The 57,671-nt window shown below is 41.0% G+C and carries 50 protein-coding genes (1 of these 50 running past the window's edge); 30 read left to right on the top strand and 20 right to left on the bottom strand.

Translation table 11 applies throughout. From position 1 onward, the window contains the following. A protein-coding gene (locus ACM0OS_RS04030; protein ID WP_414541870.1) for an SPFH domain-containing protein crosses the window boundary here: on the top strand, positions 1–825 show its 3' portion. 24 nt of this gene lie to the left of the window's left edge; only the last 825 of its 849 coding nucleotides appear in the window; the start codon falls outside the window, past its left edge; it ends in the stop codon at positions 823–825. Here the strand turns inward: ACM0OS_RS04030 and folP are convergent. Together folP and tpiA are read right to left on the bottom strand one after the other, a co-directional pair. Further along, on the bottom strand, positions 815–1,678 hold the full coding sequence (folP, locus tag ACM0OS_RS04025; RefSeq protein ID WP_414541869.1) for a dihydropteroate synthase: 864 nt from the start codon (positions 1,676–1,678) through the stop codon (positions 815–817). The genes ACM0OS_RS04030 and folP overlap by 11 nt on opposite strands. 198 nt (positions 1,679–1,876) lie before the next feature. Next, a complete protein-coding gene (gene tpiA / locus ACM0OS_RS04020; protein WP_414541899.1) occupies positions 1,877–2,602 on the bottom strand; it encodes a triose-phosphate isomerase in 726 nt (241 codons plus the stop codon). Between the two features lie 253 nt (positions 2,603–2,855). Between tpiA and ACM0OS_RS04015 the strand changes: the two genes are divergently transcribed. After that, the gene (locus ACM0OS_RS04015; protein WP_414541868.1) at positions 2,856–4,337 is read left to right on the top strand and encodes a GTP-binding protein; all 1,482 of its coding nucleotides are present in this window, start codon (positions 2,856–2,858) and stop codon (positions 4,335–4,337) included. Positions 4,338–4,343: 6 nt separating this feature from the next. Beyond that, positions 4,344–4,742: a nuclear transport factor 2 family protein gene (locus ACM0OS_RS04010; protein ID WP_414541867.1), complete on the top strand. Its 399-nt coding sequence runs from the start codon at positions 4,344–4,346 to the stop codon at positions 4,740–4,742. 83 nt (positions 4,743–4,825) lie between these two features. On the opposite strand, the gene purU is transcribed toward ACM0OS_RS04010, so the two are convergent. The 3 genes from purU to csaB form a co-directional block, all read right to left on the bottom strand. After that, on the bottom strand, positions 4,826–5,680 hold the full coding sequence (purU, locus tag ACM0OS_RS04005) for a formyltetrahydrofolate deformylase (protein WP_414541866.1): 855 nt from the start codon (positions 5,678–5,680) through the stop codon (positions 4,826–4,828). A gap of 42 nt (positions 5,681–5,722) precedes the next feature. Next, entirely contained in the window at positions 5,723–6,325 is a 603-nt protein-coding gene (locus tag ACM0OS_RS04000; RefSeq protein ID WP_414541898.1) for a DUF4340 domain-containing protein, read from the bottom strand. Positions 6,326–6,436: 111 nt separating this feature from the next. Continuing rightward, positions 6,437–7,477 (bottom strand): polysaccharide pyruvyl transferase CsaB, encoded by a 1,041-nt coding sequence (gene csaB, locus ACM0OS_RS03995; protein WP_414541865.1) that lies wholly within the window; start codon positions 7,475–7,477, stop codon positions 6,437–6,439. A gap of 42 nt (positions 7,478–7,519) precedes the next feature. On the opposite strand from csaB, the gene ACM0OS_RS03990 reads away from it, so the two are divergent. The 4 genes from ACM0OS_RS03990 to ACM0OS_RS03975 all read left to right on the top strand — a co-directional run bounded on the left by ACM0OS_RS03990 (position 7,520) and on the right by ACM0OS_RS03975 (position 9,233). Beyond that, positions 7,520–7,867 (top strand): DUF2499 domain-containing protein, encoded by a 348-nt coding sequence (locus ACM0OS_RS03990; protein WP_414541864.1) that lies wholly within the window; start codon positions 7,520–7,522, stop codon positions 7,865–7,867. Then, positions 7,864–8,169, top strand: a complete 306-nt coding sequence (locus ACM0OS_RS03985; protein WP_414541863.1) for a DUF3593 domain-containing protein — start codon at positions 7,864–7,866, stop codon at positions 8,167–8,169. The genes ACM0OS_RS03990 and ACM0OS_RS03985 overlap by 4 nt, the downstream gene beginning before the upstream one ends. Before the next feature lie 15 nt (positions 8,170–8,184). Next, positions 8,185–8,955, top strand: coding sequence for a 1-(5-phosphoribosyl)-5-[(5-phosphoribosylamino)methylideneamino]imidazole-4-carboxamide isomerase (gene hisA / locus ACM0OS_RS03980; RefSeq protein ID WP_414541862.1), 771 nt, complete (start codon positions 8,185–8,187; stop codon positions 8,953–8,955). Between the two features lie 146 nt (positions 8,956–9,101). Continuing rightward, on the top strand, positions 9,102–9,233 hold the full coding sequence (locus ACM0OS_RS03975; protein WP_414541861.1) for a hypothetical protein: 132 nt from the start codon (positions 9,102–9,104) through the stop codon (positions 9,231–9,233). Positions 9,234–9,291: 58 nt separating this feature from the next. On the opposite strand, the gene ACM0OS_RS03970 is transcribed toward ACM0OS_RS03975, so the two are convergent. Then, positions 9,292–10,254: an IS110 family transposase gene (locus tag ACM0OS_RS03970; protein ID WP_414541860.1), complete on the bottom strand. Its 963-nt coding sequence runs from the start codon at positions 10,252–10,254 to the stop codon at positions 9,292–9,294. Positions 10,255–10,517: 263 nt separating this feature from the next. On the opposite strand from ACM0OS_RS03970, the gene ACM0OS_RS03965 reads away from it, so the two are divergent. Continuing rightward, complete coding sequence (locus ACM0OS_RS03965) at positions 10,518–11,024, top strand: pentapeptide repeat-containing protein (RefSeq protein WP_414541859.1); 507 nt, start codon at positions 10,518–10,520, stop codon at positions 11,022–11,024. A gap of 276 nt (positions 11,025–11,300) precedes the next feature. Here ACM0OS_RS03965 and ACM0OS_RS03960 read toward each other — a convergent pair whose 3' ends face one another. Beyond that, positions 11,301–11,522: a DUF4327 family protein gene (locus tag ACM0OS_RS03960; protein WP_414541858.1), complete on the bottom strand. Its 222-nt coding sequence runs from the start codon at positions 11,520–11,522 to the stop codon at positions 11,301–11,303. Between the two features lie 423 nt (positions 11,523–11,945). Here ACM0OS_RS03960 and ACM0OS_RS03955 point away from each other — a divergent pair, with 423 nt between their 5' ends. Together ACM0OS_RS03955 and ACM0OS_RS03950 are read left to right on the top strand one after the other, a co-directional pair. After that, positions 11,946–13,184, top strand: a complete 1,239-nt coding sequence (locus tag ACM0OS_RS03955) for a cysteine desulfurase-like protein (RefSeq protein ID WP_414541857.1) — start codon at positions 11,946–11,948, stop codon at positions 13,182–13,184. 298 nt (positions 13,185–13,482) lie between these two features. After that, on the top strand, positions 13,483–13,971 hold the full coding sequence (locus ACM0OS_RS03950) for a hypothetical protein (protein ID WP_414541856.1): 489 nt from the start codon (positions 13,483–13,485) through the stop codon (positions 13,969–13,971). On the opposite strand, the gene ACM0OS_RS03945 is transcribed toward ACM0OS_RS03950, so the two are convergent. Beyond that, complete coding sequence (locus tag ACM0OS_RS03945; protein ID WP_414541855.1) at positions 13,968–14,786, bottom strand: type 1 glutamine amidotransferase; 819 nt, start codon at positions 14,784–14,786, stop codon at positions 13,968–13,970. The two genes, ACM0OS_RS03950 and ACM0OS_RS03945, sit on opposite strands and share 4 nt — an antisense overlap. 92 nt (positions 14,787–14,878) lie before the next feature. Beyond that, complete coding sequence (locus ACM0OS_RS03940; RefSeq protein WP_414541854.1) at positions 14,879–15,370, bottom strand: DinB family protein; 492 nt, start codon at positions 15,368–15,370, stop codon at positions 14,879–14,881. Positions 15,371–15,564: 194 nt separating this feature from the next. Between ACM0OS_RS03940 and ACM0OS_RS03935 the strand changes: the two genes are divergently transcribed. The 4 genes from ACM0OS_RS03935 (at position 15,565) to ACM0OS_RS03920 (ending at position 21,167) form a co-directional block, all read left to right on the top strand. Further along, on the top strand, positions 15,565–16,344 hold the full coding sequence (locus ACM0OS_RS03935; protein WP_414541853.1) for a hypothetical protein: 780 nt from the start codon (positions 15,565–15,567) through the stop codon (positions 16,342–16,344). Positions 16,345–16,983: 639 nt separating this feature from the next. Next, entirely contained in the window at positions 16,984–17,952 is a 969-nt protein-coding gene (locus tag ACM0OS_RS03930; RefSeq protein WP_414541852.1) for a DUF1822 family protein, read from the top strand. Positions 17,953–18,072: 120 nt separating this feature from the next. Further along, the gene (locus tag ACM0OS_RS03925; RefSeq protein ID WP_414541851.1) at positions 18,073–20,391 is read left to right on the top strand and encodes a CHASE2 domain-containing protein; all 2,319 of its coding nucleotides are present in this window, start codon (positions 18,073–18,075) and stop codon (positions 20,389–20,391) included. Between the two features lie 8 nt (positions 20,392–20,399). Further along, the gene (locus ACM0OS_RS03920; RefSeq protein ID WP_414541850.1) at positions 20,400–21,167 is read left to right on the top strand and encodes a DUF928 domain-containing protein; all 768 of its coding nucleotides are present in this window, start codon (positions 20,400–20,402) and stop codon (positions 21,165–21,167) included. 122 nt (positions 21,168–21,289) lie between these two features. Here the strand turns inward: ACM0OS_RS03920 and hpsU are convergent, their stop codons facing one another. Genes hpsU through ACM0OS_RS03905 form a run of 3 tightly spaced genes read right to left on the bottom strand, consistent with a single transcriptional unit; the run spans position 21,290 to position 23,681 of the window. Then, positions 21,290–21,853, bottom strand: coding sequence for a hormogonium polysaccharide biosynthesis acetyltransferase HpsU (gene hpsU / locus ACM0OS_RS03915; protein ID WP_414541849.1), 564 nt, complete (start codon positions 21,851–21,853; stop codon positions 21,290–21,292). Between the two features lie 22 nt (positions 21,854–21,875). Then, on the bottom strand, positions 21,876–22,808 hold the full coding sequence (locus ACM0OS_RS03910; protein WP_414541848.1) for a glycosyltransferase: 933 nt from the start codon (positions 22,806–22,808) through the stop codon (positions 21,876–21,878). 57 nt (positions 22,809–22,865) lie between these two features. Further along, a complete protein-coding gene (locus ACM0OS_RS03905; RefSeq protein WP_414541847.1) occupies positions 22,866–23,681 on the bottom strand; it encodes a hypothetical protein in 816 nt (271 codons plus the stop codon). A gap of 153 nt (positions 23,682–23,834) precedes the next feature. On the opposite strand from ACM0OS_RS03905, the gene cobU reads away from it, so the two are divergent. The 7 genes from cobU to ACM0OS_RS03870 all read left to right on the top strand — a co-directional run bounded on the left by cobU (position 23,835) and on the right by ACM0OS_RS03870 (position 35,989). Then, on the top strand, positions 23,835–24,383 hold the full coding sequence (gene cobU, locus ACM0OS_RS03900) for a bifunctional adenosylcobinamide kinase/adenosylcobinamide-phosphate guanylyltransferase (RefSeq protein ID WP_414541846.1): 549 nt from the start codon (positions 23,835–23,837) through the stop codon (positions 24,381–24,383). Between the two features lie 56 nt (positions 24,384–24,439). Beyond that, the gene (locus tag ACM0OS_RS03895; RefSeq protein WP_414541845.1) at positions 24,440–24,904 is read left to right on the top strand and encodes a hypothetical protein; all 465 of its coding nucleotides are present in this window, start codon (positions 24,440–24,442) and stop codon (positions 24,902–24,904) included. An 807-nt stretch (positions 24,905–25,711) separates the two neighbouring features. Next, entirely contained in the window at positions 25,712–27,472 is a 1,761-nt protein-coding gene (locus ACM0OS_RS03890; RefSeq protein ID WP_414541844.1) for a peroxidase family protein, read from the top strand. Between the two features lie 349 nt (positions 27,473–27,821). Next, positions 27,822–28,745, top strand: coding sequence for a hypothetical protein (locus ACM0OS_RS03885; protein ID WP_414541843.1), 924 nt, complete (start codon positions 27,822–27,824; stop codon positions 28,743–28,745). A 249-nt stretch (positions 28,746–28,994) separates the two neighbouring features. Further along, on the top strand, positions 28,995–30,947 hold the full coding sequence (locus ACM0OS_RS03880; protein ID WP_414541842.1) for a GMC family oxidoreductase: 1,953 nt from the start codon (positions 28,995–28,997) through the stop codon (positions 30,945–30,947). 64 nt (positions 30,948–31,011) lie between these two features. Continuing rightward, complete coding sequence (locus tag ACM0OS_RS03875; RefSeq protein WP_414541841.1) at positions 31,012–32,694, top strand: patatin-like phospholipase family protein; 1,683 nt, start codon at positions 31,012–31,014, stop codon at positions 32,692–32,694. Positions 32,695–33,343: 649 nt separating this feature from the next. Next, entirely contained in the window at positions 33,344–35,989 is a 2,646-nt protein-coding gene (locus ACM0OS_RS03870) for a zinc-dependent metalloprotease (RefSeq protein WP_414541840.1), read from the top strand. Positions 35,990–36,087: 98 nt separating this feature from the next. On the opposite strand, the gene sbcD is transcribed toward ACM0OS_RS03870, so the two are convergent. Both sbcD and ACM0OS_RS03860 read right to left on the bottom strand, forming a co-directional pair. Further along, positions 36,088–37,332, bottom strand: coding sequence for an exonuclease subunit SbcD (gene sbcD, locus ACM0OS_RS03865; RefSeq protein ID WP_414541839.1), 1,245 nt, complete (start codon positions 37,330–37,332; stop codon positions 36,088–36,090). Positions 37,333–38,168: 836 nt separating this feature from the next. Then, the gene (locus ACM0OS_RS03860) at positions 38,169–38,378 is read right to left on the bottom strand and encodes a hypothetical protein (RefSeq protein WP_414541838.1); all 210 of its coding nucleotides are present in this window, start codon (positions 38,376–38,378) and stop codon (positions 38,169–38,171) included. A gap of 254 nt (positions 38,379–38,632) precedes the next feature. Here ACM0OS_RS03860 and ACM0OS_RS03855 point away from each other — a divergent pair, with 254 nt between their 5' ends. After that, entirely contained in the window at positions 38,633–40,411 is a 1,779-nt protein-coding gene (locus ACM0OS_RS03855) for an ABC transporter ATP-binding protein (protein ID WP_414541897.1), read from the top strand. Between the two features lie 20 nt (positions 40,412–40,431). Further along, positions 40,432–42,213: an ABC transporter ATP-binding protein gene (locus ACM0OS_RS03850; protein ID WP_414541837.1), complete on the top strand. Its 1,782-nt coding sequence runs from the start codon at positions 40,432–40,434 to the stop codon at positions 42,211–42,213. 13 nt (positions 42,214–42,226) lie between these two features. Here the strand turns inward: ACM0OS_RS03850 and ACM0OS_RS03845 are convergent, their stop codons facing one another. Then, complete coding sequence (locus ACM0OS_RS03845) at positions 42,227–42,784, bottom strand: Uma2 family endonuclease (protein WP_414541836.1); 558 nt, start codon at positions 42,782–42,784, stop codon at positions 42,227–42,229. A 211-nt stretch (positions 42,785–42,995) separates the two neighbouring features. On the opposite strand from ACM0OS_RS03845, the gene ACM0OS_RS03840 reads away from it, so the two are divergent. The 4 genes from ACM0OS_RS03840 to ACM0OS_RS03825 all read left to right on the top strand — a co-directional run bounded on the left by ACM0OS_RS03840 (position 42,996) and on the right by ACM0OS_RS03825 (position 47,232). Then, complete coding sequence (locus ACM0OS_RS03840; RefSeq protein ID WP_414541835.1) at positions 42,996–43,283, top strand: glutaredoxin family protein; 288 nt, start codon at positions 42,996–42,998, stop codon at positions 43,281–43,283. Between the two features lie 52 nt (positions 43,284–43,335). Next, a complete protein-coding gene (locus ACM0OS_RS03835; protein WP_414541834.1) occupies positions 43,336–44,826 on the top strand; it encodes a UDP-N-acetylmuramoyl-L-alanyl-D-glutamate--2,6-diaminopimelate ligase in 1,491 nt (496 codons plus the stop codon). A gap of 360 nt (positions 44,827–45,186) precedes the next feature. Next, positions 45,187–45,351, top strand: a complete 165-nt coding sequence (locus ACM0OS_RS03830) for a hypothetical protein (protein WP_414541833.1) — start codon at positions 45,187–45,189, stop codon at positions 45,349–45,351. A 438-nt stretch (positions 45,352–45,789) separates the two neighbouring features. Further along, entirely contained in the window at positions 45,790–47,232 is a 1,443-nt protein-coding gene (locus ACM0OS_RS03825) for a DICT sensory domain-containing protein (protein WP_414541832.1), read from the top strand. A 32-nt stretch (positions 47,233–47,264) separates the two neighbouring features. On the opposite strand, the gene ACM0OS_RS03820 is transcribed toward ACM0OS_RS03825, so the two are convergent. After that, positions 47,265–48,782 carry a sensor histidine kinase gene (locus ACM0OS_RS03820; RefSeq protein ID WP_414541831.1) on the bottom strand — a complete coding sequence of 506 codons (1,518 nt, stop codon included), beginning with the start codon at positions 48,780–48,782 and terminating at the stop codon, positions 47,265–47,267. Between the two features lie 899 nt (positions 48,783–49,681). On the opposite strand from ACM0OS_RS03820, the gene ACM0OS_RS03815 reads away from it, so the two are divergent. Next, positions 49,682–51,526: a tetratricopeptide repeat protein gene (locus tag ACM0OS_RS03815; protein ID WP_414541830.1), complete on the top strand. Its 1,845-nt coding sequence runs from the start codon at positions 49,682–49,684 to the stop codon at positions 51,524–51,526. A gap of 109 nt (positions 51,527–51,635) precedes the next feature. Here ACM0OS_RS03815 and rpiA read toward each other — a convergent pair whose 3' ends face one another. Further along, entirely contained in the window at positions 51,636–52,346 is a 711-nt protein-coding gene (gene rpiA, locus ACM0OS_RS03810; RefSeq protein WP_414541829.1) for a ribose-5-phosphate isomerase RpiA, read from the bottom strand. Positions 52,347–52,468: 122 nt separating this feature from the next. Here rpiA and ACM0OS_RS03805 point away from each other — a divergent pair, with 122 nt between their 5' ends. Then, positions 52,469–53,452, top strand: a complete 984-nt coding sequence (locus tag ACM0OS_RS03805) for an SGNH/GDSL hydrolase family protein (protein ID WP_414541828.1) — start codon at positions 52,469–52,471, stop codon at positions 53,450–53,452. A 24-nt stretch (positions 53,453–53,476) separates the two neighbouring features. Here the strand turns inward: ACM0OS_RS03805 and ACM0OS_RS03800 are convergent, their stop codons facing one another. Both ACM0OS_RS03800 and ACM0OS_RS03795 read right to left on the bottom strand, forming a co-directional pair. After that, positions 53,477–54,499: a tetratricopeptide repeat protein gene (locus ACM0OS_RS03800; RefSeq protein WP_414541827.1), complete on the bottom strand. Its 1,023-nt coding sequence runs from the start codon at positions 54,497–54,499 to the stop codon at positions 53,477–53,479. Between the two features lie 250 nt (positions 54,500–54,749). Continuing rightward, a complete protein-coding gene (locus ACM0OS_RS03795) occupies positions 54,750–55,367 on the bottom strand; it encodes a hypothetical protein (RefSeq protein ID WP_414541826.1) in 618 nt (205 codons plus the stop codon). 232 nt (positions 55,368–55,599) lie between these two features. Between ACM0OS_RS03795 and ACM0OS_RS03790 the strand changes: the two genes are divergently transcribed. Then, complete coding sequence (locus tag ACM0OS_RS03790) at positions 55,600–56,157, top strand: pentapeptide repeat-containing protein (RefSeq protein WP_414541825.1); 558 nt, start codon at positions 55,600–55,602, stop codon at positions 56,155–56,157. A gap of 327 nt (positions 56,158–56,484) precedes the next feature. Here ACM0OS_RS03790 and ACM0OS_RS03785 read toward each other — a convergent pair whose 3' ends face one another. Beyond that, positions 56,485–57,513: a glycosyltransferase family 2 protein gene (locus ACM0OS_RS03785; protein WP_414541824.1), complete on the bottom strand. Its 1,029-nt coding sequence runs from the start codon at positions 57,511–57,513 to the stop codon at positions 56,485–56,487. Positions 57,514–57,671: the final 158 nt, after the last annotated feature.

The following is a 57,671-nucleotide window of genomic DNA, read 5'->3' as shown; positions in this document are numbered from 1 at the left end:
TTAGCGCTCATAGGCTATGCCTTAGGATCTGCCAAATTAATTAATCAAGGTAACGAAGCCTTAGTAGAAAGGTTGGGGCGATATCATCGTAAACTTTCACCTGGACTGAACTTTATTGTGCCTCTGGTTGATCAGGTGGTGATGGAAGATACAACCCGCGAGCAGTTTCTAGATATCAAACCGCAAAATGTGATTACCAGAGATAACATTTACCTGGAGGTTGATGCTGTTCTGTTCTGGCGGATTAGGGATATGGTCAAGAGTTTTTACGAAATCGATGATCTCCAAGGTTCGCTGACACAGTTGGCGACAACCACACTACGAGAAATCATTGCCCAGAATACTGTAGAGGAAACCAACGTTTCCCGTGCCGAAATGGATACAGCCATTTTAAACCAGTTGAATCGGACTACAGAAGATTGGGGTGTTCAGATTCTGCGGTTAGATATTCAAAGCCTGACACCTCCAGAAAGCGTGCGAAAATCAATGGAAGAGGAACGGGCTGCGGAAATAAAAAAACGAGCATTGGCTTTTGAAGCAGAAGGGGAACGTGACGCCGCTATTAAAAAAGCCCAAGGAACTCAAACTTCAATGCAGATAATTGCTGAAGCTTTACGTACCCATCCAGAAAGTAGAGAAATCTTACGGTATCTTGTAGCTCAAGATTATGTAATGGCTAGTCAAAAATTAGGTGAAAGCAATAACGCCAAAATTGTTTTTGTAGACCCCAGCAAAAGTAATGAAGTGTATGATCAGTTGATTGCTGATGCAGTAGCAAGAGAAGGTAACGGCAGAAGTTCTGAAAATGGTAATCCTAACTCTTAGGTATGCTGTATTCTTGTCGCAACAGCGCATCAGCTACCTGTGACACATCACGCATTTCTAAAACATCGTGAACTCGGAGGATATCAGCACCATTAAAAATTGCAGCACAACAAGCCGCTGCTGTGCCCCAAACCCGTGCTTGCGGATCTGGTTGATCTAAAATGTGACCAATGAAACTTTTACGGGATGCTCCTACCAAAATAGGACAATTTAACTCTTTCAATAAATGTAAGCGGCGAAAAATTTCTAAATTTTGCTCATAGTTCTTCGCAAAACCAATACCAGGATCAATAATAATTTTCTTTTGATCAACACCCACAGCAGTTGCCGCTGAAATTTGTTTTATTAAAAAACTAGAAATCTCTCCTATTAAATCCTCATAATCAGTCATTTGTTGCATAGTCTGCGGTGTACCCCGAATGTGCATCAACACAATTGGCACATCTAAACTAGCTACTGTAGGGAACATTTCTGAGTCAAAGGTGCCCCCAGAAATATCATTAATCATGTCTGCTCCAGCTTCTACAGATGCTTTTGCTACAGCAGCCCTAGTTGTGTCTACAGAAATTGGTACGGTAATTTTTTCTCTTAGGGCCTGCAATACTGGTATTACTCGATCCAGTTCTTCTGCTAAAGTTATTTGCGGCGCTCCCGGTCGAGTTGATTGACCACCCACATCAATAATGTCAGCACCAGCCGCTACCATTGCTTGCGCCTGTGCCAAAGCCGCAGAACTAGTATTAAACACACCTCCATCACTAAAGCTATCAGGTGTGACATTCAAAATACCCATAAGATAAGTGCGCTGTCCCCAATGGAAACAGCGTCCTCGAATTATCAACTTGCTTGACATAAATTCGTAATTCGTAATTCGTAATTCGTAATTTGTAATAGAGCCTCCGGCACGCTAACGCGAACGTAATAGCAGCCCAAGGATGCCGCCAGGCTGTACGTAATTGGTCAAGGAAACAGGAAAACTTTTCTCTCCCCCAGCCTCCCTATCCCCAGCCTCTTCCCCAGACTTGCCAGGGAAAAGGCGTTATACATGAGGTTACTTGTGGTTGACAATCCGCGCAAAACTTGCAGGTTCTAGACTCGCTCCTCCCACAAGCGCGCCATCAATTTCTGGTTGAGCCATAATCTCATCAATATTATCTGGCTTCACTGAGCCACCGTATTGAATTGAAACATTGGGATTACTCAACTGACTGCGAATTAAGCCAATTACCCGATTAGCCTCTTTTGCTTCACAAGTGTCACCAGTACCGATTGCCCAAATTGGTTCGTAGGCAATCACCAAGTTATTTTGATCCACATCTACGAGGTCTTTTTCTAGCTGGGTAGAAATCAGTGATTCAGTTTCTCCAGCATCTCGTTGTTGTTTCGTTTCACCAACACATAAAATTGGTGTCAAACCATACCTTTGAGCTGCTTTCAGCCGTAGATTAACAGTTGCGTCCGTTTCACAAAAGTATTGCCGTCGTTCGCTATGACCGACAATTACAAAACGCACACCACTTTCCGTCAGCATAGGGCCAGAAATTTCACCAGTATAGGCTCCATTTTCTTCCCAGTGGATATTTTGTGCCCCCAACTGGATGCGGCTACCATGTAAAGTCTTAGATAAAACGTTTAAGTTAGTAAAAGGAGGGCATAATACCACTTCTCGTCCTTCGGGCGTTTCCTCCAAATTGGGCAGAAATCCTCGTAAAAACTCCTGGGTTTCTGCCTGGGTTTTGAACATTTTCCAGTTACCGGCAATTACTATTTTACGCACAGGTGATTTAGTCAAGATTCTAACGCTACTAGATGCATTTTTCAGTTTAGGACGTTTTGTTAGTCATTAGTCATTATTAGTGGGGAGTAGGGAGTAGGGAGTGGGGAGTAGGGACTGGGATGAAGAATTTATTCTCCCTCATCTCTCAACCTCCTTCTATGCCATACCTACGGTAAGCGACGCTAACGCTTGTCAAAAATAACTAGGATAGAACTATGGGGATAAAATCCTATATTGCAAATTTCAAATTGCTATGACTTCCACATTGCCATTGCCTGAACCTCATCACAGCGATTCTGCCAACACGGATGCTAATTCTCTCAACTGGGAGGAGGAACTAGATAGTGCCATTTTTAGCTTTGAAGATATTCAAACAGAACTGAATTATAAACAAGCACAAACGGCGCTGCGGAATTTGGTAGCTAATCTTGATTTGTCACCCCAAGAAAAAAAAGGATTAGAGGCTGAACTGGCTGATTTAGAAACCATGTTGGGTAAATTAGACAGCATGGTGGTGCAAATTGCGGCCTTTGGGATGGTGGGACGTGGTAAATCTTCCTTATTAAATGCCTTGGTTGGGCAAACGGTGTTTGAAACTGGCCCTCTACATGGAGTTACCCGTGATGCTCAAATAGTGAACTGGAGTATTAGTGAGGAGGCTATTGGCGAATCTGAACGCACTTTACGGGTGACTTTACCTGCAACCGGTCAATCTCAAGTGGAATTAATTGATACTCCCGGTTTAGACGAGGTGGATGGTGACACTCGTGCAGCTTTAGCTGAACAAGTAGCCAAGCAAGCAGATTTAATTTTATTTGTGATTTCTGGAGATATGACCAAGATAGAACACGAAGCTCTTTCTCAGTTGCGGGAAGCAGGTAAACCCATCATCTTGGTATTTAACAAAGTAGACCAGTATCCTGAAGCCGATCGCCGGGCAATTTACCAAAAAATCCGCGATGAACGGGTAAAGGAATTACTCACGCCGCTAGAAATCGTCATGGCGGCCGCATCACCGTTGGTGAAAACAGCAGTACTGCGCCCGGATGGTAGTAGGGGAGTGCAGATGCGTACAGGTACAGCCCAAATTGAAGAACTGAAGCTGAAAATTTTGGAGATTCTGCACCGTGAGGGTAAAGCTTTGGTTGCTCTCAACACTATGCTTTATGCCGACAACGTGAATGAGCAATTAGTAGAGCGAAAATTAATCATTCGTGAACAGAATGCCAATCAGTTCATTTGGAAAGCTGTGATGACCAAAGCCGTTGCGATCGCTCTCAATCCGGTTACTGTAGTAGATATACTGAGTAGTGTAGTGATTGATATTTCCCTGATTTTGGGTTTATCTAAACTCTATGGCATCCCCATGAGTGAAACTGGTGCTGTACAATTGCTACAAAAAATCGCCTTGAGTATGGGGGGTATTGGTGTCAGTGAGTTGTTAGCTAACTTGGGCTTGAGTGGACTTAAAAGTTTACTGGGGATATCTGCATCAGCTACAGCTGGCGCTACCCTTGGCCCTTATATCTCAGTGGCTTTAACTCAAGCTGGGGTATCGGGTGTTTCTTCTTATGGCATTGGACAAGTAACCAAAGTTTATTTGGCTAATGGAGCGACTTGGGGGCCAGAGGGGACAAAAGCAGTCATCGGTCAGATTTTGTCCAACCTAGATGAAACATCAATTCTCAATCGCATTAAAGAAGAATTACTGCAAAAGATAAAACTGAAAAAATAAAAATTAATGACCCAAAATTCAGCAAATACTTTGTCAGTGGCGCGACAGGCATTTGAGTATTTTACTCACGGTTTAGCGACTGGTAAATGGGAAGCCTTTTTAGATATGCTCACAGAAGATTTTACCTTTTGGTTCCCGATGGGCAAATTTCACGGATTAAATACAGGTAAAGATAGAGCTACAGAGTTTTTTGAATATGTATCTGCATCGTTTAAACCTGGATTAAAACTGACTTCTTTAGACCGAATTACCAGTAATGAAACAACTGTAGTTTTTGAATTTCGTGATGAAGGACTTTTGCTAGGACAACCTTATAAAAATCGCGTAGCAATTTCTTTTGATGTACGTGGCGATAAAATTTGTAGCTATAGAGAATACTTTGGTAGTGATGGTAAATCTTATTAACCAAAACTACTCTATTTTCCCAATTAATTCTTCCTTTTACTCTCTTTAATTTCTTTGTGTCCTTTGTGTCCTTTGCGGTTAGTTTAACCAAAAACTACTGTTCTATTGGCATATACTAAAACACGATTTTGTAAATGTAACCGCACCGCTCTAGCTAATACCACTCGCTCCAAATCTTTACCCTTTCTAATCAAATCATCAACTTCATCACGGTGACTAACTCGCACTACATCTTGTTCAATAATTGGCCCGGCATCTAAATCAGCAGTAGCATAATGAGCGGTAGCTCCAATAATTTTGACCCCCCGTTCAAATGCTCGATGATAAGGATTTGCTCCGATAAAAGCTGGCAGAAATGAATGATGAATGTTGATAATCTGGGGAAATCGATTAATAAAATCTTCACTGACAACTTGCATATATTTCGCTAATACAACTAAATCAATTTTGTACTGTTGTAATAATTCTAGTTGTTGGGCTTCTTGTTGAGGTTTGTTATCTTTATTAATAGGAATATGATGAAAGTCAATGCCAAATTGGTCAGCCACCACCTTTAAATTACAATGGTTACTAATTATTAAAGGAATTTCAGCAGCAAATTCTTTAGCATGGTGTCGCCAAATTAAATCAAATAAACAATGGTCTTGCCGACTTACCCAAATAGCAATCCGTGGGATAGTATCAGAAAAGTGTAATTCCCACTTAGCATTTAAAGGTTGAGCGATCGCATTAAAAGCAGGGGCAATAAATTCTCTGGGCAAATTAAATCCATCTAATTGCCATTCAATACGGGTGAGAAATAACCCAGCGGCAAAGTCTGTATGTTGGTCTGCATGGATAATGTTGCCACCATTAGCATAGATAAAATTAGCAAATTTTGCTACTAGTCCTCTTTGATCAGGGCAGGAAATGAGCAAAGTGGCGGTGGGATTTGTCATAACTGCGGACTATCGCTTCGGTTATATCGAAAATATCAATTTTTACTGCTCGGTTTCTGGAGTTGGTTCAGCCGCACTTGCATCTTCTGGTTGTGTCCACTCAGAGATTTCTCGATTTACGGCATTTGCAAAATCTACAGATACTAACAGGACATCCATATTACCATTAGGTTGGACAGCAGAACCAGTTTGAGCATACAAGAAACGACCATTAAAGTCAGGATTACCTAAAATTAGCTGGTGAGTTTTTTGATCCTTCAGATTAATATTGATAGTCGCTTGGGGTTGATCTAAACCAAAGTCGGCTCGCTGATTAACTGAAGCTGATAAAGTGCGATCGCTTGTACCTTTAACTAATAAATCCGTTAAATAAGCAACTATAGCATCATTAGCCGGTTCTGATGTCGGAGATGTCAGCAACCACTTGGGATCATTGGTTTCCGCATTACGTTGTAAATTGAGGGTAATATCCTTGGTTTTAATGCTCAAAGACTGGATATCTTCTTCTGTAAATGAAAATATTTGCTGCTGTTGTGCTTTGACTTCTTCTCGCTGAGTTTCACCGCGAATTTCATAGAAGTAAACAAAACCACCCAACCCCAGGGCTAGGAATATTAAAATTAAAGTTGTGCGTGGTATTTTCATCTCTGCCAAGTTTTGATTCTCATGAAAATAGATTAGCGATCGCCTGAGTAAAATGCTCGCTTTATTAACCATAGCGTCAGTGCTGACAAGTCAGTTCGCCTAACGACAAACTTATGCTGTGAAGACTGTATTCAAAATATCGCGGTGCATTAATGCTCTATCCACTAAAGAATGAATTTGGTTAGGCGAAAGCGGCTCACCGTTGGCATAATGTTCTATCCAGGTTGTACTAATTATGTTGGGATCATCTGGTAAATTGGACAAATCCCAACCAGGCATTTCTAATTCTTCCATTAACCGATTGACTTTAGGATCATAACTCAGAGCAAAACAGCGACAACCTTCAGATGCAGCCATAATTAAACTGTGGAGGCGCATTCCAATGACCATTTCTACGCCTTTGTAAATACCTTTTAAAAGTTGGGGATCTTCCAAACACAAAATTTTGCTGACATCTTTTAATTGAGGTTGAATCGCTTCAGCAATTTCTAAATCTTCACTTTTTTGAAAGGGCAGCAATAATATAAATGCTTGGGTAGCTGTTTGAAAATCTACTAAAGCGCGAGTTAAGTTAGCCAGACGTGCTGCTGTAAGTTGGGGATGGTTTCTTAAAGTCACAGCAACTCTCGGCGCTGGTAAGTCCCAAAGTCCTGGTACTGGTTTACTATCTAACGCCCAAACAGGATCAGGCGCTAACAGACAAGGAATTTGCCACTGGGCTAATAAATCTGCACTGACGCGATCGCGTACACTAATTTTGGTACAACCTTGAAAATTTTGCCGTGCTAACCAGCGAGTGGGTGGACGCTTTAACGGGCCAATTCCTTGGGCCCAAGCAATGGTTTTCAAACCCATGATTTGGGCCAATGCCATCAGTCCACCGTAATAAAATGGACTAATAGTACTAGTAACATCTTGAATTAAACTCCCACCGCCCCAAATCAAAGCATCGCAGGAACGTAAAGCCTGCAATACAGGTAATATAGCCATGCGATTATAACTTTCCACCCCATAGCGATCGCGCGTGGCTTCGGGATTACCAGAAAGCACCACAGGCGTGACATGAGGTGGTAGCATTTGCAAAAGCGTCGCCAATAAAGCTTCGTCACCACCATTACCTTTACCGTAATACCCAGACAATAACGCCCGCATCTTCCCCATTTTGAGTTTTGAATTTTGAATTTTTAATTACTTATGCACGCCCTTTCGATTCCCACCTGGATTATTCACGTTTCTAGCGTTATTGAGTGGATTGTTGCCATCTGGTTAATCTGGACTTACGGAGAACTCACCGGTAACCGCAGTTGGTGGGGATTATCCTTAGCTATGTTACCAGCTTTAGTTAGTGCCATGTGTGCCTGTACCTGGCATTATTTCGATAATCCTACATCTTTAGAATGGCTAGTAACGCTACAAGCTACCATGACATTAGTTGGTAATTTTACCCTTTGGGCAGCAGCTGTGTGGATTTGGCGTTCCACTAAGTCTGTTGATCCACAAACCAATGCTGTTGAGGCCAAACCCCTTAAATCAGAATCATGATCTCTAAAGAAACCCTATTTGCCCTATCATTGTTTCCCTATTTGGGTTTCTTGTGGTTTATTAGCCGCAGTCAACAAATGCCACGTTTAGCGCTATATGGATTTTATGGCACGTTGGTGTTTGTCGGCGTTACCATCCCGGCGGGAATTTACGCCCAACTGCACTACGGTGAGTCTTTAGCCAATGTGGATTGGCTACACGGAGGGGCAGAAGTTTTTTTGACGCTGGCTAATATTTTAGTGGTGGTGGGTTTTGCCCAAGCCATTAGACAATTAAAAAATAAAAATGAAAACTCCCAATAACGAGGGATTGGTGATATGGATGTAATTCCCGCAATTGATTTACTAGAAGGTCGCTGTGTGCGACTGTATCAGGGAGACTATGAGCGATCGCAAGTTTTTAGTGAAAATCCCGTGGATGTGGCCAAACAGTGGGTTGATCAGGGTGCAACACGATTACATCTAGTTGATTTAGATGGTGCGAAAGCAGGTAAAGTAGTTAACTTAAAAGCCATTGAAGCCATCGCTCAAGCAATATCAGTACCCATTGAAATAGGTGGCGGATTGCGCGATCGCACTAGCGTACAACAAGTATTTAATTTAGGTGTACAGTGGGCAATTTTGGGAACCGTCGCCGTCGAACAACCCCAGTTAGTCCAAGAACTTTGCCAAGAGTTTCCCGAACAAATTATCATCGGCATTGATGCCCGTAATGGATTAGTCGCCACTCGCGGTTGGTTAGAAACATCGGAAGTTTTAGCCACCCAACTAGCTGTACAAATGCAAGAATTTGGTGCGGTTGCTATTATTTATACTGATATTCACCGTGATGGGACTCTTTCGGGCCCCAATTTAGAAGCTTTAAGAGAACTCGCTGGAGCAATTTCTATACCTATAATCGCTTCTGGTGGCGTGAGTTCCGTCACCGATTTATTGAGTTTATTGGGCTTAGAACACCAAGGTGTCAAAGGTGTAATTGTCGGTCGTGCCTTGTATACTGGTGACATTTCTCTACGGGAAGCACTCCGAGCGATCGGGCCAGGACGGATTCAAGATATCCCACCAAATCTAGACTCTACCTTTGCGTAAAGAGGTTAGCGGCGCGGAAGTCGAACAGTAGCGACTGTCTTGAAAGTCAAGTGGGATCGGCAAGAAAAAACAGCGACTAGAAAGATTGACGCAACTGAGGAACGCTGCGCTAGATTCAGCGGTGGCTAGTACGGGTAAAAAGACTTGTGGCTAGTAGTCAAGATGGTCGCAGCCCACACCAGCAACTCCGCTTTGCCGCTGAATCTTCCCCAGTTGCTGGATTTCTCGTGGCGGAAAAAAAGAGCATGAAAAACTTATCCGGCATCGGCGATCGCTGACGATTTTCTGCGATCGCCGATGCTTGTGAGCTAGCATTGTATAAAAAGGTTTGTAGTCTTAAGTGTGGACAATCGGTTGTAAGTTGTCAGTTACACGCCAAGATAAATTATCCCGAACCATTGCATTTAAAATGACTAACATTTTATGAACACAAGCAGTCAGAGCCAACTTTTTGGATTTACCACGTTCAACAAGACGCTCGTAAAAAGCTTTGATCACAGGATGATGACGCATTGCAACTACAGCACCCATATAAAGAGTGGCACGAACATGGCCACGACCACCATGAATCATCCGCTTACCTTTGTGTTGACCACTATCATGATTAATCGGTGCAACACCAACTAAGCGAGAAATTTCCTTGGCGGTTAATTGACCTAGTTCTGGTAAGTCAGAAACTAGGGTAGTAGAAATAACAGGGCCAATACCAGGAGTAGTTTGGAGTAAATTGACTTTATCAATCCATTGTTGATTATTCTGCGTCAATTCTTCAATTTTTTGATTTAGTTTCGCCAGACGTTCATCAAGTTGTTGAATATGCTCCTCAATATCTATCAAGGCTTTGCCACGAGCTCGTTCACTCCGATTTTTTTCAGCAGTTCGCATCTCGACTAATTGTCGTCTTCGACTAATTAATTCTGAGAGTTGACGTGCAGATTCTGATTCAATCGCTAAGACTTGGGGCTTCATTGCTTCCCCAAAATGTGCCAAGATTTGTGCATCAATTACATCAGTTTTTGCTAACCGACCTGTGGCTTTAGCAAAATCTCTTCCTTGGCGTGGGTTAATTAATGCCACTGGTAAAAGTGCTGCTTGTAATTGGATGATAACTTCGGTTTCTAGTCCTCCTGTTGCTTCTAATACGATGAGGTTTATATCGAATGATTTTAGTTGCTCAACTAGATTAGCTATTTCTACTTCCGTGTTACCAACCTTGAATGCTTTACCTATGGGACGGATGTAAATATCAAGAGTGGCTTTGCTCACATCAATGCCTATCCATACAGAGATATTTTCCATTTTTTTCTCAACATTGTTCATTTTATGTTGAATTTATCCCCTTGATTACACTCATCCTTGCCCGATACGGACTGTATACTTTAACTATCAGTGTTTAAAGCTTTGACCCCGGCGACTGTTCGAGTTCTGTCAAAGAGATTGTTGTAGTAGACCGTCCCAGCCTTGAAAAATAAGGGTTTTATATTTTTCTAAGGGCGATAGTGATTAAAGCGGGTTAGTCGTTAAACTAATGACTAATGATGATCGATCAAGTTTGTAAAGTTATGAAAAAGATTTTACTGAAATTGTTGAGTTTGATGGTGATTGTAATTTTGGCTTGCTTGTGGGTGATAATCAATCCCCAACCGGCTTTTGCTCAACTAAATACAATCAACTACAGCAATGGCAGTTTACAAAATCGTGATTTTTCCTATGCTGATTTGGCGGGTGGGACTTTTGTGGCTGCGGAGATGCGAGAGGCTAATTTTCAAGGCGCAAATTTAAAAAATGCAATTCTCACTAAGGGAGTTTTATTAAAAGCTAATTTGGAAAGTGCCAACCTGACTGGTGCTTTAGTTGATCGTGTCACCTTAGACGGGGCAAATTTAAAAAATGCTATTTTTACTGAAGCGACTATGACCCGTAGTCGTTTTTTCGATGCGGATATTACGGGTGCTGATTTTACAGATGCTTTGATTGACCGCTATCAAGTGGCGTTAATGTGCGATCGCGCTACTGGAATTAATCCTGTAACTGGTGTTGCTACACGGGATAGTCTGGGGTGCCGATAGTTAAAGCACGACACCTCCAGGGCGAGGAAGTATATTCTTAGCTTGTTTTCAGATCAGGAAACAGGAACAGAAAACGGCATCATTACCGGAGTCATTTTCTTGAGTACTCGTTTACCGCAGCAGGATTTAACTAAAAAGCAAATATAGCTTAGTTAAAAATGAATATTATTTGTTTGAACGCAAAGCAAAAAGAAAAATTACAATTTCTTCTTGATGGCTCTATTTAGAAATTTTGTGGTGAATGCCGCTAATGTAGAAAAGCTGTTACAGGCAGCATCAGTCATCTTCCCAGGTTTCACTACTCAAAAGGTCAATAATTCGATCCCTGAGCAAAAATTCGTTCTTTTCTAGCTCAATCTCAAACAAGAGCCAGTCACGATGAGGAATATATCTACATAGAGAATAAATTGGCTGTTGACGGTCAATCAGTCCCTTATTGACTAGCTGCCGTGCTTCTTCCTTAATAACCCCAATATCATATCTAACAGCAGTATCCATAGATTGTTCCTTTCTGTTTAATCAAGGAATTTTTATTCAAGACCAAATTTTTTTTGGCTCTATCTTAAACTTATCAAAAAAATTAGAGTAAATTGTGAAGAATAAAAACATCTAACACTTGTAAGAGCGATCGCCTGTCTCATCCCAAGTTGTCGTGACAAAAGCAAAGGTGTATTTTTATTGCAGCGTAGAAGCAATTATCTATCTTTACGCTTTGCTCACAATCGCATATCTCAACACAAATTGGTATCAGTCTTGAGATAGACACCCGCCAAAAATTTTAGGCAAAATCATTTTGCTGGCGTAAGTGCTGATATATCGGTATTTCTGCCTTTATCCTGGGTGTGTGGTGTATCTTCGATAAACCCCAAACTGGGATTGATACACTCATCAGTGACATTTATTTTCTGGAGAAATCAGACTATGTTTTTGAATATTGATAAAGTTCGCCCATATTTTCCGGCACTATCAGGAAAATGGACTTTTTTCGATAATGCTGGTGGGTCACAAACTCTCAAAAAGGTTGTAGATAGAATTAGCGAATTTCTCCTAACTACTGATGTTCAGTTGGGAGCTTCTTATGAAATTTCTCAACTAGCAGGAGAGCGAGTGGCGTTGGCTACTCAGGGAATGGCTACTTTAATTAACGCCAAATCACCAAAAGAAGTGGTTATGGGGCCATCCACTACTATGATGTTAAAAATTCTGGCACTTTGTCTGAGCCAAACATTCACACCTGGCGACGAAATTATAGTTACTAATTGCGACCATGAAGCAAATATTGGTGCTTGGGTGGCTCTAGAAAAACAAGGAATTAAAGTTAAATTTTGGCAAATTCGCCCAGAGACACTAGAACTTCATTTAGAAGATTTAGAAATGTTAATAAGTCGGCGCACAAAATTAGTAGCTTTGACTCATGCTTCTAATATTTTGGGAACTATCAACCCTATTAAAGAAATTGCAAAATTTGTGCATGAGCGGGGAGGCATGATTTGTGTAGATGGAGTAGCTTATGCTCCCCATAGATTAGTGGATGTGCAAGATTTAGATGTGGATTTTTATGCTTTGAGTTGCTATAAAGTTTATGGTTCTCATTGTGCTTTACTATATGGAAAAGAAGAACATTTATTAAGCATCCCTGGACTAAACCATTATTTTATTGAACAGACAGATATTCCTTATAAATTTCAGTTAGGTAATCTTAATTTTGAATTAACTTATGGGATGCTTGGTTTATGTGATTATTTAAGTGAATTAGCACAACTACATTATGGAAATGAAACTGCACCTGAATTAAGAAATCAAATGGTGCAAGTTTTTGATTTAATGAGTGTGCATGAAGAAAAAATTAGCGATCGCCTGCTAGTATACCTCAACAGTCAGCCGAAAATCCGCGTCATTGGCCAATCAATAGCTAATCGTGAATCGCGGGTACCTACCATATCTTTTGTAGTTGAGGGTGTTCATAGCTCGACTATCCCTGTAAAAATCGACCCCCATCATATTGGGATTCGCTACGGTGATTTTTATGCTAAACGGCTAATCGAATCTCTGGGATTAGCTAACCAAGGTGGTATTATCCGCGTGAGTATGGTGCATTACAACACAATAGAAGAAGTTGATGGGCTGATTAAGGCTTTTGAGCAAGTGATTTCCGGTTAGGAATGTGGATTTAATAAAATACAGAACCTCACCCCCAACCCCTCTCCTTACCAAGGAGAGGGGAGACTTTGACGCAAGTCAAAGGCGAGGTGAGGTCAAAAACTAGACTTGCATGTTATTTAATTCATGTTCCTTAAGAGAAATGTGGGGGGATGAGGAAGACAGATTTTGGTACAAGCCTAAATTATTTCCCACCTGCTTTTTCTTCCCCAATCCCCAGAGAAATTATTTCTTGGGTTTGCACTGCTGCTAACTGATTCGCTAGGCTATTGATATCCTTTTTCTTCTCAGGCGCGTTATGGATTTGGAAAGCAAAGCCACCGTCCCCACTGCTACGGATAATCTAGATTTTGCTCAACCAACTAATGCTCGTCAGCCATTGGAGTTACTACGAGATACTGAGGCTTTGCTACGTCGCCCTACTGTAGCAACATTGACACCAATATTACCACCCAAACTCAGTAACAAATTGCGCGTAGCTTCCAATGTGGCTGATGAATCTTTGCAGGAACTTGCAGAAATTAATTTAGAGCAAATTAGCGATTGGGAGCTTCGCCCTGCGCGGATTCTCATTGGTTTGAGCTTTGTAGGTTTTGGGGCGCTCATGATACTGGTGCTACTGCTTTACTTAAACACGTTAAATCCAGCACTAACTACCATTGAACAGATTCACCAATACTGGTATCAATATGCTTGGGTTGTCAGTTTGGGTGTCACGGGAATGTTTCTCCTCGGCCGAGAAGCGATGCGTCCCGTTTCTAAGGTGCGGAAATTTAAAAGGCGTTAAGCTTTTGCTGTTGTCGGAGTGGGTGAACTAACTTTTAAGCGTTTCAACATGGCTTCTCTCGCTTGTACAGCCAGAGTATCATCTAAAGGTTTTAAGGCGATCGCCTGCTGATACTTTAATCGCAATGCTGTTTGAATTAACCAGTCAGCTACGAAAGGATTTTTAGGTAATAAGGGGCCATGGGAATAAGTGGCGATCGCATGACGATAAAATGCTCCCTCTGTACCATCTTCACCATTATTGCCTAAGCCATACACCACACGTCCCAAGGCTTCTACTTTACCTAACTTGGTGCGTCCGCCGTGATTTTCAAAGCCCACTAAATAAGGTTTGCTTCCCGTCATCTCTTCTAGTTCCTGGGCTAGACGAGAGGCTGTAACTTCGATTACCAAGTTACCAATACAGCGTTTAGTATTTTCCCCAGGATGTACCGAAACTAAATCGAGGATGCCTAACCCTTCAATCCTTTGTCCCAAACCAGGTTCATAATAATGTCCCAGTAGTTGGGGAGAACCACAAGTAAAGACTCCTGGTGTCCCATTTTCAATTTTCTCACGCATGGCATCAGCTTTCGCACCCTGCAAATCGCGCATGACGATTTCTTGCTGGCGATCTTGTGCGCCACCACCAACTATGACATCTACAGTTTTAATATCAGCGGCTGTAGCATTTTGATCCAAGGCTACAACCTTCACATCGTATCCCCGCCACTGAGCGCGACGTTCTATAGTAATGACATTACCGCGATCGCCATAAGTACTCATCAGTGTGGGATACAGCCAACCAATAATTAATTCTAAATTTTCAGAACTCATACAATTTTCGATTTTAGATTGTTAGATTTTAGATTTTAGATTAATCCCACACATAAATTATGGGACTGCTCCCCTGCTCCCCTGCGTCTTCATCATGGCGCAATCACCCGATGCATATCCAAAACTGGAGGAGTAATTTCCGTTTGGGTAAGCATATCGTGAATTTGCCCTCGGTGATGGGTTTGATGGTTGAAAAAGTGTGCTAGCAACAAACTCACCGAATCGTTGTGAATTTTACCCTGATTATTTTTATAAATGATTTTTCCCTGCAAGAAATCAGCATCTAGGTTCCGAATAAATACTTCGATGCGTTCATCTTCTAAAACACGGGCTGCACATAGATCCTCAAAGTTATCATAGAGGATAGCATCAAGTCCTTGAGATGGCATCTGTTGACCTGTAAAGCGTCCCATCCAGATGCAGTCACCCAGCATAATATGATTTAAAGTGCCGTGAATACTTTTGAAAAATGCTGGTCGAGTCTGTTTGCGTTCGACATCTGAAAGCTGTGAACAAACTTTATACAAACGACCATTTGCTAAGGTATTGTACTGTGCCAACGTCTGGAAGTGTTCAATCAACATATCTCATATCTGAAAATTTTGTATTCTATGTAACAGTTTTTTTGTAACATTGTCACGATACTGTCAAAGTATCTAATGCTGTGCATTTAATTTACACATATTAAAATAACCAAAAAAATATTTTAGTAATATTTAATTTTCCCAGACAAGTATTGTGATTAAATGCTGATGCCAAATTTAAATGGAGATTATTTATGCAGGTTATCGAAGCTCCTAATATTACGGTGATTGCTTCTGAAAATGCAGTTCCTATTGCTCAATTGCCTCCTGTATGGCAAGATATTGCAGCAGGAATAGCAAATGTAGGACTTGATAACCCACAGAGTTATGTGGAAATGGCGCAGTTGTTCCAATATAAACTAGTGCATGGTGATGTAGATTTATTTCATGAACGCCCAGAATTAGGTAATTTAAAATCAGCATTTTCCCAGTTATTTGGCACATTAGCTATTGAGACTTTGGAATTTTATGGAAATGACTTTTTGATTGATAGCTATCCCAATTTTGACCAAATTATTCAAAATATTGCATTTCAGGGAACAGAGTATGCAGATGAGATCAGAGTAGCTCATATTGCCAAGGAACTGTTTGATGAATTTGGATATGAATTACCTGCTAGTTTCTATCATGTACATCTAGCTCCCATTTATCGAGATCATGTATTTGAAGAACGCGCCTTACGTTTTGATAAACGCGACATAGTACATAAGCGTTCTTGGGATGCTGTGTTACACGCAGGAAAAGTTTTTGCTATTCAAATGAAAGTGCAAAGCATCGCTTCTAAATACGGTTTTACCTATCATCACGGTTGCGGTTGTAATTCACATCTATCTTCTATTGATAAATCTCAGGGAGAATTTAGTTATGAATTAAGCCCTCAAAAGTATCAAAGATGGATTAGAAGTTTTGTTTGGACGGCTTGGTATGAATATGCCTTCTTTCCTATTGTCCCTAATACCAGTTATTTAGTTTAATAAAATGCTTCTAGGACTTACGCAACTGGCATATTATTTTAAGTTTGTAGTGAGTTAGCGCGGTCTACAGCCCTTCGGGCATCCTTCGGCGGGGGGTCTCCCCCATGAGCGACTAACGTTCGCGTCAGCGTGCCGGAGGCATCACTCGAAGAGTGAGGACTTTAGTCCTCTAGATAAGGGCTGTACTGCTTCGCAGAACCCGTAGGTTAGCCTTTACTACAAGCAAAAAATTTTTATTTTTGGTGACACTTGCGTAAGTCCTAAAAATTTAATGTAGTGGACTGGCACAGCTAAAATAGTGTATTAGATGTAGGTTGAGTTGACGTAAAAAACCCAACATTATCGGCAGCGTTGGGTTTCACTTCGTTCAACCCAACCTACAGTTTTTTTGCACTAATTTAGGCGTGTCAGTCCATTAGAGTTATGGGAGAGGGTTAGGGTTGATAGTCTGAGAATCTTCCGGGACAATCATGGGCAAAATCATGGGCAAGTCGGGGAATTAGCCAGTTAAACAGGCAGTTGGCACAGATAAAAAAATTCTCCAACCACAGGGTGAAAACAAATCCCCAATTTCATGGCATAAAACTCTTGAGTACAGATGATATATAGACAGCAGCATTGATCCCTGAAGATTGAATCATGACTAACATCACTTCTTGGCTAGAAAATTTTGCAGTACCATTGCCTATTTCCCAAGCAGCCCGCACCACAGCACAGTTATTTGCCGACCAACAGCCAACTTCAGCTAAGGCAGAACAAGTCCGGCTAAATACCTTAGCTGTATCAGTAGTCAATGACTACTTACAGATGATGGAAATTCCTACTGACCTCAGCAATAGTGATAGTTGGAATTTAATTGTACGACTCTGTGCCAATGTAGCTGACCTAGAAATACCCTCAGTTGGTCGTCTAGAATGTCGTCCTGTGAGGTTACATGAACAGGTGTGTACAATTCCCGCAGAAACTTGGGAAGAACGAGTAGGTTATGTAGTGGTGCAAATTGATGAATCGCTTCATGAAGCAAAGCTGCTGGGATTTATTAAAAATGCCACAACTGAGACATTTCCTTTAAATCAATTACAACCCCCAGAAACATTAATTGATTGTTTAGCAGAACTCAAAACATCCCCAGTTAAAACGCTGGTGAATTTGAGTCAGTGGTTTGTTGGTCAATGTGAAGCGGGTTGGCAAACTCTGGAATCTTTGTGGAATTCTCTAGGATCTATACCCGCCTATGGTTTTCGTAGTCCAGTAACGACGCAAAACACACCTCTTAACCAAGCGGAAACGGTTACCAGAAGGGCGAAACTAATGGACTTGGGTATTCAAATAGATAACCAACCCGTAATGTTGCTTATAGAAATCAACCCTGAGGCTAACCAACAAACCAGTATTCGTCTACAGTTACACGCCACAGGTAATCAAATTTATTTACCCGAAAACGTACAACTCACAGTTTTAGATCAATCGGGAGCAGTATTTTTAAAAGCGGCTGCTAGAAGTGCAGATAATTACATTCAATTGCAATTTAAAGGTGAAATTAAAGAACAATTTAGCGTTCAGGTATCATTCGATGATATGAGTATTACAGAAAACTTTATAATCTAAAACCAATATTGTAATTTTTTTAGATTTTAGAGAGATGAAATCGCCGTTATTGAGGCGTACACAGCGCAGCAGTTATTTTAAATTGTCAATTAAAATTTGACTGGGAGTGACACAACAGTCATGACGAAATTAGTAGTTTTAAAAATCGGAGATAGTAGTTTTGAGCAGGGGTTTACCGTCACTCTGCAAATAGGTGAAGAAGGCGATCGCCCCTTTACAGAAATTACGGGAAAACTGCCACCATGCCCAGAAATGCCGCTTTATTATGACCGTTGGCAATCTAGCTATTTACAATTGGGCAACCAATATCGCCTAGATGCTGCAAAAATACAGGTGACGAACGTGTCCATCACCCAGGATTGCCACAGTATGTCCCATATGTTACGGGCGCGTTTTAATACCTGGCTGCGTGCTGAAGAATTTCGCCCCCTCAGAGAAAAATGGCTCGAAAGATTGTCACCTACCGACGAAATCCGAGTAATTTTACAATCAGAAAATAGTCAATTGCAGAGATTACCTTGGCACTCGTGGGATTTACTAGACCGCTACCCCAAGGCAGAAATTGCTTTAGCATCGCCAACATACGAGTATATTATTCAGTCACTCGCCCCCAAACCAGTGGTGAATATTTTGGCGATTTTGGGTAGTAGTCAGGGCATTGATATCCAGGCTGATCAAGCTTTATTACAGAAATGTCCTCATGCCGATGTCAGCTTTTTAGTAGAACCACAACGCCAGGAATTAACCGATTATTTGTGGAAAAAAAACTGGGATATTCTGTTTTTTGCTGGGCATAGTTCTAGTCAACAGCATGATAGCTGTGGTCGCATTTACTTAAATAAAACTGATAGCCTCAGTATCGGCGAATTAAAATACGCCCTCCGAAAAGCCATTGAACGCGGCTTAAAATTGGCAATTTTCAACTCTTGTGATGGTTTAGGACTGGCGCGAGAACTTGCTGATTTGCACATTCCCCAAATGATTGTCATGCGCGAACCTGTGCCAGACCAAGTGGCCCAGCAATTCTTGAAATATTTTTTAGAAGGCTTTGCCAATGGAGAGTCTTTATATCAAGCAGTGCGACAAGGGCGAGAACGATTGCAGGGAATGGAAGATCGATTTCCTTGCGCCACTTGGCTACCAATAATTTGCCAAAATCCAGCACAGATACCACCCACTTGGCAAGATTTAATACAAATCCAAAAACCAGAACCAGATTTACATCAGTCATTTCGACCCAAAATTAACAAAGCTTTGTTATCCAGTTTGGCGGTTACTGCCTTAGTTTGTGGAATCAGGTGGTTAGGAATTTTGCAAAGTAGTGAATTACAAGCTTATAACCAAATGATGCGATCGCGTCCTGATGAAGGAACAGATCAAAGGTTACTAGTGGTGACAATTGATGATACCGATTTAATGAATCAACGACGCAATCAGGAGTTATTAAAAGGTACTTCTATTTCTGACACATATCTCGATAAATTACTCACAAAATTACAAGAGTATCAACCCCTAGCCATTGGGTTAGATATCTATCGTGATTTTCCTGCCGAAAACCCAGATTTAATTTCTCGTCTACAAAAAACTGATAACTTAATTGGTGTTTGTAAAGGTAGTGATATTACAGCCAATACCAAAGGTATTCAACCACCGCCAGAAATTCCCCTGCAACGCTTAGGATTCAGTGACTTTATTCACGATGCGGATGATGTGGTGCGGCGGCATTTGTTGTATATGAACCAAGAAACTGCATCTGTGTGTTCTGCAAGTTATGCACTGAGTACACAACTGGCGTTTCGTTATCTCTTATCTAAAGGAATTGAACCGAAGTTTACATCAACAGGAAATCTACAGCTAGATAAGACTGTTTTTAATCGCCTTTCATCCCGCGCTGGTGCTTATCAAGGTATTGACGCAAATGGTGGTCAAGTTTTACTTAACTACCGTTCCACAAAACAAATTGCCGAACAAATATCACTCACCCAACTATTATCTAATCCCATTAATCCCCAAGCAATTCAAAACCGGATTGTTTTAATTGGTGTAGTCGCCAAAGGAGATTTACCAGACTATTGGGCTACTCCCTATGGCACTCGGTTAGATGAGCAAATGTCAGGAGTATTGGTACATGCCCATAAAGTTAGCCAAATTCTCAGTGCTGTTTTAGATGGGCGACCCTTGCTGCGAGTTTGGTCACCTTGGTTAGAAGTGATTTGGATTGGGAGTTGGTCTGTAGTTGGTGGTGTACTTGCTTGGCAATGGCGTTTACTGCCTCGATTAGCTTTGGCTTTGGGTGTAGCTTCTGGTGTTTTGTATTTACTATGTTTTGGTCTTTTAATTGGAGGTCTTTGGGTACCATTTACCCCGTCAGTTTTATCTTTAGTAGCTACTGCTGGTGTGATATCAAAATTCACAATTAACCACAATCAAGAAACATAAATATAACTATGTTACACAAAGTAAAACTATTTTTAGTCTTAGCTTTTAGCTACACAGGTTTTGTCACTTCCCAGACTTTAAGTTTAGCAAGTCCAGCACCTACACATATTGCCCAAACTATTAACTTTATTCCGCCACCACCACCAGCAGATTCGCCACCTGGAGGACGTCGAGGTGGGGGAGCAAGACGCGATAATTGTCCCGCAGTCAAACCCGAACTCACTGCCCTGGTACCATTGAATCAGGAACCTCCTTCAGTGACAAATGTGTGGGGATTAGCTACAGAAACACATCCTACTTTCTGGTTTTATATGCCATATACCAAAGATGTTGATTACCCCACAGAATTTATTTTACAAGATGAAGATTTAAACCCAATTTATCAGCAAGCGATCGCCCTACCAGATCAACCAGGAATTATCAGTATTTCTCTACCTAGCAACACTCCTCCATTAGCTTTAGAAAAACGATATAGATGGTTTTTAACTATTAACTGTAATCAGCAAAAGCAATCTCCTCCCATATATGTAGAAGGGGTAATTAAACGCATTGACTTAAATCCGAATATTACCCAACAGATAAAAACAGCCACACCTTTACAACAGGTTGCTATATATGCCGAAAATGGCATTTGGCATGAAGCACTTACAACCTTAGCTAAATTGCGGCAGCAAAAACCTCAAGATGCCACACTTAAAACACAGTGGCGAGATTTACTCAACAGCATTGGCTTGGATGACATTACCGAAAAACCCATTCTTGAGGAAAAAAATTAGATAAAGGGGGACTTTAATTCTTGTTCCCCCCTTTTTCAAGGGGGGTTAGGGGGGATCGAAACACTATTAGGCAACTTGATACGACTTGTGTGTACACCGTAGGCCTCTTCGGTGAAATCTTCCTAATTTTTCTGCCTGGGATACCGGGGACGACAAGGACTTCCTAAGCAAACTTGTCCAGGTGGCATATTAGTAAAAACACTGCTGCGCGCCCCAATCACGGCATTAGAACCAATTTGTACACCCGGCCCCACAAAACAATCGGCTGCTACCCATGCACCATTACCAATAATGATACTGGCAGTTTTCAAACCAAAAGTCTCGTCATGGATATCATGATTACCAGTACACAGATAACTTTTCTGGGAAATTACGCAATTATTACCGATAGTAATTTCATCTAGACTGTATAAAACTACATCATCACCAATCCAACTGTAGTCACCAATGGTGATTTTCCAAGGGTAAGTAAAACGGGCAGTAGGTCGAATTAAGACACCTTGGCCAATGTTAGCGCCAAATAGACGCAAAATTGCACAACGCAGTCCACTAAAAGGATGAGGAGTCAGAGGAAAAGCGATCGCCTGTACAAACCACCACCACAAAATATACCAACCAGGTCGTCCCCGATCAAACCACGATTGGTCATACTTACGTAAATCTACAAAAGATTCGTCATTAATCATTGGTCATTTTTTTAACATAAAATTATGGTTTCTTATTTGGGGATATTAATCCTTGAATAGCCGCATTTAAGTAACCTATTTGACCATAAGCATAAACAAGATTATCAAAGCGTTCTGCTGGATGCGAAAAATATTGTAATGCCTTATATAAACCCCGTAGCAGTCGCTCACTACCCCGTTGCAACTGACCAATATCGGCTTTACCAGCTAGTTGTTCCCGATAGCATTCACTTATACCTTGCCACCAGCCTCGATTTAAAAACCAGGAGCGGTTAACACGTTCTGGAGCAACATTATGAGCTACTAAAGCATCGGGAAGGTATGCGACTTGCCAACCCCGTTGGAGGGCTAATTCTGTCATTTGCAATTCTTCATTAGATAATAAGTTTTTCCCGACTCTACCGAGATGGGGATCAAAACCACCAATTTCTTCTAAGAAACTGCGGCGGATGGAGTAATTCAACCCTCTGGGAGTCAAACCTGGTTTCTCAATGTAGATCATACTGTCGCCCAAGTCGTATGCGCCTAAATTGCTAGCTAACCCAGTAGATAGCCACTGTGGTGGTTGGATATCTGGAGGCCATAAAAGAGTAACTTTGCCACCGGCGATGGCCAGTTGAGAATTATGCTCATAGGCAGCATACAAGACTTGCAGCCAAGAAGTACTGGCAACGGCATCGTCATCTAAATAAGCCAAAATTTCCGCCCTAGCAACTTTGGCACCAGTGTTACGGGCCACCGATAACCCAAGGGTGGGTTCAAAGAAGTACTTGACACGGGTATCGCCAAGTCTTTGTTCTACAACTTCACGAGTGCGATCGCTAGATCCATTATCTATGACCACAACTTCAAACTCAGCGGCAAAATCTTGTGCCAACAAGCTATCAATCGCGGCGCCTAAATAGGTATCTCGATTATGAGTGCAGATAATGGCAGAGATTTGGGTGTCGGGCATAGGACGGATGGTAAATTCGTTGGTTTTTGAGTTATTTCGGAAATAATCGGCTAAACTTCAAGTTTGCTGGATATTGCTATGTAAGACTACCAAAGTTTCAGCCAATTGACTAAGACGGGTTTCTAAATATTGCTTGCGTCCCAAAAGTTGACGTAACTTTTGATGCCGGGCAATGGCCATACTGACAATGGGTAATTGTTCTGGGGGACAGGGACGTGACCAGACTTTACCCGCAGCATCTAAACCACAAAGACGATAACCAGTAAGGGCAGATTTATAAGACACTTTGCCACTAGTTGTACAAATTTCTTCTACATAATCCATCAAACGGTCAACTTCCGCGTGGCGTAATGTAGCAGTTCCGCCCTGTTCTAGTTCCTTATTCTTATCCTTAATATTAATATTGGATTCTAACCAGCCATTAACTATGGGGCCTTCTAAATAAATATCTTGAATTTGCTGCATGATTGTCTGTAGTTCTATCTGCCAACCTGCAACATGTTCTTGAATTTCTTGTAAGATATTCATTGCTAGTGCCGGATTAGCACCGTGGCGATGGCTACTGAAGCTAGGATTTTTGAACTTGGGTAAGCTCGGTGTTTTACCATCTATTTCTTGTGCTGGGAATGTCTGCACAGATTGATGTTGCGGAAATAAATTTTGCTCTACCCCATGCCCACTTTGGTATTCTGTATCCAGTTCAGTTGTCTGTTTCTCAGATGATGTCTGAGTAACTGCTGTAGATTCTGTGGCGCCAACACTAATCCTAAAGGAGAAAGACTGCTTGATGGGATCGCCGCCTTCAGTGGGGACAGTACTACGATTCCCTAAATCATGTAAAGTTGCTTCAATTCGCTTTAAACCTGTTTTCATAACAATATCCTGATGTTTGCTGTCCCCAAAGGTGTGGTATGGGGTTGTTGGGATTTATCGCTTTTGCCAATTTTGGCATAAATAATCTGATGATGGTGCTAATTTTATCTCGTTAAAGTTATTAGTCTCAACAGTCTCAAGAAGGAACAAGTTTTGGGTAAAGTTATTTTAGTCACAGGCCCCGCCAGATCTGGTAAAAGTGAATGGGCAGAAACTTTGGCGATACAGTCAGCAAAAGCTGTTGTTTACGTGGCCACATCTACGGAAAACCCCAGTGATGCCGAGTGGCAAAAGCGCATTCAACAACACCAAGAACGCCGTCCTCAGGATTGGGTGACACTGTTAGTACCTGTGGAATTATCTGCTACCCTTGCTGATGCCAAGCCTAATAGCTGCCTTGTAGTTGATTCTTTGGGAACTTGGGTAGCTAATGTTTTAGAACAAGATGAAGATATTTGGAAAAATACTCTGGCAGAGTTCTTGGAGACAGTGCAATTAGTGGCTGCTGATATGATATTTGTCGCCGAAGAAACAGGTTGGGGCGTAGTTCCAGCTTATCCTCTAGGCCGGGAGTTTCGCGATCGCTTGGGTACTTTAGTCCGCCAGTTAGGTAGGTTGTGCGAATCTGTTTATTTAGTGACTGGTGGTCATGTTTTAAATATCAGTGTTTTAGGCGCACCCTTACCCGCACCCAAAATTTAATTTAAAATTAGGTATTCAACCAAAAAAATAGTCTGGCAAAACTTTAGAATTGTGGTATGGCAACCAAACAAGAAGTTAAACAGTATTTAGCCTACTGGTTTCAGTTAGGTAAAAAAGTGGTTACGAGCAATGGGAAGGAAAGCTTTTTGCCCCAACCAGTGCTACAAGGCGATCGCTATAGTGCAGAATTTGAAGAATGTTGGCAAAAGATTCTCTCACAACCCACAGGTGATTCCTACCTAGAAGGTACTCATGAAACCATTCACGAACTGCTAACCCCTGCTTGGGAAATGTCCCCTTGTGGTCGTTGTGATATGCCAGTACCTATCCGCACCTTGGGGATGCCAGCTTTGTCTTGTCCCTGCAATAATTTACCCAACTGGCCTAATACCGAACTCCCATCCCCACGTTCCCCCATCAGTAACGAAGAGCAATTGAGGGTCATTCGGGCAAGGTTGCAAAATGCTCATAAGATTTCAGCAACCTCTAAGGAACATGAATTAAATAACATACAAGTCTAGTTTTTGACCTCACCCCGCCTTTGACTTGCGTCAAAGTCTCCCCTCTCCTTACCAAGGAGAGGGGTTGGGGGTGAGGTTTTGTATTTTATTAAATCCACATTCCTAAGTAGGCTTTTGAATCTCATCTAAGTGGAGCGCCTAACTTAGAACTAGAAGTCATGAGTATTCAGCTTGCAGTCAAAAAAACACATACATTTTCTGGAAAAACGCGGTTTTGGGCAAAGTCTCAGACGGCGTTTTTTGCTTTTTCTCCCCGCAGAACTGGAGATTCAATATTCGGGAAGGACTATTACTACCTGTTGCTTGCTGTTAGGCATAGGGCTTGTTGAAATCAGTAACCTCCCTAGGATAATGATTACGTTTTGTTACTAGTAATTGGCGAATCGATGATTAATGACATTATGATTAATCATTTTCATGGAAAAAATACTCAAAAATTGTTGATTTAATCCTTCATATTCATTTACAAACAGTGTCTTAAGAAGGTATTAAATTCTTCAAATTCGGTTGATATAATTTAAATTGTATAGCATGATGCAATTATCGCTTTACTATCTAAATATTTCCCGGATTTAATTTAATAACGCAACTGAAATTTGTTGGCTGTTGTTTATTTGCTCGCGGTAACAATTTGTTAAAAATCATAATTTTTCCGGAATAGATTGCTGTGACTGTGTGGTGAAACAACATAGCTCAAGTTCAAAATTTAGTTCCTTGGAAATAGATGAAATCAAGGAATATTGCGTATTTATATGGCCTTGATTTTCCAATTGACAGAAAAAAGAAAAATTATCAGGAGATATAGTCATGTTTGGAATCCCGTGGCATAAACTACCGACTCCTCTGGCACTTTTAAAATTAGTTCAATTCCGTGGCAAGCTACGTAAAGACAACCTCCACGATACGGCACAATTACCCGACACTAGCAAGTTAGCCCAGCCTACTCCTAGTCCCGACGGCAAGCATTTGAAGGTACGCACAGCAGATGGCAGCTATAACGACCTCCAGAAACCAGAAATGGGTATGGCAGGAACTCGATTTGGGCGCAATGTGCCACTGCAAGATGCCAAAGCAAATGAAAAAGATTTACTCACACCCAACCCCCGGACTGTCAGCCGAGTTTTATTAGCACGCGATGAATTTCAACCCGCGACAATTTTGAATTTGATGGCTGCTTCCTGGATTCAATTTCAGACTCATGATTGGTTCAGTCATGGTAATAATCAGCCGAATAAAAAAATTGATATTCCGGTAGAAAAGGATGACCCCTGGTCAGAAGAACATGGGGAAATGCCAGTTAAGAAAACTTTAGATGACACGACTCGCACAGGAGATACAAAAAACCCTGCCAGTTTTATTAATGAAGTGACTCACTGGTGGGATGCTTCGCAAGTTTATGGCAGTAACCAAGAAACAATTGATAAACTGCGTTCCCATGTTGACGGTAAATTACGTGTTAGTGACAATGGCTTATTACCCACAGAAAATGGCATTGAAGAACAAGTAGGCTTTGCTGGTGCTTGGTGGATAGGACTCAGCATGTTGCATACTTTGTTTGTCAAAGAACATAACCATATCTGCGAGCAATTACAGAAAATATATCCAGAGTGGACAGATGACGAATTATTCGACCATGCGCGACTAATTAACGCTGCTTTGATGGCGAAAATTCATACCGTCGAATGGACTCCAGCTATCCTTCCCCATCCAGCTACAGACATAGCCTTAAATGCCAACTGGTGGGGGTTACTGGGACAAGATGTTAAACGACGCTGGGGACGAATTGGTGATAGTGAATTGTTGAGTGGGATTGTTGGTTCAGCCACCGATCATCATGCTGCACCTTATTATCTCACCGAAGAATTTGTCTCTGTATATCGGATGCATCCATTAATTCCCGATGATTTGGAGTTTCATGCAGTCAGCGACGGTAAGTTAATCAATACCAAAGAATTTCCCGAAGTAGCTGGTAAGAACACTCGCAAATTTCTAGAAGAAATGCAGATGGAGGATTTATTTTACTCCTTTGGTGTTAGTTACCCCGGTGCTGTGCGGTTACATAACTATCCCCGCTTTTTGCGACAACTGTCGGGAGATTTGTTAGGAGACGACACAAAAGCCTTTGATTTAGCCGCTATTGATATTTTGCGGGATAGAGAAAGAGGCGTTCCTCGCTATAATCGCTTCCGGGAATTGTTAGGTCGTGGTAAGGTCAAATCTTTTGACGAAATTACCACTAACCCACAATGGGTTAAGGAACTCAAAGAAGTTTATAACAACGATATTGACAGTGTAGATCTGATGGTGGGTTTATTTGCTGAAGATCTACCAGACGGCTTTGGTTTTAGTGATACAGCATTTCGGGTGTTTATCTTAATGGCATCCCGACGTTTAAAGAGCGATCGCTTCTTTACGAAGGATTATACAGCTGAGGTTTACACTCAATTTGGCTTGGATTGGATTGACAACAATACTATTTTGACAATTCTCCGTCGTCACTATCCGCAGTTAGCGCCAGCTTTGCTTGGTGTGAGTAATGGTTTTGCCCCTTGGAGAAAGGTACGTTAACAAGACTGCGGTAGGGAGTGGGGAGTGGGGAGTGGAGAGTAGGGAGTAGTGGAAGAGTTTTTTTGTTTTTCACATTTATTAGGACTTACGCACAAATTACGGAATATCGTTCGCTATTCTTAAGGCTGACTTTTCACGTCATGTGGAAAATTTCACGGAAAATCTAACTTCCAAATCAGAAATTTCAAGTCTCTAATTCAAAGTCTCTCTCCTCGCAGGAGAGAGATTTAGAGAGAGGTTTTCCAGATATCGTGAAAAGTTAGATTCTTAAGGAGATGAAAAGATTGATGTGTGGAATTAATCCAAAATCCAAAATCTAAAATCCAAAATTGTCATCAGGGAGGATAGTATGCAACATTTAGCAGAGATTCAGCAATTTTGGTATCATGCCCAAGATTTGGGTGTCTTACCCGAAGATTATCAATCATGGTCAGCCGAAAAAAAACAAGATTATTTATGGAATGAAAGAATCCTCAAATCTCGCTATGAGCAACTTCCTCCCCTAAAAAAAATTGATATTATTGGTTTATTTTTGACTGCGCTGAAAGCGAAAATGGATCGTCAAGAAGATGAAGTACCTATTAATTGGAAAAAGGCGATTCATGCTCATGGTAGTGTGGCAAAACTTAAGTTTATTCCGACAAATAATACACCATTTACAGGATTGTTTAAAAAAGCAGATTATGGACTTTTACGCTTATCTGTAACAGGAGATCCAGCCGACCGAGGTTTTGCACCAGGTCTGGCTATGAAGTTATTTGTCGATGCTAAACCATCAGCTAATTTTTCTGCTTTAGTATCTTTAGTGGGGCAAGAGCAAAATTATAATTTTTTTGCCAATGAACTATCTAATATAGTGCCAGTGGTGAAGAGTTTTGGCCCTGTTATTATCAACTTAATTTTTAGTCGCGTGACGCGGTATCCGACAAAGCTTTATTTAGAGCAGTTAGGAGAAATAAACCAGCAGGGACAACCAGAAGGTCAGGCTTATTACCCGGCGCAGATTTTTCTGGTTCCTCATCCTGATTTGCAGTTTCCTGAAAGTCCTCCCCATGATTTTAGAACCGACTTAGCAACAATTTCTAGTGGCACAGTTTTATATTCTGTTTATGGAGTGAAACCGGAAGAAGTTGCAGATAATAAGTTGAGTCAAGGGGAAATTCGTGAGCGATCGCAATTAATTGGACATATTGAAACTACATCGGAATTTGTCTCTTCATTTTACGGTGATAGTCAGCTATTTTTTAGACATCAGCGTTTTCGTAATCGTTAATATAGCAGGGAGTGGGGAGTGGGGAGTAGGGAGTAGGGAGTGGGGAAAACTTTTTGATTTTGTACTAAGGCTGTTCATCAATCAAATAGGAATCCTACTATATATCATTTCTTAATCTACAGAGGTACAAATTCATCGGCGTTTATCTGGGTTCATCTTATTCTATCGGCAGTTAATTCTTTTTTGTTGTACCTCACAAAATGAAAGAATTTTCTTCAAAAAACCACAGAGTCACAGAGGACACAGAGAATGAATAATAAAGAAGCTGAGTATGATTATATTGTTGTTGGTTCGGGTGCTGGTGGTGGCCCTTTAGCGGCAAATTTAGCTAAAGCAGGTTATAAGGTTTTATTGTTGGAAGCAGGTGGTGATCCTTTGCGTGATGAGGGAGAAACTCAAGACAAGGAACGTTACACTTACTCAGTACCAGCATTGCACGCACGAGCCACAGAAGACGAAGATTTACGTTGGGATTTCTTTGTCAAACACTATTCTGATGAGACACAGCAACGGCGTGATTCTAAGTTTAGCCCGGAGCATCAAGGAATTTTGTATCCACGGGCGGGGACTCTGGGGGGATGTACGGCTCACAATGCCATGATTACGGTGTATCCCCACAATAGTGACTGGGACAAAATCGCGGAAATTACCGGGGATGCTTCCTGGAACAGCGATCATATGCGGAAATATTTTGAAAAGTTGGAACGCTGTAATTATCTTGACCGCCCGATTAATCCCAATGGTAATCCGAGTAGGCACGGCTTTGATGGTTGGCTGACAACTAATTTAGCAGATCCCAAGTTAGTAGTGCGCGATCGCCAACTCTTAAAAGTGATTTTAAAATCGGCTTTGCAAGCTTTGGGGGAACAAGGTAAAAGTTTACTGCAAATTATTAAGGTAGTTTTCAAGAGTTTTTTGGCTAATGTTTTAAATTTAGTCAAATTAGGACAGGGTGATCCTTTAGAGTTCATCGACCAACTGTTAGACCCCAATGATTGGCGAGTTGTCAAAAGTAGTGGTCAAGGTGTGTTTTCTGTACCACTAGCTGTGAAAGACGGTAAGCGGACGGGAACGCGAGAATATATCCGCGAAGTCGAACGCCAGTATCCTGACCGATTAATTGTCAAAACTCATGCTTTGGTGACTAAGGTAGTTCTGGATGAGCAAAATCAGGCGATCGCAGTGGAGTATCTTGAAGGTAAACACCTCTATCGTGCTGACCCGAGAGCAAATCAAACTGATAACTCTCAAGTTAAACACACAGTTCCGGTAAAAAGAGAAATCATCCTCGCTGGGGGTGCTTTCAATACTCCTCAATTACTTAAGTTATCGGGAATTGGCCCCAAAGAAGAATTATCACAGTTAGGAATAGAAGTGCGGGTAGATTTACCTGGGGTGGGTGCAAATTTACAAGATCGTTACGAAGTGGGTGTAGTCAATGAAATGAATGAAAACTTTACCATTCTGGATAATTGTACATTCACAGAACCCCAACCAGAGCAGCAAATTACTGATTCTTGTTTATTAGAATGGAATCGTTCTAAAACAGGTGTCTACACTACTAATGGCGCGGTATTAGGTATTATCAAAAAATCACACCGCGAACGACCAGAACCAGACTTATTTATTTTTGGTTTACCTGCTTACTTTAAAGGTTATTTTCTCAAATATTCTGAAGAAATTGCCACCAATAAAAACTTATTTACTTGGGCAGTACTGAAAGCCCATACCAACAATACCGCTGGTACAGTCACCTTGAAAAGTGCAGATCCGCAAGATGTACCAGAAATCAATTTTCGCTACTTTGATGAAGGAAATGATATTAATGAAGAAGACTTATTATCTGTAGTCGAAGGCGTAGAATTTGTCAGACGCATGACCCAACGTACTCGCTTGTTTAAAAAATCAGAAATGCTCCCAGGAAAAAGTATAGATGAACCGCAAAAAATTAAGCAGTTTATCAAAGATGAAGCCTGGGGACATCATGCTTGCGGTACTTGTAAAATTGGTCGCCCTGAAGACAAAATGGCAGTTCTAGATAGCGAATTTCGCGTATACGGCACACAAAATTTACGTGTGGTAGATGCATCAGTATTTCCTTTCATTCCTGGCTTTTTTATAGTGACCTCCATATACATGATTAGTGAAAAAGCTAGCGATGTAATTTTGCAACACGCGGCCACTCATCCAGTTGCTTTATAAAGTAAAGCTAAACTCTCTATATTTCATATCTTTATGTACTTTGCGTTCTTTAAGGAACAAAAAAATGGCAGAAAAACACCCACCTTTTGAGATTGGTTTAGTCATGGCTGGCGCTGTCTCTGCTGGTGCTTATACCTCTGGTGTCATTGACTTTTTATTTGAAGCATTAGATCAGTGGTATCTGCAAAAAAATTCACAGCAGCAGCAGTATGGTGATGATTTTGCCCAATGGGAAATTCCCCCACATGATGTTTTAATTAAAGCTATGTCGGGAGCATCAGCTGGTGCGATTGTCGCTTCTCTGACGGCATCTTCATTGTATGGTGAAATGGTTCCTGTAATTGAAGATCCAAAAAGTCAATCAGTCAAGAATCAACTATATACAAGTTGGGTACAAAGAATTGATATTTCTCATTTTTTAAAAGCACATGATTTGGAAAATCCCCAATCCCCAGTGTTGTCATTTCTCGATTCCACCATTTTGAAAGATATTGCTCAAGACGTTCTCAAGCGGGAACCTCTGCGTGCGCCAAGACCTTACATTGCCGATCCTTTACAGATTTATTTGTGTGTTACCAACCTGCGTGGTGTTCCTTATGTAATTCAGGCGCAAACAGCCAACGCCAACATTCCAGGACATCTGATGATTAAACATGCCGATTTTATGCACTTTACTATAGGGCAGAATCGGACAACAGCAAACGGTGCGATCGCTCTCAATCCCGATAAAAGTGACACTGATAATTGGCAATTACTGATTAATGCTGCATTAGCCAGTAGTGCCTTTCCCATCGGGTTAGCTCCTCAAGAACTAGAAAGAGATAGTATTAATTATTACGATAATCGTCTGTGGGAAATGCTGCTTTGTGGTGGGGATGCAAATCAACCTTCCAAGTCTGGTTTTCGCACCATCATTCCTAAAAAAGATTTAGTTAGTGAAGTCCCTTATAAGTTTACAAGTGTGGATGGCGGCATTATTAGCAATGAACCCATAGAACTTGTTCGTGCTGCACTCAGAGGTAATGAACAACGTAATCCGCAGGATGCACGGCAAGCAAAACGCGCAACTTTGTTGATAGATCCATTTCCCAATGATGTGAATGCAGTTAATCCCGACAATCATCTACTCGGCTTAGTGTCGCGGATGTTTAGGAGTTTGGTTAACCAAGTAAGATTCAAGCCTGATGAGTTAGTTTTAGCGATGGAGGAAGATATTTATAGCCGCTTTTTAATAGCTCCAGAACGCAGTGATCGGCCTGTTGACAAACCGTTAGCGTGTGGTAGCGTTAATGCCTTTGGCGGTTTTCTTTCACGGGAATTTCGACATCATGATTATATACTTGGTCGTCGTAATTGTCAAAGATTTTTACAGAAGCATTTTGTGTTATCTGCTGATAATCCATTATTTAATTCTTGGTCTGAATCACTGAAAAATAATCCCCAATGGCAAGTGCAAAAAGCAGGGGAAACAGATATTTTTTTGCCAATAATTCCTCTTGTTGGTTCAGCTACAAAGGTAATTAATTTACCACCTTGGCCTCAATATCGTCACGACAATTTAAGAGTTCTAGAACAACAAATTGAAAAACGAATGCAGGTGATTATCCCGCGCCTGATTAATTTATCCATTAATGACGGATTCACCCGTAATGTGCTTAATTTTCTCTGGTTTATGAAACGTGGACGTTTAGTAAATACAATTAAATCTCAAATAGAGGCAAATTTGCGGAAATACGGTCAGTTGTAGGGAATAACAGCATATCATTAAAAGCTTGCTGAAACGGAATAAATCGAGTTTGAAAGAGTATATTGAAAACCGCCCCAGGTAAACCTAGAGCAGTTTCATAATGTAAGATGGCAAAATTTATACTTTGGAAAACAACTAAATATTAGCAGAGTATTGGGATGGTAATGTGGCAATTAAGTAGAACGACTTGAAAAAAACAAACTATGTGAAGTAATGTAAAAAAAATTGCATTTGTTTCGTAGTAAGGACTTCAGTCCTTATTAGAGGACTAAAGTCCTCACTACAAACCTTTAATTATTTACACCATTCTACTTAGCATCTAAATTATCTAATTGATAAACTGCTAAATTTGCTATTTTTACAGTTAATTTTGTGAGCTACTACAATCATTGCCGAATTTTAATTATGAGAGTTTCTTGTTCACTTTGAAGCGATCGCCACTAAACGTAGTCTTAAATACAGATACAGTACAAAAAAAGTGTTTATCCTGGATTAACATCTATCTAAAGAGATAAATATTGTCGTCTGCCCAATTTTATCTTATAAATGAAAAATTACTCGGAAACTCTCACAGGTAAGTAGTTACCTCTGGTTTTTCTGTTCCCCATTCCCCTCCGGCTGACGCTCACGGCAAAGCCTGCTCTAAAGGATGAAATATTGGATCACGAAGTTAGTCATCTTAGTAGTATTATTGTCTAATTTAATACTAAATTTTGATTACGCAGTAGCCAGCCAGCTTACTGCTCCTGATGTGCAGCAATTCAACGTAATTGCAGAAATTGAGAACTTTGGCAGACAGAGAAAGGAAGATTTTTCTCGATGGCGTGAGGTGATTAAAGCTACAGATAAACTAGAGGGACTGTTCACACTTTATAGCAGTGAGGAATCAGGCAAGGTTTACTTAGAAATTAAACCAGAGCAACTGAATCAAAACTACTTGGCTACGGTAACCTTAGAATCTGGTATTGGGGAAAGTGGTATTTATAGTGGACTACCACTGAATGATTTTCTTTTTTACTTCCGGCGAGTCAATCATAATTTGCACTTTGTGGTGCGTAATGTAAAATTTCGTACACAACCTAGTGAACCAGAACAGCGATCGCTTGAGCGTTCATTTAGCGATTCTGTGCTATTTTCGCTACCAATAGAGAGAGTTAATCCTGACAATCAAAATATGATTATTGATCTGGATCATCTGCTCATGCAGGATTTTCCCGGATTAACACCTTTATTAAAATACTCATTGCAGGCTGATTACCGCCTAGATAATAGCAAGTCATATTTTGGTGGTATTAACAGCTTTGCAGAGAATCTAGAAATTGATGCAATTTACGGTTTTTCCTCACAAGATCCAGCACATTTAATTACCTTACCTGATAGTCGGTCACTGAGTCTAAAAGTACACTACAGCTTTTCCCTACTGAGAGAAAACAATAATTATATTCCTCGACTTGCCGATGACCGAGTAGGATATTTTATTACCGCCTTCCAAAATTTTGCTGATCACAACGCTCCAGAATTATTTGTCAGATATATTAATCGGTGGCATCTAGAACCATCCAACCCTGATGCACCTTTGTCTCCACCCAAAAAGCCGATAGTATTTTGGATTGAAAATGCTGTACCTTTATCGTACCGTGATGCCATTCGTGAAGGCGTTTTGATGTGGAATCAAGCATTTGAAAAAGCAGGATTCCAAAATGCCATCGAAGTGCGACAAATGCCAGATGATGCTGATTGGCAACCCGCAGATATCCGCTACAACACTATTCGGTGGTTTAATTCTGTGGATGCAGGTTTTGCGAGAGGGCCAATGCGCGTCAACCCCTTCACTGGGGAAATATTGGATGCAGATATCATCGTCGATGCCAATATGGTGCGCTCAATTCAGCATGAATATCATGCCATGATGGAAACACATACACCGACAAACCAGTGTCACAGTTCTATATCTGCAAAAGACAGACAAAATTTACTAGCAGACAGTGAAATTTGCTATGGCATGGAGTCTACAGAACAAGCAGCAATGGGAGCGCTAGCATTATCACTTTTGCAAAACACTACACCGAGTAGTGAAGTCATGCAGGAGTATATACATCAATATTTACGTTCCTTGATTGCCCATGAAGTCGGACATACCCTCGGTTTACGTCACAACTTTCATGGCAGCAGTATGTTAGCACCCGCAGATTTAAATAATCCGCAAATTACCCACACCAAAGGGTTAGTAAGTTCAGTCATGGACTATTTACCCGTGAATATAGCACCACAGGGAATCCAGCAAGGCGATTATTTTCCAGAGATTATTGGCCCTTATGATGAATGGGCGATTATGTATGGTTATAAACCCAACTCAAATCTAGAAATAGAAAAAAGCTTTTTAGAACAAATCGCCTTAGCCTCGCCTCAACCCGAATTATCTTATGCCACGGATGAAGATATTTGGGATATTAATCCTTTAGCAAATCTTTGGGATATGAGTAGCGATGTCTTGCTGTATTCCCAATGGCAAATGGATAATGCCCGTGTAATGTGGCAAAAGCTTGATCAGCATTATCTCCCACCAGGAGAAAGTTATAGCCACCTGCGCGACTTATTTAATAAAATACTCAAATATTATTTTCGTAACGCTAACTTGATTGTTCAATATATTGGCGGACAATCATTTCAACGTTTGCATGTCAGTGATGATCCTTCATGGGCATTTGTACCTGTTACCCTGGCGGAACAACGTCAAGCATTAGCCAAATTACAAGAGTATGTGTTTGCCGAAGATGCTTTTAATTTTTCATCGCAATTACTAAATCAACTAGCACCATCCCGTTGGCAACATTGGGGTAGCTTAGTTCCCCAGAACCGTCTAGATTATCCCATTCACGAAAGAATTATCAGATTTCAAAGCCAAATATTACATTCATTACTAGACAGCGATCGCCTAAATCGGTTAAGAGATATAGAATTTAAAAGCCAACCTGGACAAGCACTCTCTATGCCAGAATTATTCGACACCCTACAACAAAGCATCTGGACAGAAGTTATAACCCCAGATACACCAAAATTAATTTCTAGTCTCCGCCGTTCATTGCAACAAGAACATTTAGACATTTTGCTAGAAATTATCAAGCATCCCACAGATACAACCAACGATAGTCAAACCCTTGCTTGGTACCAATTGCACCAACTGCAAAAAGCCATCGATGCCCAACTTCAACAATTTCGAGAACAACTTGATATTTACACCATAGCCCACCTAGAATTTACAAGCGATCGCATCAGCAAAACATTCAAAGAATAAGGTTTGCGCCTTTCTGCGCTCCTTAGCGCGCCAGTTGCTACAAGTCGGGGAACCCGCCCAACGCACTGGCTTGACTTTGCGTGAGATATAATCCTCTATCAAAAACCTTCCAACCCCACCGCCACCTCATCAGCGAGTAACTTTTCCGCTGCCTCCAACATCAAGCCAGCAATATCCCGCAAATCTTCCCGATTATTTAAATAAGTTTGCAAAGCCGTGCGAGGATCAATACTACTACTAGCAGTCAACTCAGGAATACGTGGCCGAGCCAACTGACTCACTAATTCTGCTTGAATAGTATAGTTGTGCGCTGGACTTAAAGCAGCATGGATAGCAGCAGTATCAATCGTATCCATTTGTTCTGATCGCAGTTTATAAATTAACCGTACCACCGCATCTTCAAGATTATGTTTAGCGATCGCCTTCATTAAAACAGCTTGCGGCTCATCTGTTTTAGAAACATCCACATCAATTGTCCGAAACACCCGCACCTCTAAAGGACAAAATTCCCAATTAGCACTACCCCTCGCCAGTTCGATGATCACATAGCCCTTGTCTTCTTTTTCCTCGCTAAAATCCACCCGTTCAATACTTCCGGGATAAATTACAGGCGGGTTATTAGATTTATTTAAATTTTGGTGGCGATGCACATGTCCTAACGCTACATAATCAAAACAAGGCCGAATCAGCAAAGACAAAGGTAGAGTAAACCCTTTACCCACAGCTAAAAAGCGTTCGGCTCCTAAAGTTGCATTATCAGCCATCAAATGCGCCAAAAGCACAGTTGGTACATCAGGATCAAGACGGCGAATTTCTCCTTCTAAAACAACTTGTAGGCGATCGGTTAACAGTTGATTGACTTCCGCTAAAGACAAACTTTCAGTTTCCTGACGAGTCATCAAAGTTGAACGGGTAAGCCAAGGGAGGGTAATTACTTGCACCTTACCATTGCGAGTATTGATGTTGTGCGTGGTTAACGTATCACCTACAACAAAACCCCTAACTCCCAAGGTGCGGTAAATATTTAAACTTGCGCCTCCCATTCCTTGGGAATGTTGGTCATGGTTCCCTACCAATAGCACTGTAGGGATATCTGCATCAACTAGCCGTCGAAACTGACTGGCAAAAGCTTCTTGCACATATGGCGGTGGGGTAGCATCTGGGAAAGCATCACCACCGAAGATTACTAAATCCACTGGATCTGTTAACGCCCGGTCAATACATCGAGACAAGGTATTGACAAAATCTTCTAAGCGTGTATTTAAACCTGTGGCTGGATTCATGCGTCCGTGGGAGAAACCGCTTCCCATATGGATGTCAGATAAGTGAAGGATTTTAATCATGCTGGCTCAGATCTAACATACTTAAGACTTACGCCACGATAACGTAATTTTGGGATGGTGAGGTAATAGAGGACTTCAAACTAAATAAATGTCCAATCACTGGGTAAGCAGGGGAGCAGGGGAGCAGGGAGCAGGGGGGAGAAAGACAACCTTGCATCCCAGTAAATTGGATAATTTAATTTCTGGAAGTTCCTAGCCCTAACTCTTTATTACCAAAAAATCCCACAGCTAAGAATCTAAAACTAACCTAATCGCCTCTAGCCTCTAAATATTTAACCCCAATTTATGAATAAGTACTAGCATATTTACTAAGATACTTTACGCTATTTTAAGTTTTACCGTACTTTTATAGATATTTATACGGTAACTGATAATCTTATAAAATCATAAAAAACAAGGATTTTATTAAAAATGAATAACTCAAAACTTCCCAACCAACTTGGTGTATCTATGGCTATGGGTGCTTTAATCATGTTGACCAGTGTCAGCATCATTGCCATCATGAATTTTTTCTAGCTATAACTAGAAATTAAAATTGCTCATTTTAGTACACAAATCTTTACAAAACCCTGCTTAATTATGAGTGGGGTTTTGGTTTTGGTTGGCTTGGGGCTTCTATTTAGTTTGGTAAGGTAAAACTTGGTATCGTGTTCAAGCTGGTTCGAGTTTTTCTGCCATATCAAAATCAGCAATAGATTCATTGATATTAGCCAACTGAAAATGAACCATACCCCTTTGCACATAAGTTTAGGGTCATGGGGACGGTTGGAAATAATATCATGCCAACGGGCAGATTTTTATTATCAAAACTGAATTGAGTTGATTAATTTAAATTTTTAATTGTCCCATAAACTCATTAATGCGTGTAGTTCAGGGTCGTGTGATCCTGATAGTTGATGCTGTAACTCTAATATTTGTTGCTTTAATACTTCAGATGCATAAATCATATTAGATGTTTGGGCAATTTTTAATTGATTTTCTTTGATTCTAATTTTTCTTAATAGTTCATCTACAGCATTAATTGAGTCATAATCTTGAGAAATCATCGCCTTACACCCATTTGAGATATAAAGTTAAATTTGCGAAATCTAAATTATCTCGCTTCAGTGAAATTTTACGTAAAAATTATACATTCAATTGACTCAGACTGGTGGAAAACAAAAAGTGAATTTACTTAATCTTGATACCGAAAGATTCACTAGTCAACACAAAACATTAATCTATAAGTGGGTGATCATTTTTCCAAGACACAGGAGTGATTCGATTGGTTCAGCCACCAGATCTCCAGGAAACTTCCTCGATGCAGCCAATTCAGCGGGTACTAGGAAGTTTAAGCACTTACCGATGGACTTCGATGGGAGCATTAGTTAGCCTTTTGCTTTTAACAGCGGCTAATGCACTGACTCCCCAATTGTTTCGCTGGGGAATAGATCAAGGTATTGTCAATAAAAACTTACAAATTGTATTCTACAGCGCTGCTTGGTTGGTAGTAGCGGCGATCGCCCGTGGTTTATTTAACTTTGGGCAAAGTTATTTAGCAGAAACGGCGTCTCAAGGTGTAGCCTATCAACTGCGTAACCAGATTTTCAGTAAAATTCAACATCTCAGTTTTAGCTATCATGACCAATCACAGACTTCACAATTACTTACCCGTGTAACTAGTGATATTGAGCAGATTCGCACATTTGTGGGTACGAGCTTGATTCAAGTCATCAGTGGAGTTGTAACTTTAGTTACTGTCGCCATAGTTTTGCTGGTGATGAACTGGCAACTGGCGCTGATTTCACTGACAGTAGTACCAATGACTGCATGGTTGATGGCACAATTTCTCATCCGCAATACTACGTTATTTGGGCAGATACAAGAACGACTCAGTGAACTTAATGCCGTATTGCAAGAAAACTTATTAGGGGTCAGGGTAGTCAAAGCTTTTGTGCGGGAACCAGTGGAAACTACACGTTACACGAACCTTAACGATAGCCTGATTAAAGCCAACATGAAAACGATTCAGGCTATCCGCAATACCTTCCCGTTTATTTTTTTGCTGAGTAATTTGGTCACGTTGGCAGTGTTTGCCTTTGGCGGCGCACAGGTAATAGGTGGTACCTTCTCCATTGGTGAACTAGTAGCATTTAATTCCTATCTCACCTTAATTTTGCAACCAATATTATTAATTGGATTTGCCGCCCCTTCCATCGCCCAAGCCATAGCTTCTGCGGAACGGGTTTATGAAATTGTCGATGCTGAAGTGGAAATCCGCGATCGCCCCAATGCTATCCCATTTAGAACCTGTGGTGGCAGAATCACATTTGAGAACGTTTGTTTTCGCTATCCAGGAGCCACAACTGAAGCTTTAACTAGAGTTTCCTTTGAAACGAAACCCAATGAATTAATCGCCGTTTTAGGCATGACAGCTTCAGGAAAAAGCACCATCATGAATTTGATTCCCCGCTTTTACGATGTCACCCACGGGGCGGTTCGCATTGATGGCCGAGATATCAGGGATTTTACCCTTAAAAGTCTCAGGTCGAGAATTGGCATTGTCTTTCAGGAAACCACTCTGTTTTCTGGTACTATTCGGGAAAATATCGCCTATGCCGAACCGAATGCCAGTCTAGAAGCAGTTATAGAAGCGGCGAAAACTGCACAAATTCACGATTTTATTAATAGCTTACCCGATGGCTACGAAACCATTGTTGGGGAACGAGGCGTAGGTTTATCTGGTGGACAGAAACAAAGAATTGCGATCGCCCGTACCTTACTCACCGATTACAGTATTTTAATTTTGGATGATAGTACCTCAGCCGTAGATGCCAAAACCGCTGCCGAAATTCAAGCCGCGTTGGATGACTTGATGTATCGCAAAGCTTGTACAACCTTTGTGGTGGCTCAACGTATTAGCACTGTCAAAACCGCCGACCGAATTTTTCTCCTTGATAAAGGTCGATTAATCGCCCAAGGAACCCATGAAGAATTAATGCAAACCAGTCCTTTGTATGGTGTAATTCTGGAATCTCAAGTAATAAAAACCCCCAATCTAGATGGATTCGCAGAACCTAATTTCCCATCGAAAATTTAAAATCTCACATCCAAAATCATATGAGAGGCACAGTTCCCATCGTTGCATCTGAGCAAACACCGAGTCACCAACTCTCGACTCTGGGGCGCTTGTTACAATATCTGCGACCCTATAAAAAAGAAATTCCCTTTGCTATCTCATTAGTCATGGTCGGTGCTGCTACCCAAGCCATCGGGCCGTTTTTGCTGGGTTGGTCAGTTGATAACCTAATTGCCCCAGGTAATCTATCTGGACTGCTACTATTATTGGGATTACTGGCGCTAATTTACTTCATCGGTATCTGGGCAATCCGGGGGCAAATTATCCGCGTGGGCTGGATTGTACAACGAGTTTTAGCACAATTACGCCAAGATATTTTTACTAAAATCCAAAGTTTACCACTCAGCTTTTTTGACCGCAGTGAAGCCGGTGATTTAATGAGTCGCCTGCTCAATGATGTGAATACGGTGAATCAAGCCTTTGGACAAACAATTCCCCAAATGCTGGGTAATACTTTCAGTTTGGTGGGTATTGTCATAGCCATGCTGGCCATTAATTTACAACTTGGCTTGTTAAGTAACTTAGTTATACCCTTAATGATTGTCATCACCAGCTTGTTTGCGCGTTGGGCGAGAGCGAGATTTCGGGTTACACGACAAACCATTGGGGAGTTATCCGCCAAATTAGAAGAAGACATTGGGAGTGTGCGGGAAGCACAAGCATTTAATCGTGTACAAATGAACATTGAAGAATTTGATATTCTCAATGCTGCCAATCGTGATGCTAATGTCGAGGCTGTGGCCATTACCTCGGCATTTTTGCCGTCAATCGATTTTCTCAACACCTTAACCACTGGCGGCGTGCTGGCTTATGGTGGCTATCTCGCCGTTACGGGAGCAGCTACGGTGGGTGTAGTTACATCTTTTTTACTTTATATTCAGTTGTTCTTTCGACCTATTCAGATTCTCAGTCAGTTTTATACTCAATCCCAGTCAGCCTTTGCTGGTTTAGAGCGCATATTTCTCCTTTTAGATGAAACCTCCCACCTCAACGATGCGCCTGATGCGACACAAATGCCACCGATTCAAGGGGAAGTTACATTTAACAACGTCAATTTTGGCTATAAGCCCAATCAACTTGTTCTCAAACAAGTGAACTTACACGCTTATCCAGGACAAATGGTGGCTTTAGTAGGAGCAACGGGATCGGGAAAAAGTACAATTATTAATTTGATTTTACGCTTCTATGATGTATCTAGCGGGGCAATAAAAATAGATGGTATTGATGTAAGAAGTGTGACTCAAGCTAGCTTGCGCCGTCAAATTGGTATTGTGCTGCAAGATAATATTTTGTTTAGCGGTACTGTGGCGGAAAATATTGCTTTTGGCGCGCCTGATGCTACCCAAGCCGAAATTGAAGCGGCGGCACAACTGGCTAATGTACATGATTTTATTACCTCACTGCCACAGGGATACGCCACTCAATTAGGGGAAAGGGGTGCGCCTCTGAGTCAAGGACAGCGACAACTGGTGAGTATTGCTCGTGCAGTATTGATTAATCCTCGGATTCTGATTCTCGATGAAGCAACTAGTAGTATTGATACCAGAACAGAATTACTAGTACAAGAAGCGATCGCTCGTTTGCTCAAAAATCGTACTAGCTTTGTTATTGCTCATAGACTAAGTACAGTTACCCAAGCCGATCAGGTGTTGGTGATTCAGCAAGGACAAGTGGTTGAACAAGGTACTCATGCAGAACTGATTCATCAACAAGGAGTATATGCAAATCTCTATGCCCTACATCTGGGTGCAACAACTACTTAATGCCAATTTTAGATTATGGAATACCCGCTTGTTGGAAAATTTGTTCTGGTGTAATTTGCAACTCTGGCAAGAGAGAATCTGCTAAACTATCTCCTCCAGTTTTTGTTTGCGGTCTGGTGTCAGGATAAAAAACTGTCACAGTTTTCGCTTTTGCATCCACAACCCAAACTCGTATCACCCCCGCATCTAGGTAATCTGTGGCTTTAGCGCTCATTTGTCCAAAGCTTTGGTCAGGTGAGATAATTTCAATGGCTAAGTCTGGCGGTATGGGACAAGGTTCATCTTCTATGACATCACTGGAAAGGCGAGAGTAAGAGATATAAAGTAAGTCTGGCACGGGAACCCAATCACGGCCTTGGCGTTTTAAAGTTATTGCCCATTCGATACCAACTTCGCCACGATTTTGCGCCCACAGTACAAGAAATTGACTAATAGTAAGGGTTAATCGTGAATGGAATCTTTTTGGTGCCATTTTGGGTTTTGCTTCTCCATTAACTAATTCGTATGTGATGTCATCCAAAGGTATGGCCAGAAATTCTTGTAGGGTAAGTTGAGGTTTAAGTTGAGTCATGGCATGAGCGTAGCTTAGGAATGTGGATTTAATAAAATACAGAACCTCACCCCCAACCCCTCTCCTTGGTAAGGAGAGGGGAGACTTTGACGCAAGTCAAAGACGGGGTGAGGTCAAAAACTAGACTTGCATGTTATTTAATTCATATTCCTTACAGTGGGTTTATCTCTATTGTGATCGAGAATAAGTAAGCTATCAATTGATTGAGAAGATGCAATTAATTTTATACAGCAAGCCGGGATGTCATTTGTGTGAAGGTTTGCAGGAGAAGTTAGAACAAATCACCAATCTCAGTTTTGAGTTGGAAGTTCGGGATATTACGACTCGTGAAGATTGGTTTTTGGCGTATCAGTATGAAGTGCCTGTGCTTTATTTAGCAAACCACAAAGGCTCTGAGGACACAGAGAATGAGGTGATTGAGGAGCGTTTACCGCGTCCTTCTCCTCGTGCTAGTGTGCAGCAGTTGGCGCAAATGTTGGCTAAGTATTTAACCAATTAGGAAAAAATAATGCAGAATAAGCGCAAGAGAATTGTGTGATGAGGTTCACTACATGAAATTGCGGGAATTATTAGCTGCGTTAGATAATGTTGACTGTTCGGGTGTGCCTGATGTGGAAATTCAGGGTCTGAAGACCAATTCCCATGCTTGTAGTCTGGGTGATTTGTTTATTGGGATGCCTGGTACGCGGGTAGATGGTGGAGATTTTTGGCCCAGTGCGATCGCATCGGGGGCTGTGGCGTCAGTTGTTTCTGTGGAAGCGCTACAAAAAAATCCCCCTACGAATGAGGCTGTTGTCATGAGTGCGGCGGATATGACTAAAGCCTGCGCCCAGTTAGCAGGGGCTTTTTACGGCTATCCTGGTCAAAAATTGAAGTTGGTTGGTGTGACTGGTACTAATGGCAAAACTACGACTACTCACTTAATTGAGTTTCTGCTGAGTCAGGTAAATTTGCCGACGGCTTTGATGGGAACTCTCTACACACGTTGGCCTGGTTTTGAGGAAACGGCTATTCACACTACTCCCTTTGCGGTGGAACTCCAACAGCAGTTAGCCGCAGCTGTAGATGCTGGTTGTGAGTTCGGAGTGATGGAAGTTAGTTCTCATGCTTTGGCACAAGGTCGGGTGTTGGGTTGTACTTTTGAAGTGGGTGTTTTCAGTAATCTTACTCAAGACCACCTGGATTATCACAGCGATATGGAGGATTATTTTGCCGCCAAGGCGTTGTTGTTTAGTCCTGATTATCTCAAGGGTCGGGCGATAATTAATGCTGATGATGCTTATGGTCAGCGCTTGATTGCATCCTTAAGTCCAGAACGCGTTTGGAGTTACAGTGTCAACGATCGCAACGCTGATTTATGGATGAGTAATTTAAGTTATGAACCCAATGGTGTCAGCGGTATGTTGCATACACCAAAAGGTGAAGTGGCTTTTCGTTCACCTCTGGTGGGACAATACAATTTAGAAAATCTCTTGGCGGCTGTGGGTGCAGTTTTACACTTGGGGCTAGATTTACAGTTGGTGGCTACAGCCATATCTGAGTTTCCTGGGGTTCCCGGACGCATGGAACGAGTACAAATTAGCCCCGACCAAGATATCAGTGTGATTGTCGATTATGCCCACACACCAGATAGTTTGGAAAATTTACTCAAAGCTGCACGGCCGTTTATTCCTGGGAAGATGATTTGCGTGTTTGGCTGTGGAGGCGATCGCGATCGCACTAAGCGCCCAAAAATGGGTAAAATCGCTGCTGATTTAGCTGACGTGGCTGTGGTGACTTCGGATAATCCCCGCACCGAAGACCCAGAACGAATTTTGCAAGATGTTTTGTCAGGAATACCTGATAATATCCAACCCACGGTGATTTGCGATCGCGCCACAGCTATTCGGACTGCCATTTTACAAGCAAAACCAGGTGATGGGGTTTTATTAGCTGGAAAGGGTCACGAAGATTACCAAATTCTCGGCACTGAAAAAATTCATTTTGACGACCGAGAACACGCAAGAGATGCTTTACAAGAAAAACTGAATATCCCCAATTAAAACCTGGTTAATTTTGCTAGTGGAGATGCAACACTTGTGTTTCTACTAGCTCAATTAATTATCATTCTAAAAATTTGGGCAATATCTCCATGCATTAGCGCCCCATTTTATGCCTAGATTCATCAAAATCTATCAATAGCAAGGGTTCTAATTTTTATTTGATAAGAGTAATAGCAAAGTATTAATCAATATATGTGTATTTTTATAACTCAGTGTGCTGTAATTTATAGGATAGAGCAGTCTCTATGCATCTGTTTATGTTTAAATTATCAGTACTTCTACTATAACTAACTATCCATAAGTTGAAATAGTATATAGTCAGTTTTCTTGTAATTCACTGCGCTACAAAATTATAGAGTCATGCAACTGTTAGATTTAACTTTTTCTAACTATTCCTGGTATCGTCGCCTCCGTGGGAAGACATGGTGGCAAGTGGAAATTCCTTTGTTTGATGGTAATAATACAGTTTGGGTAAATCACACCCCAGAATGTGATTGCTATATTATCAAAACAGAAAAATACTGAAAGTAAATTATTTTTAAATGACATCGGATAAATGAAGTCGAAATTTATCACACAGGTTGCTTTTTAAGCCTCACAAATAAAGGAAATCTCCGTATAAAAATCAACATTATACGTTGAGGATACTTCCTTTGATCCACCTTTTGAGGTAGGGTTTTTCATGATTTTGTCATAAAAATAACAAGTGGATATTTCCAGAATCTCTGAAAGTGGATTGAGATAACTTGGTATTTCAGCTTTCGTTGCTGGCCATGAGTCTTCGAGACAAAAAACCCAACCGGATGGTGATTATAGACATCAGATGAGGGGCGGAAAAACCAAGACTCGTATTTTCAAATACATAATTTATATTTTTTTTTGAATCTTTTTGTGCAAAAGGTACGGATAAGGGCGAGAATCGATGACATAACTATTTTTTCTTGTTTTTGTTGTGCTTGACTCATGAATGATTCTCAGCGTAAGAATCTGTCTGTTTATCGGCTGGCTTTGGGGGTGCATAAACCACCTCAAGTGTTGTCCCTCAATCTTGCTACTCTCTTATCACTGGTAAGGTCACATATAGACTTACTAGTTGAGCAGCAGATCACCGCTACTTTGTGGGTTAAGTTACCACCGGGCAAAATTTGGCACGCAGAATTATCGCGTTATCAGTCGGCGATGGGTGAATCTGGTGTTATCTATAATTGCCAAACTGGGAAAATAGGCAAATCAGGAGATAAGCAAGCATTTTCTGCCTCATCCCCTGATCATATCTGCATCCAATTACCAATAAATAGGCAATTGCAACGGGAATACTTTCTCATAGTGTTGTCACCCCAATTTTGTAGTTTAATTCTGGCCCATCGACCACTTAAAAGAAGCCAAACCCCAGGAACGGCAAAGGTTAATGTCCAGAAAAAACCGCCAATACTTGCTATTACTACCCATGAAGGCAGAATCATTCAGCCAATTGTCGATGGTATCAAACAAGCGATTGCGCGGGGCGCAGTGCCGGAGGCGATCGCACCAGAATCAGCCTTAATTTCACCTAGTAATTTTATTTGCCCCAGTGCATCCGAACCAGCACTGTTGAGTCAGTTGTTGATTCGACAACTCCAGCAACAGAATGAAATTAATCACTACATCTCAAATAAACGTATCATCAAGTTGCAGCAGCAAAATAATCAGCGACAAAACGACGAGCAACGTAAGGACGAATATTTACGTAGTGTGTGTCAAGAACTACGTACGCCTTTAACACATATGAAAACAGCACTATCGTTGTTAAATTCACCGAATCTCAAGCCCCCACAACGACAACGTTATTTACAGATGCTGAATACTCAGTGCGATCGCCAAAGTACTTTAATTACAGGATTATTGGATTTGGTAGATCTAGAGCATAATTTGGCAAAAACAGCTTTAGAGTTGGTAAACCTTGCAGATATTGTACCTGGGGTAGTAAGTACCTATCAGCCTGTAGCCCAAGAAAAAGGCATTATGCTAGCCTATAACTTACCCAATGAATTACCAGATGTTTGGTGTGTCATCGGTGGACTAAGACAGATAGTAATAAATTTGTTACATAACAGCATTAAGTTTACCCCCAATGGTGGTCAGGTATGGGTAAAGGCCCGTGTTCAAGGCGATTATGTGCAATTAGAATTTCGTGACACAGGCATTGGGATTAATGAAAACGAAATATCCAAAATCTTTGATTGCTTTTATCGAGTACGTTCAGGAATCACAGAAGATATGGGTGGTGCTGGCTTGGGTTTAACCATTGTCAAGCGATTGTTGTGGCGTTGTGGTGGTGCTATTTATGTTAAAAGCAAGGTGGATGAAGGGACTACTTTTATAGTGAATTTGCCCAGAGTCCGTAAAATACCAAGAGCGATCGCTTGAAAATAGAAACCAAAATCTAAAATTGTTTGACTTCAGACGCCTAATTTTTCCTTGCTACTGACTTCTAAGGGCAAAAAGATAGTTAACACTTCCCCGTAGTGTGGACGTTGACGGACAATCAGTTTGCCACCAATAGCTTGAAACAAATGCTTGGTTGCCGCAATATTTAAACTAATCGTACCTGTTTCTGGTTGAAACATGAGTAACTGACCAAGGGCCTTACGAATTGGCGGTGTTACGGATTGATTGGTGTCTTGGCAGTGGAGATGTGGAGATAATTGTAACTTCAGTTGGTCACCAGCCGGAATTACCTGCACTTGTATATGACTTCCCGGTGGTAGGCTACGAGTAAAATTCTCCATCAAACCAGTCAGTACCTGATCTAACATATTGGGATTGCTGACCACTGTTGGTAGTTGCTGTGGTAAAACCACATCTAAGGTCAAATTTCGCCGCTGGGCTGCTTGTTGCCAACGGGGAATACTCTGATGCAACACCTGATCTAATGACATCGGTGTCAGTTGAGTCTTAGAAGATTTCACCGAAGTAGAAGTTTCTAATTCTGCTGCCTTAAACAGTAACTCCATCCGATTAATTTGCTCGGTACATTCGTGATCGATGATTTCTAAGCGATTAGTAACGGTGGTTGGTAAGTCTCGTCGCTTCAGCAGTAGGCGAGTCAAAGTCCGAATAGTTGTCAAGGGTGTGCGAACTTCATGAGCAAAAGCTTGGAGTAGTTCTACATCGGGGACTGGTGACTGGTTACTGGCGACTGAGTAATGGGGATTAGGAAAGAAGGATTGATGATTTGGCTCAGTGTGCTGTTTGCCATCGCCAGTATTTTCTAATGTTTCTCTACTGGAGTAGGAACGACAAGCCGGATTTTCTGTACTCCAATCCCTAGTCTCTTCTGGTTCGGTCAATTCCTGAAGTAAAAACTGGCTAAACTGAACCACCATGCGGTAGTCTGGGGCGATGGGGTCATATTTTTGGACAATGTTATCCAGTTCCGCAAAAAATTCGGGGTTAGTTAGCATTACCCGCGCACCTAGCGATCGCCAGGCCTGCTGAACTACCTCTGGATCAAAAGAAAATGAAAATGCTTTGTGACCATTTTTGTCTTCTTTTAAAACCAGTACTAATCTAAATTTTTCTGTAAAAACCAAGCAAAATCGCTCTGTAGTCAGTGGATCAGCCGGTAGTAAAGGTAGGACTGACTCGTGGGGAACCATTTCTTCTGCCGCCGCAGCGATGGCCTCTGGCATATGAAATGGCATCAGCGCTAGGGGATTAAATGGCTTGGCCGTAAAAGTGACAGTTTGCAAGCTTTGAGTCAGTGTTGGCTGGCTAAATAGAGGTGCTGGTGCTGTTAGCACTAATCCTTGAGTTACATCAGGCGAAGCGGCTGCTAAAGTGTTCATTAACAGTTGCTCCGTTGCTGCTAGGCTGACACACCACTGCCGCTCGGCTTTGGTTGGTGAGCATTCAGCCCCAGTTGATTGACTTGCGGCTAAAACTTCACTCAGACTTGGCAATATCCATTGATACACAGGTTTTCACCCCTTGGCTGAAAAGCAACTGACAGCGTTTTTAAATAATTATCTTAATTACTACGAGGTTATAATTTTTTGTGTCCTGGCGACAGTGGTAGAACCGAACAGAATAGGTGCAATTTCCCCTGTGGTGAGTTGAAATTGAGCGATCGCCCAACATGGTGAGCAATTTATTTAAATTTTTCTGACATCACCCATAAATATGTCAAGACAAAGTATTTCATCAAGAGCTAGACATGATAAACTGATTGATTATAAAGTTACTCTTAGCAAAAGCATATTACCTAAATAAAGTCAATAACCTAAATCAAAAAATCACCTTGAAGATTTGGGCTAATCTTAAATTTCAAACTGCAATTCATGAAAAAATCAATGCAGTTATTTTCAGTATCTAAAATTACTTATTTATCAAAATATAAGGTTATGCTTCGATATTTGAGTCATGTCTATCAGTTATGCAATTGAGTCAGATGAAACCTAAAAATATCACTTGGTTATTTTTGTGATTTTTGCAGCTTTTTTAGATAATTAGTCTAAAAAAGAACCAGTTTAGAACCAGCCGCAATCCTTCTTGAGGCTGAATTTTGGGGAAATTTGTAATGCATAAGCTGGGTGTATGAATACTTTAATTTATAATTTATTAGTTAAAACATCAAGCTGTTGACTGCATACATATAGGAGTTTTAATTGATTGGTGAAAATCCAGAGACTGGAAAACCCCGTTTTATTTGAGAAATTAGGGTTATCGCCTTCATGAATGATTGATAATTGCTATATTAATTAACTTTGACATCATGAGTTACATAAAAATATGATTTTATCGTCAGAACTAGTTAAGAAGAAGTGCGCCCGTTCTACAATAAGTGAGGGGAGTGTCAAAACCCAAGACAAATTAGATGAATGCTGACAACTTTTTCAATCAAGGATTCCATAAACATTTGCAAGGCGACTATCAAGGAGCCATAGCAGATTATACCCAGGCGATTAATGTGCATCCTGACTGTGCGGAAGCCTATTACAACCGGGGTGCTATTTTTAGTTGTGAATTTAAAGATTATTACAGAGCGATCGCGGACTTTAATCGAGCAGTACAGAGTAATCCCCAGTTTGCAGAGGCATACTGCAACCGTGCCAATGCTCATTACTGTTTAGAAGATTTTGAGGAAGCGATCGCTGATTATCAACAGGCATTACAAATTAATCCTGGTTTGGCTGCATCCTACCACGGTCTGGGCAATACCTATCTGGCGCTGCAAGACTATGACAAAGCCATCGCCGCTTATCAACAAGCTATAGAAAATAGTACCGATTTAGCTACACATATTCATTTTGATATTGCCAAGGCATTCCACAATCGGGGTGTTGCTCGTTGCAATTGTGGGGATAATCAAGGAGCGATTACAGACTTTCAGCAAGCTTTGCAATGGCATCCCCATTTCGCCCCAGCTTACAGTAGTCGGGGTAATATCTATTATATTTTAGGAGAATATCAGCAAGCGATCGCCGATCATGATCGCGCTTTACAGTTAGATCCCAACTTCGCCGAAGCTTACCATAACCGGGGTAATGCCCGCTATGCTTTACAAGACCTCCAGGGTGCCATTGAAGACTATAATCACACAATAAAAATTAATCCTATCTTCTCGGCGGCTTATCACAATCGGGGCCTGGTTCATTCCACCCTCAAAGATTACGAGCAAGCACTAGCAGACTTTAACCAAGCGCTGCAATTAAATCCTGATGATGTACAAGCATATTATCAGCGGGGTTTGGTACGAGACACCCTAGGAGATTATCAAGGAGCGATCGCAGATTATAACCAGGCATTACAAGAAAACCCGACCTTAGATATAGTTTATGGCTTTCGGGCTAACGTTCTGCGGCGATTAGGAGATTACCAAGGAGCAATTGAGGATAGTAATCGGCTATTACAACTTAATCCTTGTCTAGCTGAAGGATACTGCGATCGCGCTACAGCTCGCCGCTGTTTAGGAGATTATCAAAAAGCGATTCAGGATTACGATCTAGCATTGCAGATCAATCCTAATTTAGCTGAAGCTTACTACGGCCGCGCCATTACCTACGAAATTCTCCAAGATTTTCTCGCAGCCATAGCCGATAATACCCAAGCAATCCGGCTGTCACCTAACTTTTCCCAAGCTTACTGCAACCGAGGTAATGCCCGCCGTTTTCTCGGAGATCGCAAAGGGGCAATGGCAGACTACAATCAAGCACTACAAATTAACCCTCATCTGATAGAAGCTCATTACAACCGGGGTTCTCTGCGCTATGCTCTGGAAGACTATGAAGGCGCAGTTGTTGACTATACTTCAGCCTTACAACTAAATCCCCAATCTGCTACCTTTTATAGCGATCGCGCCAATGCTCATTACGCTCTAGAAGACTATCAAAGAGCAACAGAAGATTACAATCAAGCACTAGCTATTGATCCCAGCCTAGCAGAAGATTGGTACAACCGAGGTCGTAGCCGTTCTATGCTGGGAGATTTAAAAGGTGCAGTGGCTGATTTGAACCAAGCCTTACAACGTCGGCCTTATTTAGCCTCAGCCTATATGTTGCGAGCTGATATCCGCCGAAAACTCAAAGACTATCAAGGCGCAATTGCTGATTTCCAAACATCTGCTGATATCCATCACCGAGAAGGAAATACACAGCATTATCAACAAATTCTCCAAGCGATCGCCCAGCTGCAAGAATACTCATATCTGGTACCAGAATGATTAGGGTTAGAGGCTAGGGGCTAGGGGCTAGATATCATCTTCCAGTCCCCATTGCCCCTTATACAGTTAAAAACAAACTGAAGCTTATGAAGTGTCCCCAGTCCCCAAACTACATCTGACGAACCAAAGGCTTACCGTCCTTAACTTCACCAACTAAAACTACATCTGCACAATTGACGAAAATCCCATTTTCCAAAACACCGGGAATATTATTTAGGGTTTTCTCTAGGTTCACGGGATCATCAATTGAGTCAAATCTGACATCTAATACAAAATTGCCTTGGTCTGTGATCACTGGCCCGGCTTTTTTCACACCCATACGTAATTCAGGTTTACCGCCGAGTTGTTTAATGGCATTGGTAACAGGGGTAATGGCCATGGGTATGACTTCCACCGGTACTGCAAATGTAGAACCCAAACGCTCCACTAACTTACCACTGTCTACCACGACGATGAATTGTGCTGCCAAGTAATCAACGACTTTTTCGCGGGTATGTGCTGCACCGCCGCCTTTGATCAAGTTTTTTTGGGGATCAACTTCATCAGCCCCATCAATGGCAATATCTATATGGTCAACAGCGTCTAAGGTTGTCAGAGGAACACCATATTCCTTCGCCAGTACTTCTGATTGAAAAGAAGTAGGAATACCCACAATATCTTTAAGTTCACCAGACTTGAGGCGATCGCCTAAAAATTGAATTGTATAGGCTGTAGTTGACCCTGTACCTAATCCGACAATTGAGCCTGATTTTACTAGCAGGGCGGCGGCTTTGCCAACTTCTTGCTTCATCAACTTTGTCGGGTCTGCTGTTGCGCTCATTTTTCCCAAAGCTCCTGAAATATCGACTAAATAGTCTATTACGGCCGACTATACTACATGATCACTAATTTCTTTTAACATCATTGCTAAACTATTTAAGTTTGATCGTGGGGCATTTACAAGTGAAATTAGCACTCATCATAATTTTGGTAGTTGTCGGGTTATTTTTGGTAATTGAAGTAGGATTACGATCGCTGTTTGGTTTTGGTAATCCACTGACTTACATTGCTGATGAGGAAATTGGTTATTTATTAGCCCCCAACCAGCGCACTCGCCGTTTTGGTAATCGCATTGTCATTAACGAGTATTCCATGAGAAGTATGGCAATTCAAAAAACACCTGCACTTTCTACACTACGAGTGCTAATTATCGGCGATTCTATTGCCAATGGTGGCTGGTGGACAGACCAGGATAATACAATATCCAGCTTGATGACCCGTTCTTTAAAATCATTAACTATTGGTAAATATAATGAAATAGAAGTGCTTAATGCTTCAGCAAATTCTTGGGGCCCCAGAAACGAATTAGCCTATTTACAAAGATTTGGCGACTTTAATGCTCAAATAGTAGTGTTATTAATTAATACCGATGATTTATTTGCTACGGCTCCCACCTCTTTACCTGTAGGACGCGATCGCAACTACCCAGATCAAAAACCTCTTTTAGCATTGGTGGAAGTGTGGCAACGGTATATTATCAAAACCCAAACGATTCCTGAACTGAAAGCAGTACATCAAGAACCAGGCGATCGCGTAGGAATTAACCTAGAAGCAATTAAGCAAATTCAAGCATTGACTCAAAAAAACAACAGTCAATTCTTGTTAGTCATGACTCCCTTATTGCGAGAAATTGGAGAACCAGGCCCCCGCGATTACGAAATTAAAGCACGTCAAAGACTGCTGGAATTTACCAAAGCACAGCAAATTACCTATATAGATTTTTTACCATTATTCAACTCAACCCCAAACCCTCAAGCCTTATACCAAGACAATATACATCTCAACTTGCCAGGAAATCAGTTTGTGCGCCAAATCATCGAGCGATCGCTTTTAGCAATTCTGGATGTTCCAACATCACAAAATGACTCCAAAGTCAATCAGTTATAGGATTAACCGGGGATTACCCTAGTCCTAAAGAGTATCCATAAACTGCTTTACCTTATCCAAGAGTGGCTGACATTCAATTCCTTTGGCCAACTCTTGGGCCTTGTTATAGCAAGATAGGGCTGATTTTTTGCGTTTTGTCGTAGCGTAAAGACTACCCATATTCAGCAGCGTGGAAATTTCTCCTAGATAATCATTAATTTCTTGAGAAACGGCGATCGCTTGCTTGTAATACTTGAGAGCCTGGCGGTTATTGGCGAGAATATTGTAGGTAAAACCAAGATTGTTTAACGTTGTCGCCTCACCAAAGCGATCGTTTATTGCCCGACGTGTCAACAAAACTTGATAGTAAAGCAATAGTGCTTTTTTAGGTTCTCCCAAATCACCATAAACAGAGGCAATATTATTCAACGTAGTAGCTTCGCCAAGCAAATTTTTAGCAGCTCGTTGAATTGGTAGTGCTGCTTGCAAAAATTCTAACGCTTGATCAAACTGTCCTAAGCTGCTGTAAGCAAAGCCAATGCCATTCAGTGTAGTTGCTTCACCCGAAAAGTCTCTGAGCAAGCGACGCATTGACAAAATTTGGAACTGTAATAAGAGCGATCGCTTTGGTTCTCCCAATTTGGTGTAAATTAGCGCCATATCATTGAGAGTAGAAGCTTCGCTGGGAATATCCTGTAATTTTCTGAAGATTTCCAATCCTTGGTCAAAAAACTTCAGTGCTTGCGAAAACTGCCCCAAACGGCTGTAGGTAGCACCCAGATTGCTCAGTGCAGTAGCTTCGGCGCGCTTTTCGCCTATTTCCACAGCCACCACAAGTGCTTGATGAAAACACTCTAATGCTTTTTGGGGTTGGCAAAAACTGAGATAAGCCAAACCGATATCGTTTAGGGTATGACCTTCTCTGGCTCGATCTTGAATTGTTCTGGCTAACTCTAAATTTTCGCTGGCAAAATTGAGATATTCTTGAAACCTACCCTGCTTGTAATAGCGGCTGGCTTCGTCACGACGTTGTTCCCACTCTTGCACTGGATTGAAAGCTTGCGTCATCTGACCTCGGTTGCACTCTGCGATGAATAGGCAGGTTATTTTTGGGAAGTCCCTTATTTAAGAGTTCCCAAATTTGAGTTAACCGTTATTGTCTACCTTTAGAAATAAAATGTAAATAGAGAAATATATCTCTAGACAGAAGACATGAGTAGAAAAACCTAGGAATGTGGTACATCAATCAAGCCACAGTCATGTTTTTGGCTAATTCCACTCCATAGCCCCCCAGCAAAAAATTTTGCACTTCATGTCATCAATTCTCACGCATCCAAAGTGCTAGTCCTCCACCACGTCCACGAGCGGCGATAAAATCTTCTGTAATTAAGAAGAACGCAAAAAAGGGTAGCTTCGCTATGGGTTGGGTGTAAAAATCCTCTGCCTGAACTTTACCAGAGCGAATTGGCCTGCTATAAACACCCCGACCAAACAAACTAATAAACATATGGTTAAAGTCAAACGCCAATAAATTTTTCTTACCCAGATATTGTGTTGGGCCCGTCAGCTTCAGCAACACTGGGCCCACTTGCACCTGATTAGCAATTTCGCCTTTATTTGCATCTGGTGTGACAGCAGCACTAAAAGAAATATGGATAGTAGCCAATTTGGGGACATAAAACCCCTTACCCAAAACAATACCGCCACGCTCTCTAGCTTTTTTAGTTCCAGTTGCAAAGCAAAGCCGCCATTGGCCCACAAGAGACTCAAAGTTATAATTCAGCCGTTGTTGCTTGGCCGCTTTTTCTGCTTGTAGTAAGGCCTTTACCACTACTTCCGCCCCAGTACGTGGGCTTCCTTGACCTCGATATGCAGCCACCGTTTGAGATAGCACAGGTACAAAATCGGGTGTAGTCGTGGAGGTAAAATCAACCATGAGAAAGTTATTTTGAATTAATCACAGTTTTCATTGTGATACGAAAAACATTGTTAAGTATATTTCCATGAAGTATTAGTGAAAAGAAAGGAAAGTTATAGCAGAATAAAGTGACAAGCTTTAATTAAAATTCTAGTTGCTAGCAGCTCGATAAATTGTCTTTGGTGTGGTTTGAGTAGAGTGCAACTCATAACTCGACTGACTGACCTTTGGACATTGCGAGGTGATAATCATGGATGCGAACAAACTCCTAGATCTTTATACGGCAGGAGAACGCAAATTTAATCAAGCAAATCTACATCAAGTCAATCTTTGTGGAGCAGACCTCAGAAATACAAACTTTTCGGAAACAGACCTGAGTGGAGCAGACCTCAGTCAAGCTAACTTAAGTGGATGTAACTTTAGCCGGGCAAATCTGACTGATGCTGATTTAAGTGGAGCTATATTGAATGGTGCCAATTTAAGCGAAATCAACTTGATTGGTGCTGATTTAACTGGAGTCAACCTAGAGGAAACTAACCTAAGTCGTGCCGATTTACGGGGTGCAAATTTAATCATGGCTAACTTGCAAGGAGCAAACCTCAGTGAAGCGGAAATGAGTGGGGCAGATTTAAGAAATGCTAATCTCAGGAAGGCCAACTTAATTGGTTGCAATATTAATGAAGCAGAACTCAGTGGCGCAGACTTCAAAGGAGCGATCGTTACAGAACAAGAAATGACTGGAGGAATATTGCATATAGGTTTATCCCATAAATGGATAACTTGGGCTGGTAGCTACTCCTATTCTTAAATCATCACATGATTTGGATTCAATACAAGTTTGAATAGGGGCAAAACGTCTGTTTTACCCCTATTGCATTTTTATTTTTATTTATCAGTATATAAATAGAACGACTTGAAAAAACTAACCTATGTAAAGTAATGTAAAAAAATTGCATTTATTTCGTAGTAAGGACTTCAGTCCTTATTAGAGGACTAAAGTCCTCACTACAAACCTTAATTATTTACACCATTCTACTTACTTTCCGTCTAAGTAAAGGGTTTTGCAAACTCAAAACTCTGCTAAAGTCCACTTTTCAATATGGTTGGAACCGCGCTAATCCTGAAATTATTACTACTAGCGCAGTGAGTCAATTAATTTTATCTTACTATCGTTTTTTAGTTTTAAGTAATACTGAGCTTGAAGGAGTTTTTTACTAAAATTAACAGGTAATAAAGAAAGAAGTAAAAGATAAATACCTCCGGGAGCAGCACGTTTAATTAAAGAGAAATTTTTAGAGAAATATATATTCCAAGCTTCTTTTTTTCTTCCTTGAAGGGCATAACTTTTGATTGCCAATGGTGCTAAATTTTTAAGCGCACACTTACGTGCATATTCACTTGATTCAGGTAGAGAGAGTGCCTCGATCATTGGATACATAAACTCAGCAATTTTGCAATCCTCTTTGTTAGAAACAGAGCTAGTAGTTGTAATCCTGTATTTAGATGTATATTTATTTAAAAAATAAAACTTATCAGAGTCCATCCCTAAGCGAATGCCAAAATCTTGATCGCAGGCATCACCTACAATATTTCTATCTCTGTATTTTATATTTTTTGCAGCTGCTGATAAAACCATATAGCCATTATTAGGAAACTGTTGTAATAATCCAGAAACTACAGCAGATGCTTGTAATCCTTCTACGTTAGCTGTCCGATAATAGCTTCTATTTAAATCTTCAGACTCTTGTAAAAGTATTTCTCCTAGCATTGAGATTATATATTGTTTTCCGAATGCTGCTGTTATTCCGGGTTCAATTTGCCAACATTTATCTAAATCAACTATGGCATTAGGAAGTAATAAATCATCATCATGCAACAAAACTAATCTATCACCTTGTGCCATATCAAAAAGCATATTTACGTTTCTGGCTTGACCTAATGGTGGTGTATTTCTTATATAATGTATTTTATGCTTTGCCGTTAACTGAAGGTTTTTTATAAGCTTCTCTGTATTGTTATTTTTAGAATCATCTCCAATTATTATTTCTATAGAATCATATTCTTGTAAAAAACATGATTCTAATGCTTCTTGAAGGAGAAAAGGTCTATCACAAGTAGGAATACAAATAGAAATAAGTTTGTTCATGAATTTAGAAAAAATCATTCATAAGAAAATTCTCATTTAATTAGTAATATACTTTTTTTAATAAAATAAACAAGCCAATCTGGCATATAATAAAAGCTATTTATTAGGGAAGCTCTTTTTATTACCAAAAGATAAGGTTTAAAGCCTCGCCCCTTGTGGGTGGTTTTTCTCCCCTG

Source organism: Nostoc sp. CCY0012, from assembly GCF_963920855.1.
Taxonomy (GTDB): domain Bacteria; phylum Cyanobacteriota; class Cyanobacteriia; order Cyanobacteriales; family Nostocaceae; genus Cyanocohniella.
This window is presented reverse-complemented; position numbering and strand designations above follow the sequence as displayed.

Coding starts and splice junctions, on each gene's coding strand:
- folP (WP_414541869.1), bottom strand. CDS start 1,678: ATGTCAAGCAAGTTGATAATTCGAGGACGCTGTTTCCATTGGGGACAG.
- ACM0OS_RS04015 (WP_414541868.1), top strand. CDS start 2,856: ATGACTTCCACATTGCCATTGCCTGAACCTCATCACAGCGATTCTGCC.
- ACM0OS_RS04010 (WP_414541867.1), top strand. CDS start 4,344: ATGACCCAAAATTCAGCAAATACTTTGTCAGTGGCGCGACAGGCATTT.
- purU (WP_414541866.1), bottom strand. CDS start 5,680: ATGACAAATCCCACCGCCACTTTGCTCATTTCCTGCCCTGATCAAAGA.
- ACM0OS_RS04000 (WP_414541898.1), bottom strand. CDS start 6,325: ATGAAAATACCACGCACAACTTTAATTTTAATATTCCTAGCCCTGGGG.
- csaB (WP_414541865.1), bottom strand. CDS start 7,477: ATGCGGGCGTTATTGTCTGGGTATTACGGTAAAGGTAATGGTGGTGAC.
- ACM0OS_RS03990 (WP_414541864.1), top strand. CDS start 7,520: ATGCACGCCCTTTCGATTCCCACCTGGATTATTCACGTTTCTAGCGTT.
- ACM0OS_RS03985 (WP_414541863.1), top strand. CDS start 7,864: ATGATCTCTAAAGAAACCCTATTTGCCCTATCATTGTTTCCCTATTTG.
- hisA (WP_414541862.1), top strand. CDS start 8,185: ATGGATGTAATTCCCGCAATTGATTTACTAGAAGGTCGCTGTGTGCGA.
- ACM0OS_RS03970 (WP_414541860.1), bottom strand. CDS start 10,254: ATGGAAAATATCTCTGTATGGATAGGCATTGATGTGAGCAAAGCCACT.
- ACM0OS_RS03965 (WP_414541859.1), top strand. CDS start 10,518: ATGAAAAAGATTTTACTGAAATTGTTGAGTTTGATGGTGATTGTAATT.
- ACM0OS_RS03960 (WP_414541858.1), bottom strand. CDS start 11,522: ATGGATACTGCTGTTAGATATGATATTGGGGTTATTAAGGAAGAAGCA.
- ACM0OS_RS03955 (WP_414541857.1), top strand. CDS start 11,946: ATGTTTTTGAATATTGATAAAGTTCGCCCATATTTTCCGGCACTATCA.
- ACM0OS_RS03950 (WP_414541856.1), top strand. CDS start 13,483: ATGGATTTGGAAAGCAAAGCCACCGTCCCCACTGCTACGGATAATCTA.
- ACM0OS_RS03945 (WP_414541855.1), bottom strand. CDS start 14,786: ATGAGTTCTGAAAATTTAGAATTAATTATTGGTTGGCTGTATCCCACA.
- ACM0OS_RS03940 (WP_414541854.1), bottom strand. CDS start 15,370: ATGTTGATTGAACACTTCCAGACGTTGGCACAGTACAATACCTTAGCA.
- ACM0OS_RS03935 (WP_414541853.1), top strand. CDS start 15,565: ATGCAGGTTATCGAAGCTCCTAATATTACGGTGATTGCTTCTGAAAAT.
- ACM0OS_RS03930 (WP_414541852.1), top strand. CDS start 16,984: ATGACTAACATCACTTCTTGGCTAGAAAATTTTGCAGTACCATTGCCT.
- ACM0OS_RS03925 (WP_414541851.1), top strand. CDS start 18,073: ATGACGAAATTAGTAGTTTTAAAAATCGGAGATAGTAGTTTTGAGCAG.
- ACM0OS_RS03920 (WP_414541850.1), top strand. CDS start 20,400: ATGTTACACAAAGTAAAACTATTTTTAGTCTTAGCTTTTAGCTACACA.
- hpsU (WP_414541849.1), bottom strand. CDS start 21,853: ATGATTAATGACGAATCTTTTGTAGATTTACGTAAGTATGACCAATCG.
- ACM0OS_RS03910 (WP_414541848.1), bottom strand. CDS start 22,808: ATGCCCGACACCCAAATCTCTGCCATTATCTGCACTCATAATCGAGAT.
- ACM0OS_RS03905 (WP_414541847.1), bottom strand. CDS start 23,681: ATGAAAACAGGTTTAAAGCGAATTGAAGCAACTTTACATGATTTAGGG.
- ACM0OS_RS03895 (WP_414541845.1), top strand. CDS start 24,440: ATGGCAACCAAACAAGAAGTTAAACAGTATTTAGCCTACTGGTTTCAG.
- ACM0OS_RS03890 (WP_414541844.1), top strand. CDS start 25,712: ATGTTTGGAATCCCGTGGCATAAACTACCGACTCCTCTGGCACTTTTA.
- ACM0OS_RS03885 (WP_414541843.1), top strand. CDS start 27,822: ATGCAACATTTAGCAGAGATTCAGCAATTTTGGTATCATGCCCAAGAT.
- ACM0OS_RS03880 (WP_414541842.1), top strand. CDS start 28,995: ATGAATAATAAAGAAGCTGAGTATGATTATATTGTTGTTGGTTCGGGT.
- ACM0OS_RS03875 (WP_414541841.1), top strand. CDS start 31,012: ATGGCAGAAAAACACCCACCTTTTGAGATTGGTTTAGTCATGGCTGGC.
- ACM0OS_RS03870 (WP_414541840.1), top strand. CDS start 33,344: ATGAAATATTGGATCACGAAGTTAGTCATCTTAGTAGTATTATTGTCT.
- sbcD (WP_414541839.1), bottom strand. CDS start 37,332: ATGATTAAAATCCTTCACTTATCTGACATCCATATGGGAAGCGGTTTC.
- ACM0OS_RS03860 (WP_414541838.1), bottom strand. CDS start 38,378: ATGATTTCTCAAGATTATGACTCAATTAATGCTGTAGATGAACTATTA.
- ACM0OS_RS03855 (WP_414541897.1), top strand. CDS start 38,633: ATGCAGCCAATTCAGCGGGTACTAGGAAGTTTAAGCACTTACCGATGG.
- ACM0OS_RS03850 (WP_414541837.1), top strand. CDS start 40,432: ATGAGAGGCACAGTTCCCATCGTTGCATCTGAGCAAACACCGAGTCAC.
- ACM0OS_RS03845 (WP_414541836.1), bottom strand. CDS start 42,784: ATGACTCAACTTAAACCTCAACTTACCCTACAAGAATTTCTGGCCATA.
- ACM0OS_RS03840 (WP_414541835.1), top strand. CDS start 42,996: ATGCAATTAATTTTATACAGCAAGCCGGGATGTCATTTGTGTGAAGGT.
- ACM0OS_RS03835 (WP_414541834.1), top strand. CDS start 43,336: ATGAAATTGCGGGAATTATTAGCTGCGTTAGATAATGTTGACTGTTCG.
- ACM0OS_RS03830 (WP_414541833.1), top strand. CDS start 45,187: ATGCAACTGTTAGATTTAACTTTTTCTAACTATTCCTGGTATCGTCGC.
- ACM0OS_RS03825 (WP_414541832.1), top strand. CDS start 45,790: ATGAATGATTCTCAGCGTAAGAATCTGTCTGTTTATCGGCTGGCTTTG.
- ACM0OS_RS03815 (WP_414541830.1), top strand. CDS start 49,682: ATGAATGCTGACAACTTTTTCAATCAAGGATTCCATAAACATTTGCAA.
- rpiA (WP_414541829.1), bottom strand. CDS start 52,346: ATGAGCGCAACAGCAGACCCGACAAAGTTGATGAAGCAAGAAGTTGGC.
- ACM0OS_RS03800 (WP_414541827.1), bottom strand. CDS start 54,499: ATGACGCAAGCTTTCAATCCAGTGCAAGAGTGGGAACAACGTCGTGAC.
- ACM0OS_RS03795 (WP_414541826.1), bottom strand. CDS start 55,367: ATGGTTGATTTTACCTCCACGACTACACCCGATTTTGTACCTGTGCTA.
- ACM0OS_RS03790 (WP_414541825.1), top strand. CDS start 55,600: ATGGATGCGAACAAACTCCTAGATCTTTATACGGCAGGAGAACGCAAA.
- ACM0OS_RS03785 (WP_414541824.1), bottom strand. CDS start 57,513: ATGATTTTTTCTAAATTCATGAACAAACTTATTTCTATTTGTATTCCT.